47 protein-coding genes (2 of these 47 running past the window's edge) are annotated in these 57,671 nt (G+C 63.9%); 27 read left to right on the top strand and 20 right to left on the bottom strand.

Annotated elements, in window-relative coordinates; genetic code table 11:
- The 4 genes in view from LVJ94_41655 to LVJ94_41640 are tightly spaced (at most 33 nt apart) and all read right to left on the bottom strand, a layout consistent with a single transcriptional unit that may run on beyond the window.
- A protein-coding gene (locus tag LVJ94_41655) for a matrixin family metalloprotease (GenBank protein ID WXB03399.1) crosses the window boundary here: on the bottom strand, nt 1-688 show its 5' portion. Its footprint begins 152 nt before the window's first position; 688 of the gene's 840 nt are visible here — the first part of the coding sequence; its start codon is at nt 686-688; the stop codon falls past the left edge of the window.
- A 33-nt stretch (nt 689-721) separates the two neighbouring features.
- The gene (locus LVJ94_41650) at nt 722-2,116 is read right to left on the bottom strand and encodes a DUF1501 domain-containing protein (GenBank protein ID WXB03398.1); all 1,395 of its coding nucleotides are present in this window, start codon (nt 2,114-2,116) and stop codon (nt 722-724) included.
- Between the two features lie 17 nt (nt 2,117-2,133).
- On the bottom strand, nt 2,134-2,820 hold the full coding sequence (locus LVJ94_41645; GenBank protein WXB03397.1) for a hypothetical protein: 687 nt from the start codon (nt 2,818-2,820) through the stop codon (nt 2,134-2,136).
- On the bottom strand, nt 2,817-4,688 hold the full coding sequence (locus LVJ94_41640) for a DUF1588 domain-containing protein (protein WXB03396.1): 1,872 nt from the start codon (nt 4,686-4,688) through the stop codon (nt 2,817-2,819). Before LVJ94_41640 ends, LVJ94_41645 begins: the two co-directional genes overlap by 4 nt.
- Before the next feature lie 153 nt (nt 4,689-4,841).
- Between LVJ94_41640 and LVJ94_41635 the strand changes: the two genes are divergently transcribed.
- Nucleotides 4,842-5,714 (top strand): LysR family transcriptional regulator, encoded by an 873-nt coding sequence (locus LVJ94_41635; protein ID WXB03395.1) that lies wholly within the window; start codon nt 4,842-4,844, stop codon nt 5,712-5,714.
- Here the strand turns inward: LVJ94_41635 and LVJ94_41630 are convergent.
- The 5 genes from LVJ94_41630 to LVJ94_41610 form a co-directional block, all read right to left on the bottom strand.
- Entirely contained in the window at nt 5,711-6,811 is a 1,101-nt protein-coding gene (locus tag LVJ94_41630; protein ID WXB03394.1) for an aromatic ring-hydroxylating dioxygenase subunit alpha, read from the bottom strand. The two genes, LVJ94_41635 and LVJ94_41630, sit on opposite strands and share 4 nt — an antisense overlap.
- Nucleotides 6,812-6,814: 3 nt before the next feature.
- The gene (locus tag LVJ94_41625; GenBank protein WXB03393.1) at nt 6,815-8,125 is read right to left on the bottom strand and encodes an APC family permease; all 1,311 of its coding nucleotides are present in this window, start codon (nt 8,123-8,125) and stop codon (nt 6,815-6,817) included.
- Nucleotides 8,122-9,648, bottom strand: a complete 1,527-nt coding sequence (locus LVJ94_41620) for an FAD-dependent oxidoreductase (GenBank protein WXB03392.1) — start codon at nt 9,646-9,648, stop codon at nt 8,122-8,124. Before LVJ94_41620 ends, LVJ94_41625 begins: the two co-directional genes overlap by 4 nt.
- 17 nt (nt 9,649-9,665) lie before the next feature.
- Nucleotides 9,666-10,505, bottom strand: coding sequence for a MetQ/NlpA family ABC transporter substrate-binding protein (locus LVJ94_41615; protein ID WXB03391.1), 840 nt, complete (start codon nt 10,503-10,505; stop codon nt 9,666-9,668).
- Nucleotides 10,506-10,960: 455 nt separating this feature from the next.
- Nucleotides 10,961-11,194 carry a hypothetical protein gene (locus tag LVJ94_41610; protein ID WXB03390.1) on the bottom strand — a complete coding sequence of 78 codons (234 nt, stop codon included), beginning with the start codon at nt 11,192-11,194 and terminating at the stop codon, nt 10,961-10,963.
- Nucleotides 11,195-11,457: 263 nt separating this feature from the next.
- Here LVJ94_41610 and LVJ94_41605 point away from each other — a divergent pair, with 263 nt between their 5' ends.
- The 9 genes from LVJ94_41605 to LVJ94_41565 are packed head-to-tail and all read left to right on the top strand — an operon-like array spanning nt 11,458 to nt 24,974.
- Nucleotides 11,458-13,785: a hypothetical protein gene (locus LVJ94_41605; GenBank protein ID WXB03389.1), complete on the top strand. Its 2,328-nt coding sequence runs from the start codon at nt 11,458-11,460 to the stop codon at nt 13,783-13,785.
- On the top strand, nt 13,782-14,477 hold the full coding sequence (locus tag LVJ94_41600; GenBank protein WXB03388.1) for a hypothetical protein: 696 nt from the start codon (nt 13,782-13,784) through the stop codon (nt 14,475-14,477). The genes LVJ94_41605 and LVJ94_41600 overlap by 4 nt, the downstream gene beginning before the upstream one ends.
- Nucleotides 14,478-14,534: 57 nt before the next feature.
- Complete coding sequence (locus LVJ94_41595; protein WXB03387.1) at nt 14,535-15,860, top strand: alanine racemase; 1,326 nt, start codon at nt 14,535-14,537, stop codon at nt 15,858-15,860.
- A 13-nt stretch (nt 15,861-15,873) separates the two neighbouring features.
- On the top strand, nt 15,874-17,466 hold the full coding sequence (locus tag LVJ94_41590) for a D-aminoacylase (protein ID WXB03386.1): 1,593 nt from the start codon (nt 15,874-15,876) through the stop codon (nt 17,464-17,466).
- Nucleotides 17,467-17,481: 15 nt separating this feature from the next.
- Nucleotides 17,482-18,876: a GntP family permease gene (locus LVJ94_41585; GenBank protein ID WXB03385.1), complete on the top strand. Its 1,395-nt coding sequence runs from the start codon at nt 17,482-17,484 to the stop codon at nt 18,874-18,876.
- Between the two features lie 50 nt (nt 18,877-18,926).
- The gene (locus LVJ94_41580) at nt 18,927-19,958 is read left to right on the top strand and encodes an acetylserotonin O-methyltransferase (GenBank protein WXB03384.1); all 1,032 of its coding nucleotides are present in this window, start codon (nt 18,927-18,929) and stop codon (nt 19,956-19,958) included.
- A 13-nt stretch (nt 19,959-19,971) separates the two neighbouring features.
- The gene (locus LVJ94_41575) at nt 19,972-20,661 is read left to right on the top strand and encodes a sigma-70 family RNA polymerase sigma factor (protein ID WXB03383.1); all 690 of its coding nucleotides are present in this window, start codon (nt 19,972-19,974) and stop codon (nt 20,659-20,661) included.
- Between the two features lie 2 nt (nt 20,662-20,663).
- Complete coding sequence (locus LVJ94_41570; GenBank protein ID WXB03382.1) at nt 20,664-23,342, top strand: protein kinase; 2,679 nt, start codon at nt 20,664-20,666, stop codon at nt 23,340-23,342.
- Nucleotides 23,343-23,357: 15 nt separating this feature from the next.
- Nucleotides 23,358-24,974: an FMN-binding glutamate synthase family protein gene (locus LVJ94_41565; GenBank protein ID WXB03381.1), complete on the top strand. Its 1,617-nt coding sequence runs from the start codon at nt 23,358-23,360 to the stop codon at nt 24,972-24,974.
- A gap of 10 nt (nt 24,975-24,984) precedes the next feature.
- Here LVJ94_41565 and LVJ94_41560 read toward each other — a convergent pair whose 3' ends face one another.
- Complete coding sequence (locus LVJ94_41560) at nt 24,985-26,445, bottom strand: beta-1,3-glucanase family protein (GenBank protein WXB03380.1); 1,461 nt, start codon at nt 26,443-26,445, stop codon at nt 24,985-24,987.
- Between the two features lie 150 nt (nt 26,446-26,595).
- Nucleotides 26,596-27,105, bottom strand: coding sequence for a hypothetical protein (locus LVJ94_41555; protein WXB03379.1), 510 nt, complete (start codon nt 27,103-27,105; stop codon nt 26,596-26,598).
- Nucleotides 27,106-27,196: 91 nt separating this feature from the next.
- Here LVJ94_41555 and LVJ94_41550 point away from each other — a divergent pair, with 91 nt between their 5' ends.
- From LVJ94_41550 to LVJ94_41535, 4 genes are all read left to right on the top strand, one after another.
- Nucleotides 27,197-27,673: a hypothetical protein gene (locus LVJ94_41550; protein ID WXB03378.1), complete on the top strand. Its 477-nt coding sequence runs from the start codon at nt 27,197-27,199 to the stop codon at nt 27,671-27,673.
- Nucleotides 27,674-27,701: 28 nt separating this feature from the next.
- On the top strand, nt 27,702-28,646 hold the full coding sequence (locus tag LVJ94_41545) for an ADP-ribosylglycohydrolase family protein (GenBank protein WXB03377.1): 945 nt from the start codon (nt 27,702-27,704) through the stop codon (nt 28,644-28,646).
- 7 nt (nt 28,647-28,653) lie between these two features.
- Complete coding sequence (locus LVJ94_41540) at nt 28,654-29,163, top strand: endonuclease V (protein ID WXB03376.1); 510 nt, start codon at nt 28,654-28,656, stop codon at nt 29,161-29,163.
- Nucleotides 29,164-29,807: 644 nt separating this feature from the next.
- Nucleotides 29,808-30,770: a matrixin family metalloprotease gene (locus LVJ94_41535; protein ID WXB03375.1), complete on the top strand. Its 963-nt coding sequence runs from the start codon at nt 29,808-29,810 to the stop codon at nt 30,768-30,770.
- 2 nt (nt 30,771-30,772) lie between these two features.
- Here the strand turns inward: LVJ94_41535 and LVJ94_41530 are convergent, their stop codons facing one another.
- The gene (locus LVJ94_41530; GenBank protein ID WXB03374.1) at nt 30,773-32,332 is read right to left on the bottom strand and encodes a DUF2029 domain-containing protein; all 1,560 of its coding nucleotides are present in this window, start codon (nt 32,330-32,332) and stop codon (nt 30,773-30,775) included.
- A 277-nt stretch (nt 32,333-32,609) separates the two neighbouring features.
- Here LVJ94_41530 and LVJ94_41525 point away from each other — a divergent pair, with 277 nt between their 5' ends.
- The gene (locus LVJ94_41525) at nt 32,610-34,115 is read left to right on the top strand and encodes a hypothetical protein (protein ID WXB03373.1); all 1,506 of its coding nucleotides are present in this window, start codon (nt 32,610-32,612) and stop codon (nt 34,113-34,115) included.
- Between the two features lie 263 nt (nt 34,116-34,378).
- Nucleotides 34,379-34,801 carry a GFA family protein gene (locus LVJ94_41520; GenBank protein ID WXB03372.1) on the top strand — a complete coding sequence of 141 codons (423 nt, stop codon included), beginning with the start codon at nt 34,379-34,381 and terminating at the stop codon, nt 34,799-34,801.
- A gap of 4 nt (nt 34,802-34,805) precedes the next feature.
- Here the strand turns inward: LVJ94_41520 and LVJ94_41515 are convergent, their stop codons facing one another.
- Nucleotides 34,806-36,287 (bottom strand): hypothetical protein, encoded by a 1,482-nt coding sequence (locus LVJ94_41515; protein WXB03371.1) that lies wholly within the window; start codon nt 36,285-36,287, stop codon nt 34,806-34,808.
- Nucleotides 36,288-36,293: 6 nt separating this feature from the next.
- The gene (locus LVJ94_41510) at nt 36,294-37,535 is read right to left on the bottom strand and encodes a protein kinase (GenBank protein WXB03370.1); all 1,242 of its coding nucleotides are present in this window, start codon (nt 37,533-37,535) and stop codon (nt 36,294-36,296) included.
- Nucleotides 37,536-37,768: 233 nt separating this feature from the next.
- Here LVJ94_41510 and LVJ94_41505 point away from each other — a divergent pair, with 233 nt between their 5' ends.
- The 5 genes from LVJ94_41505 (at nt 37,769) to LVJ94_41485 (ending at nt 43,385) form a co-directional block, all read left to right on the top strand.
- Nucleotides 37,769-38,341 carry a hypothetical protein gene (locus tag LVJ94_41505; GenBank protein ID WXB03369.1) on the top strand — a complete coding sequence of 191 codons (573 nt, stop codon included), beginning with the start codon at nt 37,769-37,771 and terminating at the stop codon, nt 38,339-38,341.
- A gap of 47 nt (nt 38,342-38,388) precedes the next feature.
- The gene (locus LVJ94_41500) at nt 38,389-40,191 is read left to right on the top strand and encodes an MFS transporter (GenBank protein WXB03368.1); all 1,803 of its coding nucleotides are present in this window, start codon (nt 38,389-38,391) and stop codon (nt 40,189-40,191) included.
- On the top strand, nt 40,188-41,726 hold the full coding sequence (locus LVJ94_41495) for a serine/threonine protein kinase (protein ID WXB03367.1): 1,539 nt from the start codon (nt 40,188-40,190) through the stop codon (nt 41,724-41,726). The genes LVJ94_41500 and LVJ94_41495 overlap by 4 nt, the downstream gene beginning before the upstream one ends.
- Nucleotides 41,727-41,765: 39 nt before the next feature.
- Nucleotides 41,766-42,728, top strand: coding sequence for a quinone oxidoreductase (locus tag LVJ94_41490; GenBank protein ID WXB03366.1), 963 nt, complete (start codon nt 41,766-41,768; stop codon nt 42,726-42,728).
- Nucleotides 42,729-42,830: 102 nt separating this feature from the next.
- Complete coding sequence (locus LVJ94_41485) at nt 42,831-43,385, top strand: hypothetical protein (protein WXB03365.1); 555 nt, start codon at nt 42,831-42,833, stop codon at nt 43,383-43,385.
- Here LVJ94_41485 and LVJ94_41480 read toward each other — a convergent pair.
- Nucleotides 43,363-44,022 (bottom strand): DUF6151 family protein, encoded by a 660-nt coding sequence (locus LVJ94_41480; protein ID WXB03364.1) that lies wholly within the window; start codon nt 44,020-44,022, stop codon nt 43,363-43,365. The genes LVJ94_41485 and LVJ94_41480 overlap by 23 nt on opposite strands.
- A 62-nt stretch (nt 44,023-44,084) precedes the next feature.
- Between LVJ94_41480 and LVJ94_41475 the strand changes: the two genes are divergently transcribed.
- Complete coding sequence (locus LVJ94_41475; GenBank protein ID WXB03363.1) at nt 44,085-44,804, top strand: SDR family oxidoreductase; 720 nt, start codon at nt 44,085-44,087, stop codon at nt 44,802-44,804.
- A gap of 3 nt (nt 44,805-44,807) precedes the next feature.
- Here LVJ94_41475 and LVJ94_41470 read toward each other — a convergent pair whose 3' ends face one another.
- Nucleotides 44,808-45,977 (bottom strand): MFS transporter, encoded by a 1,170-nt coding sequence (locus LVJ94_41470; protein WXB03362.1) that lies wholly within the window; start codon nt 45,975-45,977, stop codon nt 44,808-44,810.
- Nucleotides 45,978-46,105: 128 nt separating this feature from the next.
- On the opposite strand from LVJ94_41470, the gene LVJ94_41465 reads away from it, so the two are divergent.
- The 5 genes from LVJ94_41465 (at nt 46,106) to LVJ94_41445 (ending at nt 53,832) form a co-directional block, all read left to right on the top strand.
- Nucleotides 46,106-47,005 (top strand): DMT family transporter, encoded by a 900-nt coding sequence (locus LVJ94_41465; protein WXB03361.1) that lies wholly within the window; start codon nt 46,106-46,108, stop codon nt 47,003-47,005.
- Between the two features lie 6 nt (nt 47,006-47,011).
- Nucleotides 47,012-48,379, top strand: coding sequence for a protein kinase (locus LVJ94_41460; GenBank protein WXB03360.1), 1,368 nt, complete (start codon nt 47,012-47,014; stop codon nt 48,377-48,379).
- A gap of 581 nt (nt 48,380-48,960) precedes the next feature.
- Entirely contained in the window at nt 48,961-51,768 is a 2,808-nt protein-coding gene (locus LVJ94_41455; protein WXB03359.1) for a protein kinase, read from the top strand.
- A 101-nt stretch (nt 51,769-51,869) separates the two neighbouring features.
- Entirely contained in the window at nt 51,870-53,285 is a 1,416-nt protein-coding gene (locus LVJ94_41450; GenBank protein WXB03358.1) for a cupin domain-containing protein, read from the top strand.
- Nucleotide 53,286: 1 nt separating this feature from the next.
- Nucleotides 53,287-53,832: a sigma-70 family RNA polymerase sigma factor gene (locus LVJ94_41445; protein WXB03357.1), complete on the top strand. Its 546-nt coding sequence runs from the start codon at nt 53,287-53,289 to the stop codon at nt 53,830-53,832.
- A 338-nt stretch (nt 53,833-54,170) separates the two neighbouring features.
- On the opposite strand, the gene LVJ94_41440 is transcribed toward LVJ94_41445, so the two are convergent.
- The 4 genes from LVJ94_41440 to LVJ94_41425 form a co-directional block, all read right to left on the bottom strand.
- Entirely contained in the window at nt 54,171-54,548 is a 378-nt protein-coding gene (locus tag LVJ94_41440; protein ID WXB03356.1) for a hypothetical protein, read from the bottom strand.
- Between the two features lie 325 nt (nt 54,549-54,873).
- Nucleotides 54,874-55,845 (bottom strand): cupin domain-containing protein, encoded by a 972-nt coding sequence (locus tag LVJ94_41435; GenBank protein ID WXB03355.1) that lies wholly within the window; start codon nt 55,843-55,845, stop codon nt 54,874-54,876.
- Nucleotides 55,846-56,063: 218 nt separating this feature from the next.
- Nucleotides 56,064-56,348, bottom strand: a complete 285-nt coding sequence (locus tag LVJ94_41430; protein WXB03354.1) for a hypothetical protein — start codon at nt 56,346-56,348, stop codon at nt 56,064-56,066.
- Nucleotides 56,349-57,069: 721 nt separating this feature from the next.
- Nucleotides 57,070-57,671 carry the end of a hypothetical protein gene (locus tag LVJ94_41425; protein WXB03353.1) on the bottom strand. Its footprint extends 979 nt past the window's final position, so the window shows 602 of its 1,581 coding nt (coding positions 980-1,581); its start codon lies off the right edge, out of view — the gene reads right to left on this strand; the stop codon is at nt 57,070-57,072.

The raw sequence follows: 57,671 nt of genomic DNA, 5'->3' as shown, positions 1-57,671 counted from the left end.
AGCAATCCGCCGCATTCGCTTCCGGTCGCGTCTGTTCGTGGCGGAAGCCCAACGCATGACCCAGCTCGTGCCGCAGAAGGCCCCGCAGGGTGTACGGCCCCAAGGGGCTCGAGCCGCCCGCGGCCGCCGTGGGGCCGATGAGCAGCTCCCGTTCGCTGCGCACATTGAAGGGGAAAAAGGCGCGACCCGAAAAATCGCTGCCGCCGATGCGGGCATTGAAAACGACACGCTCGTTCTGCACCGTGCAATCGCCATCTTGCTCACGCACGTGGATGAAACGGATATCCGCGACCTCCGCCCAGTCACGGGTGGCCTGGGCTATCGCTCGGACGACGCGGTCGTAATCCGGACCGAAGGACGCTTTGCTCACGCAGTACGTGATACGCCGTTTCTGACGCTCACCCCATTTCGAGTCGATGCCGTTTTCGTTCGACACGAGGAGTGCGCCTTGCTGCACGTACTTCTCGAAAAAGGCCAGCAGCTTTTCCTCGCTATGGATGGGAATGTCGCCGTCGACGATCCAAACGCCGTCCGGGTCCCGCTGGACCGTCTTTTTCCATTCTTCGAAGGTCTTCCCCGTGCTGGCCGTGACCTCGCCCCCATCGTCGGAAGTGGTCTCGGATGCACAGTTGTTCGAAAGAAACGCAACGATTCCCACCGCGATGGCGAGGGACGACTTGGTTGGCATGTAACCTCTTTATGATGAGGGTGAAAAATGATCTTATCTCTTTAGGAGCGCCGGGAACACGGGCGCAGGCTGGTCGCGCGCAGCTTCCCAAAAATATTGGCGGTCGACGCCAAATAGGGAATAGACCGTGTTGATGACCGAGGCGAGTCCCAAGTATGCGCCCGGTGTGTATTGGGCGGGTTTGGCCTCGGTGGAACGACCGGTGGCCAAGTCGATGGGCAGCCCCATGCGCTTGATGCGCGCAGGGTCCAGTGACAGGTGGGCGCCCGACAGTTCTTCGGCCGGCGTTCGAAAGTCCGAGCCGCCGAGCACCATGCCTGGCGCGATGCCCTTTCCTGCGAGGAGAACCGTGCTTGCCAACGTATTGTGGTCGGTGCCCGTATCGTCCACCGGAGACCCGGTTCGGCGCATCGTGCGGCTGAACTCGGACGCAAACATGACGGTGGTCACGTCGAACAATGTTCGGCGCTCGTCGAAGGCGGTCTTCTTCAAATAAGCGAGAATCTGGGCGAGGCTCTTGGTGATCGCCTCGTACATGGGAAGCTGTTTCTTCGTTTCGGACGGCGAATGGGTGTCGAGGTCCATGTCGCCCGTCACGTCGAGCATGCACGAGTTGGTGATGCCGCGCCGAAAGAATTCGCCGATCATGACCAGGTTTCGTTCGAGTTTCACCTCGTCGGTGGGCGCGTCTGACGTGGCGAGTGCCGGCAGCTGGAGCGCGCGAATGCGTTCCGCGAGGGACGTGCTCTGGGCCGCCGCACCCCCGAGGATCCTGGCTCCGTTGGAAAAGCGACTCACGCCTGATGCCGACGCTTGCGAACAACGCGTTTGGAGAAACGCATCGAAATCGGGCGTGTCCGTTCCGGCGGACGACAACGAGGCTTGGAGCCCCGCCGCGGTTGCGGCATCCAATGGGACGAAACGAGCATCTCGAACTTCCGCGTCGAACGTGCCCACCTTGACGTAGTCGATGGGCGCTTCGCGGTTCAATCGCGTCATGGCGGGCACGCCGCCGAATGGATTCCCGGTCACGAGCAAATTGCGATTCTGGTCGTGGCCGTCGAAACCAAGGCTGGTCATGACACCGTTGACGATGGTGAGATCCTGCTGGAACGGCCGAAGCACCTGCGTCGGCGACGCGGCCAAGGTTCGCGTGCCGTCGCGCCCTTCCCATGCGGTGGGCTCCACGCCCATGTAATTCCGCTGCAATCCGGCGGCGGTCATGGCGAGCGGCAGGCCGTCGAACAAGTAGGACGCGTCCAATCCGCCGTAGACGACCACCTGCAGGAAGAAATGGGGCTCGCCGGGTGCGGCGGCATCGCCGCGAGCGCGGCGCGGAAGCAGGAGTGCGCCGAGCGTGCTCGCGACGCCGCCGAGGAGCGCACGGCGGCCGAGTCGGAGAGAGTGTCGGTCGATAGGGTGATTCATCGTGTCATCTCGTAGGATCAAGGCTGGAGCAGCACGTAGGGATTGAGCATGGCGGCCGTCACCATGAACGGGATGACCGTTTCGCCGGTGGCCGTGGCATAGGTCGGGCCCAAGAAGTGGTCTCGCCAGGCCTCGTACTCGGATTGCGGAGCATCGAAGGCCGTGAGCCCGTTCCAGAAGGCGTGCAGCACCGCCTCGTCCCGCGCGCTGGCCACGGGCCAAGCGCAGATCGATTGCACCACGGCGGCGAGGTCCGCTCGAATCTCGAGGTTGGCGACGGTGCGCGGTGCCGAGCTGCCCGGACAGAGGGCGGCAACGTCTTTCCCGAATCCCAAAAACGCAACTCGCCATATCAAGAAGCTCATGGCATTCGGGGTGCCGTTCTGAAACGAGTTGAGCGTGCCTTTACCGCTCCATGCCCCCACCAACTGCGCGAGGTTCGCCCCGACGCCCGAGCCCGCGTCGGCGCCCGGCGCGTCGAGGTACGAGGACAATGCAAAGGAGGCGGGCTTGGCCACCAATCGCGAACGGAGGATCTCGTTCATAGCCTCGTAGCCGCGATACTGCGCGCTTCGGGGATCCGGGCCGGCGTCACGCGCAGGCTGCGCCGTCGGTGCGGGCGGGGGGGCGTCGTTGGGGGCGGAATTGGTCGAGCATGCAAGGAGCAGCAGAAGGCTCGGCACGAGGAGACCACGGTTTTTCACGGTGCACCTCCACCAAGCCGCTCGGTGAGCCAGAGATAAAGGTCTTCACGCTCTTTTGGCGGCATGGATCGACCGGCAGGCATTTGACGAGCAGGGTCCGAACTCCGAATGCGATCCAGCATGCGGGTGAACGTCTCGCGGGCGGGCCACGAGGCTCCGCCGGGACCGCGGTGAGGAAACGTCTGTTCGTCGGCGCGCCACGCGGTCAGATCGAGCCCTGCTTGCGCGCCCGCACCGGAATGGCACGTTGCACAGTTCTTTTGGAGGATGAAGGCCACCGAGCACGGTGGACGGGACGTTGCGTCCACGCCATCCGGCACGTCGTAACATTCGTCCGAACGGGGATGCGACGTGCGGAACGTGCGGCTGGTGAGGACGCGGCGGACCAAATTGCGAAATGCGGTGGAAGAATTCGCTTTTGCCTCTTCGATGAACGAATTCGTCAGCCCCGCGAGGTAACCCGGGTCGACGATTTGTTCGTCGCCATTGAAGTATTCGAACGTGCGGCGCGTCAGACACGCTTTGACCTCGGGCGCTCCCTCGATGATGCGGAACAGGTCCTCCAGGCTCTCTCCATAGCTATTGAGCGACGGATCGGTGGTCGAGCGGACGTAGCCGATGTCCCACGAACGCCCGCTCGTACCTTTCCATTGCGACTGGTACGCCTCTTGGTTCATGACGGCTCCGTCGTCGAAGATCATATTCGGCTGACCCGCGAGGCTGGTACCGATGCGTCCGTATTCTTTGAAGAAGCCGGCCATCGGGTCGAGCTTGTAGTGGCACGACTTGCAAGCCGGATCCGATGCGTGGCGGTCGCTGGCGTGGGCCGCGGGCAGGGCGGCGTCGATGGGTTTCAGGTCGTCGCAGAAGAAGCGATCGAGCACGTAGGCGGCGCGGCGCCGATTTTGATTGGTCGAGGAGTTGTCCAGCGACTCCCAAAATCCTCGAAAGTCGAGATTCTTGGCCAGACGCTCCGCATGAAGGCGCTGGAGATTCACCTCCGTGAGATCGTGCAGGCGTCCCGTCTGCTCCGGTTTCGTCAAGAGCTCTTGGGCATAGTCGTGAAGCTCGATGGCGTATTGACGAAGCTTGCGCACTTCCACAGCCGCATCGACCGAATAGCTACCGGGCCACTCGCAGGCGAAGAACAAGGGCATGACATGGCCCAACTCCGTGGCGATGGGGAAATCGTCGTAGCTGCTGGAGAACAGGATGTAACTGAAAGACCAGAGCTCGGTTATATAGAGCTTCGTGTTGCAGAATGCTCCCCAGTCCATACCCGCTTGGATCGACGCGAGAAGGTCGTCCGCCTCCTTGAGCGCCACGTCCAAGTGGTGTCGAAGAAGCTCGGCATCGGACATCGCGGGCGCACCCTCCTCGAGCGCCTCGGGCGTTGGCCGAAACGCATATTGCGGCTGCTCGAAAGCGAGCAGGCTGAGGTAATTTCCGCCTTTCTCGAATTCGAAGGCCGCATGAAGCGCACGGCGCGAAATCACGGCGTCGCCGTTCCAACTGCCATTGGGCCGTCTGAGATTGCTTTGCTTCCATCCGAGAAAGTACTGATTGAAGTCGAATACCGTATCGACGAAGCGCGGATCTTTCATGAAATGATCCACGATTTCATCCGGTGTGAGACGGGCCAGTGCCTCCACGTCTTCGTCCGCCGAAAGGCCCGCCCCTTGCCGAACGGCTCGGGCCACCTTGTCGACGTAGAGGCGTCGATCCCATTCGAAGGGCGCATCGGCCCCTGCGTCCGTGTCCGCCGGGCGAGCGCTTGGCTCGGACGAACTGGAGTCGCATGCCGAGAGGCATGAGGCACTGGCCCCAAGCGCCAATGCGAGAGCGAGCCATGTATTTCGCGACAACATTCACGGAACATGGCATGCGCTGATCGGTTTGAGTATGTGACGGTTTAGCTCGACTCTGTTTCCGATTTCCATGGTGCACCGTCGATCCGGGAGGGAAGTGATGGTGCCCAGGACGTCAAAAGGTGCTCGCTATTCATGGATGTTTTACGCGGTATGCGGATCTTTCGAAGCATCGTGAGCACGGGGAGTTTTGCGGGGGCGGCACGTGTTGCGCGGACCACTCCGACGTGGGTGAGCAAGCAGCTTGCACAACTGGAAGACCACTTGGGGACGCAGTTGCTTCATCGCAATACGCGCGGTCTTTCGCTGAGTGAGGCTGGCCGGCTTTACCTCGAACGCTGCGAGCGCATTCTCGAAGAGGTCGACGGCGCCGAGCACCTTCTGAACAGCTGGCGCACGGTGCCACGCGGTCCCGTGCGGATCAGTGCGCCCATGGCGTTCGGTCTCGTCCGCCTTTCGCCGCTTTTTGCCCCATTCGCCGTGAAATACCCCGAGGTCGAATTGGACGTTGTCCTCAATGACCGCGTGGTCGATCTCGTGGAGGAAGGGTTCGACTTGGGCATTCGCGTCTTTCGGCGGCCTCTCGACGACAGCACGCTGACCGTGCGGCGCATTGGTGGCGGACGGCGCGTGGTGTGCGCGGCACCATCGTACCTTGCGGTCCACGGGCGACCGACGCACCCGCGGGATCTCGAAGATCACGTGTGCCTGCGTTACGGCAAGCAGATGCCCGGGTATTGGGAGTTCGACGGCCCCGACGGCCGGGTCGGTGTCAAAGTGGGGGGCCCGCTGATCGTCAACAACAGCCTTGCGATTCGCCATGCAGTGACATCGGGGCTGGGCATCGCCCTGGTCAAAGACTTCATCGTGGCGAAGGAGCTGGCCGAGCACGCCTTGGAGGTCCTCCTGGAGGACTACCCGCCGAATGGATACAGCATCTTCGTGGTATCGCCGCCATCGCGGTACGAGACTCCACGGGTCCGCGCCGTGACGGACTTCCTCGTCGAAGCGTTGGGCGCGGGCTAACGCCGCAGATCGCTGGCGAGCAGCCGATGAAAGAGATGCTCACCCGCCTCGCGGCGCACGGAGAGGCGGCCGGCGTGGTACGCACGGGACGACAGGCCGCGCTGGACCGATTCGCAGATGGCGTGGTCTTCGTCCTGGATGCGCACGCTGACGTCGATGCTGCGGCGATTGCGCTCTTGGGAGGACTCGCGTACGTCATCGAAGTAAAAATCGAAGATGACCTGCGTCTTGTCGATGCCGAGGGGGATGACCAGGTTCGTATCCAGGTATCCCTCGTACCAATTGAGCATCAAGTTGGGATACAGCCAGAAATAGTGCGCTTGGCCCTGGCGCACCGAGGCGGTCATTTCTTCGCCGGCACTTGCATCCACCGGGGACGATTGCACGCAGTAGCGCTCGCCGTTTTCGATGGTGTAGTCGTTGTGCTTGAGGATGCTGCTCAAACCCTTGTGCAGGTGCGGAACGTGGTAGCCGCCGTCCAGGTAATTGTCGATGAAGACTTTCCAGTTGCAGCCCAAAGTGAAGACGCGGCGTTCGGCGAAGTGCAAGGCTCCCAGGTGGAGCGGCGTGACGCGCTCGCGAAGGCTGGCCAGCCACACGCCGAGTGGCGGCGTGTCTGCGTCCAGTGCAACCATGACGAATTTCTCCCATACCGCCACGTGCGGCACGGGAACCAAGCCGTTCTTCGTCCGGTCGAAGTGGCAGACGCCCGCAAACTCCGTCACGCCTTTGAGCGCTCCGTCGAGCGTGTACGTCCACCCATGGTAAGGACAGCGCAGATGCGGCGCGCGGCCTTCCGGCAGGGTCATCACCGCGGCGGCGTGGTGGCGGCATACATTGTAGAACGCACGCAATGCGCCGTCGTCCCCACGGACCACGACGATGGGCTCGCCCGCAATGGTCGTGGTGACGTATTGACCGGGCAGGGCCACTTGATCGACCCGCGCGGCGAGCTGCCAGGTGCGGCTCCACACGGTGCGCCGTTCCAAGTCGGCCACGCGCGGATCGGTGTACCAGGGGCCCGGGATCGTCGAGGCTTCCGCCAGCGGTGCCCCCTCGTCGTAGTCGCCGATGATTTGCTCGAGCGTAGGTTCCATGTGTCACCCAAAGCGTCGGACCAAACGATACACGGGATAGCTTGCGGCCAGTACCAGCAAGGACGATACGCTATTTCTCGGGTCGCCCAGCACGGCCGCTATCAAGAATGCAACCGAGACGAGAAGCGCCAAGCCGGTGGTGTACGGATATCCCCAGGCGCGATACGGCCGCGGTAATCGTGGCTCCCGGCGGCGCAGCACGAACACGGCCAAGAAAGCCATGACGTAGTTGGCCACGAAGAAAAAGGCCATGACGGCGGCGATTTGTTGGAAGGAGCCCGTCAAAATGAAGAGAGCGGCCGCGCCCGCGCTGCAGAGCAATCCGAGCGCAGGCGTGCCGCCTTCGTTGACGCGCGTGAACGCTTCGGGGAGGAGCCGATCGCGGCCCATGGCCAAGGGGGTGCGGCTGCCCATCAATTGGTAGGCGTTGATGGCGCTGATCATGCTGACGATGGCCACCACGCGAAGGATCACCGCACCGCGCTCGCCAAAGACGCGGTGGGTGGCCGTGCCCATCGCCAACGTCTGCCCCGCTAGACCTTCGACGGGAACCACCCGCACCAGCGCCGCGTTCACCAGGAGGTACAGCGCCATGATCGATAGAACGCCGCCGATCATGGACCGTGGCACGTCGCGCGCGGGAGCGCGCACCTCCTCACCGAAATAGATGACACCGTACCAGCCGTCGTAGGTGTAAATGACGGCCTGCAGTGCGATGAGCATCGCCACCGCGAGTGGCATGGGCTCCGAAGGCAGCGCGAGCGGCACCGTGGGGTCGGTCCTGGGCGGTGCCCATGCGAAGAATGCGAGCAGGAGAAGCGCGAACACCAGCGCCTTGGCCGCACTGGATGCATTCTGCACGAAAGAGCCCCAGCGGATCCCGCGCGCTTGCAAAAGGGACACGATGGCAACGGTTGCCAAGGCAACATGTGTGTGGCGCCCGCCAAGCGCGGGAGCGAGATCGCACACGTACTCGCCGACGACGATGGCCGTTGCCGCCAGCGAGCCGCACTGGGCGAGCCAATCGGTCCATCCTACGACGAAGCCCGCGAAGTCACCGAAGGCGCGGTGGGCAAAGACGTAGTACCCGCCGGAGCGCGGAATGGCCGCCCCCAGCTCGGAAAGGGAGACGGCGCCGAGCAGCGCGTAGATACCGCCGATGACCCACACCGCGAGGAAGAGCGCGGTGTGGGGAAGTTGCGCGGCCACCTCTCCCGGCGTGCGCAGGATGCCGGCGCCGACGGTGTTGCCGATGGTGACGGCCAAGCCGAAGCCGACACCCAGCACGCGTAGGAGCGTGCCGCGCGAGGTCATGTCCGATGGATGCTTTGCGGGAAATCGAAGAACTTGTCCGCGTCGTACACTTTGGCCACTTGCTGCAGGCGGGCCAGGTTCGCCCCGTAATAGGCTTGCCCCCAATCGGCCATGCGCGGGTCGATGTAATTGACGTAGGCGCCAAAGCCCACCGCGTCCACCAGCGCCGATTGCACGTGGGCCACGGCTTGCTCGGACTCCGCGCGGTTCTCGGCGGTCGCTCCCCGATAGACCTGCACCGTGGCCAATGCTTGGCGATGTGGGAACGCCGTGGCGTGCGGTGCGAGGTTCTGAACGGCGCCGCCAAGGCCGTCGATGAGCAAGTTGAGCGTGACTTGATCCCGCATCACGTCGGCTACCTTCTGCGAATCCGCCCATTGCGCGATCACGCGCGACGAGCCTACGAAGGTGGCGCGGTCCAATTGCCCTCCGCCGGCGTCGGATTCTCCCCGCAGGTGGCATTGTTCGACGGTGAGCGTCGGGCAGCCAGCGAAGTACATCATGGTATCCATGTAGCCTTTCTCCGTGGCGGAGCGGCTCGACGGCTGCACACCTGCGCGTTGAATCAAGTTGTCGATGTGCGGGGCCAGATCGGAGGCGCTGCCCACGAAGCACCCTCCGACGTAGATGCCCGCGGGGTTGCCTGCACCGCCGGAGACGATGCAATTGGACCAAAGTTCCTTGGGGACGGCCGCGTACCAGAATTGCCAGGCGCCGAGCACGTCGACCGCGGATCCTCGGGGGAACGAGACTCCGAAAACGGTGAGCACCGGAGGCGCCGGTTGCGTGCGGAACGTGAACGAGGTGACGATTCCAAAGTTGCCGCCGCCGCCGCCGCGCAGGGCCCAATACAGATCTTCGTCGGCGCGCGGGCTCACCGTGCGGCGCGAGCCGTCGGCCAGGACGATGTCCGCGGAGAGCAGCGCATCGCAGGTGAGCCCGTATTTGCGTGTGAGCGCGCCGAGGCCGCCGCCGAGCGTGATGCCCGAGATGCCCACCGTGGCGCACGAGCCCGAAGGCAAACAGCGCCCCGCCTCCGCAAGCTTGGCGTACACGTCAATCAACTGCGCGCCGGCGGCCACGATGACCGTGTCCGGTGAGTCGATGACCACGTTGGAGAGTCGATGGAGGTCGACCACCAGGCTGCCCGGCGCCGTGGAATACCCACCAAAGCTATGGCCGCCACTTCGGGCCGCCACGCGCACCTCGTTGCGGCGTGCGGCCTCGATGCACGCCTGCACGTCGGAGGGCGCTACGCACTCGGCCACCGCCGCCGGAAGTTGCGTATCGAATAGCGTATTGTGCGCCCGCCGCACGGTATCGTACCGCGCGTCACCTGGTAGCACGAGGTCACCTCGCAGCTTCCGGCGGAGCTCGTCCCAGGTCGAGGGGCTGGCGTCGAGCACCTCCCCAATTTTCGTGGGGTTGTCGTCATCGTCGTGGCACGCACCAAACGCCGCCGCGGCGGCGCCAAAGCCTGCAACCTTAAGGAGGGCACGCCGGCCCAAAGTAGAAGTTTTCACGCCCCCGAGTCTAAGCCTTAAAGCTCCCAGCCTGGTTGATAAAGATGGCCGTGGGCTTCGTCGAGCGCTTTGCGTACGGCGGGGGAGTGTTGGTAGATGTCCACGAATTGATGCAGGCGAGGGTCGTCGTGGCTTTCCGGGCGGATGACGAACTGAATGACGTATTCCTTGTGATCCAGGCCATCGAACAGCAGCGCTGACTGCGGCTCGAAGGTCTTGGCCAGCCGAATGTAGGCCGGATAACCTTGAACGAGGTCGGCATCGTCGTAGGCGCGCACGAGCTGTACGGCTTCCACCTCGACGATTCTCAGGTGCTTCGGGTTGGTGACCACGTCGTCCCGTGTCGCTTTGTAGCCAACACCCGGCTTCAAGGTGATGAGCCCCGCCTTGGCCAAGAGTTGCAGACCGCGTCCGCTGTTGACCGGATCGTTCGCGATAGCGGCCTGCGCACCCTCGGGCAGCTCGGCAAAGCTCTTATACTTCTTCGAATAGAGCCCCACGTTGTTCAAAATACCCGACGCGTAGGGCACCAGGTCGAAGTGGCCCTGCTTTTTTGCATTCTCCAAAAACGGGACGTGCTGGAAATAATTCACGTCGATATCGCCATTGGCCAAGCTCGTGTTCGGCGTGACCCAGTCACTGAACTCCACCAGCTTCACCTCGAGCCCCTGCTTCTTGGCCTCGGCCACCGCAGCCTCCAACGGCGGAACGAACGCCCCAGTGGTGCCCAGCCGCAACGGTGCGGCATTGGGCTGGGTGACGGCACGGGATGCGCGATGGACGCCGAAGGCGAGGGTAAGCGTGATGGCAATGGCCGCAATGGCACCCGGCCACGACGGAGAAAATATGCGATTCATCGTGGTGCTCCTGTTTCGAAGAAGAATGGGGATTGAACAGGAAGACGGGAAGACGGGAAGGTTTATGAGGGTTTTTGTCTGCATTCTGCGCAATAAAAAAAACTTCCCGTCTTCCCGTCTTCCTGTGAACCTCTCAAAGCGCCCGAAAGCCGGCCCCGACGTGCTGTGCGGGCAATGTGTCACCGGCTCCGAAGAGCTTTTGTCGGAAGGTTCCTGGTGTGTATTCCGTTTTGTACGAGCTGCGGTTCTGCAATTCGCGAATCACGAGGTCGATGAAGTCCTCGTAGCTCTCAGTACGCGAGGGACGTGTATTCCGTGGAGCGGTCGCGTGGGTGCGTCCAAAGGCGGTGGTTGATGTGGCCTACGCAATTCATGTTGAAAGGCATTGAGCAAGATTCGTTTCTTCGGCATCGAACGGCCTCAAAGGGTGCCGCGGCGGGGCGGCAGTTCGTCGTTCAAATAGTAATTGCCTGCGGCGTGGTATTCGGCGAGCACCGCGAAGGAAGCCCCGGGCCGCCGTAGTCTTTGGGAATGGTGATGCTCCCCAGGTCGCTGGCGCTGAATCTCTCCAACTCGTCCACGGGGAAGATTCGCTCGCGGTCGCGCCGGGATGCATCGCGTCCGGCCAGCGTGGCGAGTTCATGCGCGGCGTGGATCGCCTCCGCCTCGCTCTCGAGAATGTGTGCCATGGGAAAAGACCTCGCTTCGTGGAGCAGGCGTCGCCGTTGGCGGGGCCTCACGAAGGAGGCGCCGACCTCGGCGAGCCTAACGACAGCGAAGCGGTTCCATGGATGCGGACACCGTTACCGCAATCCGCGGCAAAGTCAACGCCGGGTCGCGCACTTGGAGTCAGGCCTCGGGCTTTGTCACGAAAACCGCAAAATGACGAGCACGTACGATTGCATGACAAAACGGTGTCTATGAATCCATGTTGCCTTGTGAGGAGGGCATCATGCGACAGACCTTCGCGGGCCTGCTGCTGCTTAGTCTCGTCTACGGGACGGCGGGCGGCTGTCTAACGCGCCCCGTTGTCCACATCGATCCGACGGACAATGCAACGTTCATCAAGACCATAGGCTCCAGCGCCGTCGACAAGATCGACCTGCTGTTCATGATCGACAATTCGGCCTCGATGGGAGACAAACAGGAGTACCTGCGTGCGGCCATTCCCGATCTGCTGCAGAGTCTCGTCGCGCCGATGTGCATCGACGAGAATGACCCGAAGAAGGTCGTCGGGCGCTCGCAGAACGATGGGCAGTGTCCCGCCGGCTCGAGGGTGGAATTCCCTCCCGTACGCGACATGCACATTGGCGTGGTGACGTCGTCGCTGGGGCCGCGCCTGGGCGCCGATTGCGATCCCTCGGCCACGAGCGATGGTCTTTCTCTTCACAAGGACGATGCGGGACATCTCGTCAATCGGGCTGGGGCATCCCAGGTTCCCATCGAGAGCATGAAGCCGTCGAACTTTCTCGCGTGGTTTCCCAAGGTGGAGCAAAACAAGGACAAATCACCGGGGCCCGGTGCATCGCCCGTGGAGAATGCCGAGGCTCTGCAAAAGCAGTTTCAAGACGAGGTGGAGGGCATCGGCCAGCTGGGTTGCGGCATCGAGTCGCAGCTCGAGAGTTGGTACCGCTTCCTGGTGCAGCCGGATCCGTACGAAAGCCTCGCCCGGGATGCGGAGGGGAGGGCCACGTGGGTGGGCGTGGACAAGACGATCCTCAAGCAGCGTCACGACTTTTTGAGGCCCGATTCGCTGGTGGCGGTGATTGCCCTCAGCGACGAGAACGACTCGGAGATCGATGTGCGGTCGGTCAACGGAACGGCTTACCATTTCCTGGAATCGGGGTTTCCGCCACCACGGGGGACCGCGCCCTGTGCGACGAATCCAGCCGACCCCAATTGCAAATCGTGCGCGCTGGTGGATCCGGCGACGCGGGACGCCGATCCGAGCTGCAAAAAAGGCAACTACGGCGAGGTGCGGGATTGGGGGAATTACACCGGGCTTCGACATGTCCATATGAAGGAAAAATATGGCATCGACCCGCAGTTTCCCATATCCCGCTACGTGACCGGGCTGCGCTCGCCGCGCGTTCCAGATCGAACGGGGGAGTATCCGAAGCAGGGGTATTACGTGGGCGACACGAATTGCCAGAATCCGCTGTTCGCGGCCGCGTTGCCCGACGGGTCGGATACGAGCCCCGCGACCCTTTGCAATCTGCCGCCGGGCACCCGCACCAAGGAACTGATTTTCTATGCGCACATCGGCGGGGTGCCGGCCAATCTTCTGCATTACGATCCGAGCGACCTGCAGAAGAGCCGGCTTTCGGAAGCCGACTGGACGAAAATTTTGGGGCGCGATCCCGAGCATTTCGACTATTCGGGTATCGACCCGCACATGATCGAGTCGTTCGCGCCGCGCCCCGCGGTGGGGCATCCGGAGACGGAGGCCGGAAACGGATCGGATCTCGTGCACGGGCGTGAGTGGGTGACCAACGTGGGAGGGGCGCGTCCAGTCGATATCCAATTTGCGTGCACCTTCGACCGGGTCGACGTGGACACCGGTGCACCGCGCGAGCTCGATTGCACCAACAGCGTGGACAAGCAAATCTGCGATTGCCCGGAGCGTTCCGATGTGCCGTCCGGCCAGGTGCCGCCGGTCTGCAAACCCGGCGACGTGACGAAGCAGATCAAGGCGAAAGCCTACCCGACGGTTCGCGAATTGCTGCTGGCGCGCTTGATGGAGGGGCAGGGAGTCGTCTCGTCGATCTGCCCCATCCACGTGCGCAAGACGACGCCAGACGATCCATTGTTTGGATATCGGCCCGCCGTCGCGACCATCGTCGATCGACTGAAGGACGCGCTGGCCAACCAGTGTGTTCCGCGCAAGCTGCGAATCGATGAGGGCCGGGTGGCGTGCCTGGTTCTCGAGATGTTGCCCGATCCCGGCGATCCGAGCCAATGCGACAATCCGTCCAAAGGATTGAAACGCCCGGAGCCTGATGCGGTTAAGCCGTTCTTGGAGCAGGAACTGAGCCTCTGGAAGACCGCCGGTGGCGAGCGCTCGGGCCGTCCCGATCCGCGTACGAGGCCGATCTGCGAGGTCATACAGCTTCCAGCCAATTCGGATTGCAGCAAGGGTGAGGCGGATGCCGGCTGGTGCTACGTCGAAGGCGGGCGCTGCCCGCAGGCGATTCTCTTTTCGAAAGAGGGAAATCCGCCATCGGGCGCGCTGACGCGGCTGCAATGCATCGACGTGCGCACCGATGGGGGCGCACCATGAAGTGGGTTGCACTTTTCTCGATGGCTTCGCTGGCGGCCCTGGCCGGCTGCCATGGTCCGCGCGCGGTGGGGACGTCGGAAACGGGGAGCGTCGAGGGCACCATCTTCGTCTGGGACGACGAAGCGCACACCTCGAAGCACCCGCTCGACGACGCCGTCGTGGCGCTTACCCAATATGCCGGCAGGGTGGCCGAGCCTTCGCCCGCAAAGCGCATCGTCTTTACGAACGACGGGTTTCCCTCCCGGACGGTCACCATGACGTACGGTCAGCGGCTCGACATCGTGAACGCGTCCGACCGCGTTCTCGGCCCCAGCTTCGATCAAGCTCCGATGCCCGCGCTGATGGTTGCGCCTCCAGGTGGTCCGAACACGCAAGCAGATCCCATTTCACTGCATCCGCCGCACGCCGGGTATTTCACCCTGCGCGATCGCATGGGAAACGATGGCGTGCGCCTCGATGTCTACGTCTTGCTCCATCCGCTTCACACGGTGAGCACGGCGGGGGGGCGTTACCGCATCGACGGCGTTCCCTCGGGAACGATGACCGTGAATGCACGCGTGGCGAGCGTCGGTGAAGCGTTCGCGACCGTTCAGGTCGCAGCCGGCACCGTGGCCATCACGCACGCCGATCTCCATCTGGAGTACCGACCGAAGATCACGCGCGCTCCGGCATCCGCGCGGATCATCCCTTGAGCCACCTTCGTCGCGTTAATGCTTGCGGAACCTGACCAGCGTTGTAGGCATTAGCGCGTGAAAAATATCGAGCCGGCGAGCTTGGATCGAGATGCGGTGATGGCTCTTCGCGACGAGCGGATCGACTGGCGCTTCAAAGGCATGCCGGCGAAGCTGTTCGGTACGCGCGTCGTCGACGCCGTGAATGCCGGGCTCGATCTGTTCAACGACGATTTCGTCGGGCCCCTGGTCGTCCTCGACGAGCCTGCGCTGGAGCACAATCTGCGAACCATGGCGACGTGGTGCAAACGTCACGGCCTCGCCCTTGCGCCGCACGGTAAGACGACGATGTCACCGCAACTGTTCGCGCGGCAGCTCGATCACGGCGCGTGGGCCATCACCGCGGCCAATATCAGCCAACTTCGCGTCTACCGCGCATTCGGGGTCAGCCGTGTTCTGATGGCGAATCAATTGGTCGACCCGGCCGCGATTCGCTGGCTCACCGGCGAGTTGGACCGCGATCCTGGGTTCTCCTTTTCCTGCTTCGTCGATTCGGTCGCGGGCGTTGGCCGCATGACCGACGTTCTGGCGTCGCATCCCTCCGTTCGAGGCCGCCCCATCGACGTCATGGTGGAACTCGGCGGCGCGGGCGGTCGCACCGGCGCGCGCGGTCTTGCGGCGGCGGTCGAAGTGGCCGAGGCCGTAATGGCCAGCCCGGCGCTGCGCCTCGTGGGCGTGGCCGGGTACGAAACCGCGCTCGTGCGTGGTGCGAGCCCCGAAGATCTCGCCAAGGTGGATGCGTATCTATCGGACATCCGCGAGCTCGTGCTGCGCCTTGCGGAGGGCGGCCACTTCGTCGACTTGGGCACGGAGCCCATTCGCGTGACCGCCGGCGGCAGCGCATACTTCGATCAAGTGGCTGCGGCGTTCACCCAGACGTGGCCCGCGGGCCTGCACGTGCTCGGCATTCTGCGGAGCGGTTGCTATTTGACCCACGACGATGGTCTGTACCGCCGCCTCTCGCCCTTCGGTCGCGAGCACCGCATGGAGGGCGGCACACCGTTCCGTCCCGCGATCCATGCTTGGGCCCAAATCAGCTCGCACCCCGAGCCAGCTCTTGCGCTCCTCACGATGGGTCGGCGGGACGTCCCGTTCGATCAAGATTTGCCCGAGCCGCAGTTTCGGCGCCGCAATGGCGGGGTGACCGTGCCGCTCATTCAGTCGCGGGTCACGGCATTGAACGATCAGCACGCGTTTCTCGCGGTGGGCGAAGAAGATCGTGTCGAGGTGGGAGAATGGGTGCGCTTTGGGTTGTCGCACCCCTGTACGACCTTCGACAAGTGGCCGCTCATTCCCGTGGTGAATGGAACGCGCGTCGTCGATCTGGTGCGCACCTTCTTCTGATAGTGAGTCTCCCATGGATATCGTCTTCCGTGGGGTGCGGGTGGCCGACGGTAGCGGGGCACCTTCTTTTCGCGCCGACGTAGGCCTTTCCAAAGGTCGCATCGAGGCCATCGCGCGCGAGGGTGCTCGCCCGCTCGGGGGCCACCGCATCATCGATGCCTCGGATTTGGTGCTGGCGCCCGGCTTCATCGACATGCACTCGCATTCGGATCTGCAGGTGCTCGCCAAGCCGGATCACCTCGCGAAGATCTCCCAGGGTGTCACGTGCGAGGTCATCGGCCAGGACGGCCTGTCCTATGCGCCGGTCAACGATGCGGTGCTCGAGACTTTGCGCGCGCAGCTCGCGGGGTGGAACGACGATCCGCCGGGGTTTTCCTGGGACTGGCGCAGCGTGGGCGAATATTTGGATCGCCTCGACCGCGGCATCGCGGTGAATGCCGTGTACCTGGTGCCGCAAGGTACCGTGCGCATGCTCTGCCTCGGTTGGGAAGACCGCCCGGCCACGGCCTCCGAGCTCGATGCGATGCGCACCATGATCGACGAGGGCATGGCCCAGGGGGCGGCCGGCCTCTCGTCCGGATTGACGTACACGCCCGGCATGTACGCGGGCACCGACGAACTGGTCGCCTTGTGCGAGGTCGTTGCGCGCCGCCGGGGCTTCTACAGTCCGCACCACCGCAGCTACGGCAAGGGCGCCGTCGAGGCGTATGCCGAAATGGTCGATGTGTCACGCCGCTCCGGCTGTGCGCTGCACCTCGCGCACGCGACCATGAATTTTCCGGTGAACGCGGGCCGAGCGGAGGAGCTTTTGCACCTCGTCGATCGCGCGATGGCCGGCGGCGTGGACATCACCTTGGATACGTACCCGTACCTCGCCGGGGCCACGTACCTTTCCGCGCTGCTTCCCAGTTGGGTCACCGAGGGGGGGCTCGATGCCGCGCTGGCGCGCCTGTCGGATGCCGACACCCGCGAAAAAATCCGGCGCGAGCTCGAAGAAACGGGCTCCGACGGCTGCCACGGTGTTCCGGTGGACTGGCGGTCCATCGAAATCAACGGCGTGCGCCACGCCCACAATGCGCACCTGGTTGGCCATAGCGTCGCGGAGTCCGCATCGCGCACGCGAAAGGCGTCTGCAGAATTGTACTTCGATGTTCTGCGCGACGAGCGCCTGGGCACCTCCTGTTTGATGCACGTGGGCCACGAGGACAACGTGCGGGCCATCATGCGCCACCCGGCGCACACGGGCGGCAGCGACGGCCTCTTGGTCGGCAATCGTCCGCACCCGCGCGCCTGGGGCACATTTCCGCGCTACCTCGGGCACTACGTCCGCGAACTCGGCGTGCTCGGATTGGAAGAGTGCATCGCGCACCTCACCGGCCGCGCGGCCCGTCGATTGGGGTTCACGGATCGCGGCTTCGTTCGCGAAGGCTACGCGGCCGATCTCGTCTTGTTCCACCCGGACCAGGTGGCCGACACATCGACCTACGACGATCCGCGCCGGCGCGCGGCGGGCATTCCCTATGTCTTCGTCAATGGCGTGGCCGTGATCGACGACGGACGTCCTACCGGCGCCTTGCCGGGCCATTCCCTTCGCCATATGTCGTAAAGTCCAGGAAAGAACATGGATCGATTGCACTGGCTGCAACACGAGACCGGTGGCCTGCTCACGCTGTCCGCCGTAGGCATTGCCGTTTTGCTCCTGTTGATCATTCGATTCAAGATCGAGCCCTTCATCGCGCTCCTCATTGCAGGGCTCTTGGTCGCACTCGGTGCGGGGCTCTCGGTCGAGCAAATCGTCGGCTCTGCGCAAAAGAGCTCGGGCTCGCTCATCGAGGCGGGATTTGGCAACATTCTCGGTCACGTGGCCTTGATCATCGGCCTCGGCACCCTGCTGGGAGGCATTTTGGAGGCCTCGGGCGGTGCGGAGGTGCTCACCGCCAAGTTGCTGCGAATCTTCGGCGAAGAGCGCGCGCCGCTCGCCATGGGGTTGTCCGGTTTGATCTTCGGTATTCCCGTATTCTTCGACATTGGCATCTTCGTGCTCGCGCCGCTCGTGTACGTGGCGGCGCACCGTGGCGGTCGGTCCATCGTGCTCTATTCGATGCCCTTGCTCGCGGGGCTCTCCATCACGCACGCGTTTCTTCCGCCGCATCCGGGGCCCGTGGCGCTGGCTGGCCTTCTGCACGTGGAGCTGGGATGGCTCATCGTCATGGGGCTTCTCTGCGGGCTTCCCGCGTGGCTCGTGGCGGGGGTCTTCTACTCCTCGTGGATCGGTAAGCGCATCAACCTGCCCGTGCCCGAGGACATGCTCGCGGCCGCGCAAAAAGCGGAAAGCAAGACGCGCAAGCCGCCGTCGCTCGGTCTGGTGGCGGCCATCGTGGCCATTCCGCTGACCCTCATTCTCTGCGGCACCTTCGGCAGCATCCTCTTGACGGGCACCTTGCGCAGCGTGGTCGTCTTCCTGGGAACACCTGCGGTGGCGCTGACCATTGCCATCTTGACCGCCTTTTGGCTCCTCGGTTCCCGTCGTGGCATGAGCAAGGAAGAGTTGGCGCAACTCGCCAGCACGTCCCTGAAGCCAGTGGGCATGATCATCCTCGTCGTCGGAGGCGGCGGCTTTTTCGGCGCGGTTCTGTCGGCCACCGGTGTGGGCAAGGCGCTGGCCACCACACTCGCTTCGGCTGGCCTTCCCATCATCGCGTTGGTCTACGTGATCAGCTGCGGTCTGCGCGTCGCCCAAGGCTCCGCCACGGTGGCCATCGTGACAACGGGTGGCATCATCGCGCCGCTTCTGCCGGATCTTCACTACTCGCAGCCGCGCCTCGCATTGATTGCGATGGCCATCGCCTCGGGATCCATCATCGCCTCCCACGTGAACGACGGCGGGTTCTGGATCATCTCGCGCTATTTCGGAATCCCGGTCAAAGAGACATTGGCCACCTGGACCGTGCTGGAGACGATCCTCTCCGTTGTCGGATTCACCATGGCTGCGCTGCTGAGTCTCGTCATTCCATGAGGGGCAACATTCAACTTCATCGGCGGTGGGCGGTAACGTAACCTTGGTAGATGCAAGAACACGCTCGCCGTGATGGGCTCGCGCCCGCCGTGGTCCTCATGCAGTTGATCACCGGGAAGTGGGTCAGCCAAGCCATATCCGTCGCCGCCGAACTCGGGGTTGCCGATCAGTTGAAGGATGGAGCTCGCTCCAGTGACGAATTGGCGGCTGCCGTCGGCGCGAACGAAGATGCGTTGTATCGGTTGCTTCGCGCACTCACCAACGTCGGCCTCTTTCAAGAAGATGCGGCGCGCAGGTTCCAGCTCACGGAGCTCGGCCAGTATTTACGACGCGACGTTCACGGCAATTTGAATGGTTATGCGCGGTTCCTCGGAGAAGAGCACATGTGGAACGCCTGGGGCCAATTGCGCCATAGCGTTCGCACCGGCGAGCCCGCATTCGATCATGTCTATGGCGAGCCCATATTCGATTACGTGGCCAAGGCGCCCGACGTTGCGGCGGTGTTCCAGGATGCCATGACGTCCATCAGCGGGGCCGCTGGGCGCGCGATCGCCGCGGCGTACGACTTCGGCAGCGTGCGAAAGCTGGTCGACGTGGGCGGCGGTCATGGGTTCTTGCTCGCCACGATTCTCGCGGCGAATCCGCGATTGAAGGGCGTGGTGTTCGACGTGCCGCACGTGGTCGAGGGCGCGCGGCAGCTTTTGCGCGCCGAGAACCTCGGGGATCGCATCGAGGTGGTGAGCGGAGACTTTTTCGACGCGGTTCCCCAGGGAGGGGACGCGTACATCATGAAGCACATCATTCACGATTGGGACGATGCGCGATCCATCGCGATTCTGCGCAACTGCCATCGCGCCATGGTGCCGGGCGGCAAGCTGCTCGTGGTCGATCAGGTGGTTCCTGCGCCCAACGAAGTGGACTTCGCCAAGCTGATGGACCTGGAAATGCTCGCCCTGACCCCCGGCGGTCGTGAGCGAACGGCCGACGAGTTCCGCAAGATCTTTGCCGCGGCAGGTTTCACGCTGACGCGAATCGTTCCCACGGAAGCGTACCTCTCCGTGGTCGAGGGCCAGGCAGTGTAAGATTCGCCCTACCATGGGCAGTCTCGAGGACGATCTCCAGTTGGCATCCGCGTGCCTCGGTGGAGATCGTTCTGCGCTGGCGACGTTCGAGCGCGCCCACCTGCGTGAGATTGGCGCCTTCGTGGCGCACATCGATCGCGCGCCGGCGTTTGCCGACGAGGTTCGGCAGGTGTTGCGCGCGTCGCTTCTCGTGGCGGGCCAAGACGGTCACGAGCCGGGGCTTGCCGGGTACCGTGGCCGGGGTTCGCTTGGTGGCTTCGTTCGCGTGGCCGCGGTGCGCACGGCGCTGAATTTGAAACGGCAGGCACGGCGTGCATCCGCCCGCGAGGAGGCGGCGGGGACGGAGGGATTGGCGGCTGCAAGCGTGAGTCCCGAGCTCGCATACGCGCGCGAGCAATACCGCGAGGCCTTCGGCGAGGCCTTGCGTGCGACCATTGCCGAGTTGTCCGCGCGGGATCGCACGCTGCTCCGGCTGTACCATGCCGAGGGGGTTGCCCTGGAAGCGTTGGCCGCGCTCTATCGTGTGCACCTTTCGACGGTGTCGCGCTGGCTGACTTGCGCGCGCGAGCAGTTGTCCGAGGCCACCTTGCGCCGCCTGCGCGAGCGTCTGCGCGTGGGGCCGAGCGACGCCGAGAGCATCGCCGCGCTGCTCATGAGCCAACTCGATGTCAGTCTGGTGCGTCTTTTTCGCGAGGCCGGGTAGCCATGCACGCGTGCCTGTCCGACGAACTCGTGTTGGCCTTCGTCGAGGATCGGCTGCGTGCTCCCGAGCGCGCGGATCTCGAGGCGCATTTGAGTGGCTGCGATGAGTGTTGCGCGCTCGTCGCAAGCCTGGCCAAGACGTGGTTCGTGGAGAAAGAGCCATCGCGTTACGCCGCCGGCCAGCGCGTGGGGCCGTACACCATCGTGGCCTTCGCCGGCCGCGGCGGCATGGGCGAGGTGTACCGCGCGCGCGATCCGCGATTGGGGCGCGATGTGGCCATCAAAGTGCTGCCCGCGCGCTTCGCCGACGACGAAGAACGGCTCGCCCGCGCCCACGTCGAGGCGCGCGCCACGGGAAAAATTGCGCACCCGCATGCGGTGACGGTGTTCGACGTGGGGATGCACGACGGCGTTCCCTATCTGGTCACCGAATGGCTCTCGGGGATGACCTTGGGCGAGCGGCTGACCCGAGGAAAACTCGCCCCCTCCGAGGTGTGCCGCCTGGGGGCGCAACTCGCGCGCGCCCTCGGGGCGGCGCACGACAATGGGGTCATCCATCGCGATCTCAAACCGGACAACGTGTTTCTCTGCGACGGTGGAGGCTGCAAGGTCCTCGACTTCGGGGTGGCGCGGCTGGTGGCCTCGTTCGAAGAGTTTCTGCCCGGCCTCGCCACGGAGCCGGGGATGCTCGTGGGAACGGTGGGCTACATGTCGCCGGAGCAAATTCGCGGCGAGGAGGTCGACGCGCGTACGGATCTTTTCGCCCTGGGCGCGGTGCTCTACGAGATGGCCACTGGCCAAAAGCCCTTTGGAAACGGTACCGCGGTGGAGCGCATGACCGCGACCCTGCGGGACGATCCGCCGCCCTGTGAAGGCGACCTGGGGCCGATCGTGGCGCGCTGTCTGGCCAAGTCGCCGGCGGCACGTTATCAATCCGCACACGATCTCGCCTTTCAATTGGAGGCGCTCGCGAAGGCACCCGCGGCGGCGCGTCCGCCAGCACCGCGATCGCGCCGCGCCATGGTGGTCCTGGGGGCCGCGTCCCTGGTCGCCGCGCTCCTGGCATTTTCCATGGGCCGGCGCGCGGTCACCCACGAACCGACGGCCCGGCCCACGTACCGTCCGCTCACGTTCGGGCGCGGGCAGGTCCTTTCGGCGCGCTACTCGGCCGATGGGCATACCATCGTGTACAGTGCTTCGTGGGATGGGGGCCCCGCGCAGCTTTACACCACGCGCACGGAGCTACCCGGCTCGAAGCCGCTCGGCATGAACGCCGACGTGCGCGGTATTTCGGCGCAAGGCGAGCTTGCCCTGCTGCTCGACCCGCAGTTCTACGAGATGGGGACGCCGAGCGGCACCCTGGCGCGGATGCGGCTCGGGGGCGGCGCACCGCGGGAGGTCCTGGAGCACGCTTTCGAGGCCGATTGGCACCCGAATGGCGGTGAGCTCGCGGCGGTGAGCAAGACGGAAACTCGGTATCGGATCGAATACCCCCTTGGGACCGTCCGCTACGAGGGAGAGTCCTGGCCGAGTCATTTGCGCGTGTCGCCGCGTGGCGACAAGTTGGCATTCCTCTTTCATCGCGACCCAAAGGACGACATGGGCGCGGTGGCCATTTTGGAGGGGAATGGGCCGATTCGTGAGCTTTCGGGAGGCTGGGGCAGCATCCGCGGCCTGGCGTGGGCGCCCGGTGGAAACGAAATATGGTTCAGCGCCGCGCGCACCGGAGGCGACTATGGGCTTTATGCCATTGGCGAAGGGGGAGGGGAGCCTCGTCTGGTCGATCGCGTGGCGGGGAGCATTCTTTTGCACGACATTTCGGCCGACGGAAAAGTGCTCGTCGACCATCGCGAGTACCGCACCGCGCTCTACGTGGGCAATGGCCAAGGTGAACGCGATTTCACGTCGTCAGCCGGCGCATACCTGACGGGGTTCTCCGCCGATGGTCGCACCGTGGTTTACGCCGACGAAGATGCCAGCGAAGGCCCCGACTACGGGGCCTACCTGCGAACGACCGATGGCGCGCCGCCGATCCGACTCGGAAACGGGTCGCCGTTCGCGCTTTCGCCGGATGGCCGCTGGGTGATCCTCCGCCTTCAGGGCCCGCCCGTCACGCTGTCGCTCGTTCCCACGGGACCCGGCGGGCCGCGCAAGCTTTCACTCGGCCCGGTCACGACGGTGTTCGAGGTGCGCTTTTTCCCCGATGGCCGGCGCATTCTCTTTCGCGGCATCGAGGGGACGGGGCACCTTCCCCGGGTGTGGATCCACGACCTCGACGAGGCCGGTCCGCGGCCGCTCACCCCCGAGGGAGTGGCCCCGCTCCCGACGATTTCGCCGAAGGGCGATCGCTTCGCGGGGCTCGGCCCCGACGGGGTGCTCCGCCTCTATGGCTTGCAGGGCGAGAGCCTCGGCGAGGTGCCGGGCCACTTTGCCGATCACCTCGCTGTGGGATTTAGCGAAAATGGGGAGGGGATCTACCTGCGAACGCGTTCCCTTCCCGTCCGGATTCGCCACGTGGCGCTCCCGTCCGGGACGGTGACGGAGCACATGACACTTCCGCTCGGTGGTCTTCGGCCGGGATTGGCGTCGATCATGACCCTCTATCTCAGCGCCGACGGCCGGTCGTACGCCTATTGCACCAGCGAGACGCTTTCGCGGCTCTACATCGTCGAGGGACTGTGAGCTATCTTCGTCGGGGTGAAGGTATCGAAGGTATCCCCGCGTAACCTGTTCTTTCTCGTATCGTCGTGGGCATTCGCACTGACATTGGCGCTCTCGTGGTACGTCCAATGGTTCATCGTGATGCTCGTCCCCGTGGGTGCCGCTTTTCTGTTGGGCATCTACGACTTGCTGCAGAGCAAGCACTCCATCCGGCGTAACTTCCCGGTGATCGGGCACTTTCGCTATTTGTTCGAGTCGATTCGGCCGGAGCTCCAGCAGTATTTCGTGGAGTCCAACTCCTCGGGGCGCCCGTTCAGCCGGGATTTGCGGTCGCTCGTGTACCAGCGCGCGAAGAACGTGACCGACACCGTGCCGTTCGGAACGGAGAAGGACGTCTATTCGATGGGCTACGAATGGATCAACCATTCGCTCCTGGCCAAGCACCCCGCGGAGGAGCCGCCGCGGGTTCGCGTGGGCGGGCCGGATTGCACGCAGCCGTACGAGGCCGCCGTGCTCAATGTATCGGCCATGAGCTATGGCTCGCTGAGCGGCAACGCCATCCGCGCCTTGAATCGCGGGGCCAAGGCCGGTGGATTCGCGCACAACACCGGCGAGGGCGGCCTCACGCCGCACCACCTGGCCGAGGGGGCCGACATCATTTGGCAAATTGGCACGGGCTATTTCGGCTGCCGCGATGCCCACGGCAACTTCGAGGCGACCCTCTTCGAGGAAAAGGCCTCCATCGACGCCGTGAAGATGATTGAAATCAAGTTGAGCCAAGGCGCCAAGCCCGGACACGGAGGCATTCTCCCCGCGGCCAAGCTCACCCGCGAAATCGCCGCGATTCGCGGGTTGCCCATGGGCAAGGACGTGATTTCGCCGCCCACCCATTCGAGCTTTGGGACGCCGCTCGAGATGTGCGAGTTCATCGCCAAACTGCGCACGCTGGCCAAGGGCAAGCCCATTGGTTTCAAGCTGTGCGTGGGCAAGCGGCGCGAGTTTTTGGCCATTTGCAAGGCGATGCTGGAGACGGGCATCACGCCCGATTTCATCACCGTGGACGGCGGCGAGGGTGGCACCGGCGCGGCGCCGCTCGAGTTTTCCAATGTGGTGGGCACGCCGTTGGTTGAGGGCCTGGTGTTCGTGCACAATGCGCTGAACGGTGTGGGGCTGCGCGACCGCATCCGCATCATCGCCAGCGGCCGCATCGTGACGGGGTTCGATATCGCGCACAAGATCGCCATCGGCGCGGATTTGTGCAATTCGGCGCGCGCGATGATGTTCGCCCTCGGCTGCATTCAGGCGCAACAATGCAACGCGAACACGTGCCCCGCCGGCGTGGCGACCCAAGATCCGGATCTGGTGCGCGGCCTGGTCGTGGGCGACAAGGCCGTTCGCGTGACGAATTTCCAGCGCAACACGGTGCGCGCCTTCACCGAGATCCTCGGCGCCGCCGGTCTCTCGCATCCTTCGGAGTTGCGCCCCTGGCACGTCCTTCGACGCATTAGCCCGACCGAATCGAAGCACTACGGCGAAATGTACGAATACCTCGCCCCACAGGCGCTCCTCGCCACGGACTTGCCCAAGTCCTACGCCCGCCCGTGGCGCGCCGCCCAAGCCTCGAGCTTCGAATCCGCGGTGCGGGACGCGTAGGTGTTGGCCTTTACCAGCCGACGGCGACCAGGAGGTATTGCGGGTTGTCGTGTGAGATGAAGGTCGAATAGCCGCCCACGTCGTCGTAGGGGAAGCCATAGGCTTTCGCGCCGAGGGCGTGGTCGTGCCAAAACTTGGCGTAGTAATTCGCGGGGGCGGCCGTGTAGAACGTCGAGGCGTTCGCCCAGAGTTGCTGATTGCTCAGGTGGCCTGCGGAGTCGAAGCTTCCGGGGGCCGCGCCGACGTGGCGATAAATGGCCGCGGAGAGATCGGGATATGCACCGAGGCCGTCGCCGTTGGGGCCGGGCTTGGGGATGGTGATGCCGTTCGCCGACCAGATCTGGTTCACATAGCTGTCATAATAATGCTGATACGCGCCGCCGGCGTTGAAGCCGCCCGCGCCCGGTTCCACGATGCGATAAGGCGCGTTCGGCGCTTGGGCGAGTCCTTTGAACTCGGACGGCACGGAGTCCACGAATTTCTGGAAGGTGACCGCGCGGTCCTCCGCAAAGGTCGCATAATCCTCACCGACGGCGAGTTCCGATCCGTCGTGCGAGCGCAGCAACATCGCGATCTTCAGGCCGAATGCGTCCACCCGCGTGGTGTTGCCATTGTATTGATGCGCCCCGATGGTATGTTCGATGAAATCGAAATACCGGCTCTTCGTCGGATCCGACGCGCAGGTGGTGTCGCCCGTCAAGCAGACGTAGAAATACAGGCGGCCGGCGGAGTTGGCCGGCATGTCGTACAAAGGTCGTTCCGCGAAGGAGTGCGTCTCGGAGATCGAGCCCGATTTGAAGCTCCAAAAGAGCTCGGTGTCTTTGCGGACGCCGTTGGTGCGGTTGAGGAACTTGAACACGAGGACGTTCTGCGCCGGCGGAATGCCGCTCGAGTCCCAGAACCCGGCGGGCGGGTTCGTGCCGCTGTCGCCTGCGCCCCCGTCGCTCGGGCCACCGGTGGTGAAGACTTGCAGCTCCCAAAGTGAATATCCCCATTGGGTGGCGCGCTGGGTTCCAAGCACGCGCAGGTAACGGCCACTTCCGCTGACCGTGAGATTCTCCGTGCCGCCTGGGCTATTCGTGGTGCTGTAAATGTTCGACCACGTGTTGGCATCGTTGGATATTTGGATTTGATACGCCTTGCCGTACGCCGCTTCCCATTGGAGTCGAACGCCGCAAATCGCTTGAACTGACCCCAAATCGACTTGTATCCATTGGGGATCGCCAAATGCGCTCGACCAGCGCGTGCCGGTATTTCCGTCCGTTGCGGCGTTCGCCGGAAAGGCGCCGCTTTCCACGGACGAGGCGGTGGTGGTGCGGTTCAATGCCGCATTGACCGTGCCACACGCCGCGGCCAAAGGCTGCTCGACGGGAGCTTTGGATAAGGCAGCGGAAGGTTCATCCGCCGAACATTGGAACATGGACGCGGCGACAAGGACGGTTGCGCCGTGGACCAGGGATCGCTTGGGCATGCGACGGCTCCTTGAGCTTCGAGTGGGGACTCCGCGAGACCTTCGGCAATCCGGCGAGCGCACGCCCCCCCGATTGCGGAGGCATAAATGATGGTCGTCATCAATTCTGTCAAACGGAAACTTCGTGCCGCGCCGTGTTAGCGCAAAGGCCTATGCGAAGTTCCAGGTGCGAGGGAGTGCGGTATCGCAGATGTCGCAGACGAAGACGTCGTCCTTGATGAGATTTCGCTCGAAGCAATTCGGGCATCGGCGGAAGATGAACGCGCTGCTGAATTCACGTGGGTGGGGAATGCCGGCGCCTTCGAGGGCGTCGCGGATGGCAGGCCAACATTCGGGCTCCGGGCAGTAGCCGGTGGAGAGATTCGACACTGCGACGACCCGGGGTGTGTCGTCGGAAGAGAAGAAGATTTCACCTGCGCCGAGGACCGCGTCGCCGGAGGCACAGGCGACATGTTCGGAGCGGCGGCTGGCCAGGTAGAGATAGCCGTCTCTTCGAACGACGAAGGTCGCCGGGAGCAGATCGTTTTCGCGTTCCGCGCGGTGGGCTTGGCACCAATGCACGAGGTCCTCGGGCGAACGAATCACCGTACCCGGTGCAGATCCGCGGGCGCTCGTTCGGACGTGTTCGGGGCCGACGTAGTCGTAAATGCGCGTAGCCATGGATCCATTTGGGGACGTACCACGGTTGTCGCTACGTAGCGACTGTGGGCGGCGTGGACGCGGCGGGCGAGCTCGCATATAGGACGCGACCATGGGAACCAAGGCGATGTGGGGACGGATGGCCGGTGTTTCGATGGCGTTCGTCGTTTTTCTGGGGGCGTGCGGGGTTCGCGTGGACTATCTGCCGTTGAACAGTCCACCGCGCGAGATGCACGCGCGACTTCCGGCCGAGGTGGAGTTCTTCGAGGGGGTGGAGCCGAGCCAGCCCTACGTGGAAGTGGCGACCATCGATGGGAAGCGGCGGAGCAGCCACATCACGAAAGAGGAAATCTTCGCGCAGATTCGTGTGGTGGCCGCGGGCCATGGATGCGACGGCGTGAAGGTCATCGGTCGCATGACCGTCGACGATCACCTCGCATATCGAGCCGCATGCATCGTCTATCGTCCGAGCGCGGTGGCGTCGGAGTCCGAGCTAGCCACCTCGGTGCCCGCCCACCCGGCGAACGCGGACGAGGCCAAAGCAGCTGCTCCCGGGACCACGAAGACAACGACACCGAAATCGGAATAGCGCGCGCCTCCCCGCGGTTCGTCACCGCGTGGAGAACCATGCCCAACGGCACACGCGATTCCGCGGGGCCTTTCTCGGTTGCTTGCTGGGGGACGCGCTCGGCCGTCCCTTCGAGATGATGGCCGGCAACGACACACGCCTCGCGCCCGCCTTGGAGGCGATGCTCGCTGGCAAGGGCCGATGGCGTTACTCGGACGACACCCAAATGATGATGGCCGTGGCCGAGTCACTGGTGCGGTGCGGACGTGTCTCGGGGGCCGACATTCTCGCGGCGCTGGCTGCGAATTATGACCCGGCGCGGGGATACGGGAGCGGGATGCGGCGTGCGTTGGAGGCATTCCGAAGCGGGCGCGGAACGGCCTTCTCGTCGTGGGCGGAAGGCTCGAAAGGAAACTGTGCGGCCGTGCGGGGCGTGGCCATTGCGTGTGCATACCACGAGGACATGGAGACCCTGGCTGCCTTTGCCGAAGAAGCCGCAGGCGTCACGCATGGGCATCCCCTCGGGCGCGCCGGCGCCGTGGCCACGGCCGTTGGACTCGGGGCGGTGCTCGCGCGCGCGCCGAATCTCCTCGAGCTGATCGCGCAAGCTCCGACCGTCGTGGAAACGATCCTCGCTTCGAAAATCGAGAAGGCCTGGTACCTTGCACGTGAACACGCGGACGTGCAAAGCGCGGCCTCCGTTCTCGGGAACGGTATCGTGGCGGAGGATTCGGTTCCACTCGCCTTATTTTGCTTTCTGCGATGGGCGCCCGACTTCGTCGATGTGGTGCGAAATGCCATTCTGGCGGGCGGTGACACGGATACCATCGCCGCCATGGCGGGTGCGCTCTGTGGTGCGCAGATCGGTGAAGAGCATCTTCCCCCGGCTTGGCTCGACCGAGTCGAAACGGGGCCGAAGGGAATCGATGGCGTGCGAAATCTCGCCGACGGTGTCTTCGAGCTATGGAAGAAAGTCGCGGAGCATGTGGAATAATCGGCTCATGTTCTGCGCGGTAGATGTTCACTACGAGACCGAAAAGGGAATTGCGCGCGCGGCGTGCGTGCAATTTCAGGAATGGACGAGCGAAAAAGCCGTCGCCGAACATGTCGTCGAGGTGGCGGAGGTCGCCCCGTACGTGCCGGGCGAGTTTTTCAAACGAGAGCTGCCGCCGCTTCTGCGCGTGCTCGAGGCCTTGGGCGCGCTTCCGACGCTCGTGATCGTCGATGGCTACGTGTGGCTCGATACGGCGGGGCGGCCTGGTCTAGGGGCACATCTGCACGAGGCGTTGGGGGGCCGTGTGGCGGTGGTGGGGGCGGCCAAGACGGCTTTTCGCGGTGAGACGGGCGCGGTCCTGGTGCTGCGCGGCGAAAGTGCGAAGCCCTTGCTGGTGAGCGCCGCCGGCATCCCGCTCGACGAAGCCGCCGACGGCGTTCGACGTATGGCGGGCGAGCACCGCATCCCGACGCTTCTCAAGCGCGTCGACCACCTCGCGCGGGGCTTGTCGGGCTAGTTCGCTGATCTCGTGGAGGAGACCGAACTGGAGCTCGATGCCACGGTGCACGCCGTCCCCGGCGGACGGGGCACAAACGGGTGCGTGATCACGCGCTCCGCGCAATCTCAGACGGTCTTCTTCTGGCCTTCTCTTTGCCAGATAAAAATGAGGGGTAAGAAGTTCCGGTAGATGCGAGCAGATTTTGCGCTGCTTCCCCAACGTGGATGTCGGCTACCGGTCCGCGCCCGCAGCGCCTCCCATCACCGCTCTACGTGTTGTTCCCGCTGGCTGGACCCCCGTAGGGGTGGCTCCGCGCGTCAACGGGCACGTGGAGGGCTGTTGCCTCCCACTCGAACCTTGTGGCAACCCATCATTCAAATCCGCGACCTTGCGGGCGCGGGGTCCGGAGCCCCGCGCACGAAAGATCTGCCCCGACGCATTGCCAACAGGGTGCCAACCCAATCGCACGGAAAAATGTGTCCCTCCGGCGTACTGCTCCCTGTCCGGGACAAGACGGGCCCTGTCCCGGGACAGCCTCCGTCGACAATGCGGCGAGCGCAGCAGCGTTTCGGCCATCGACCCACCGGGCGAAAAGTTGCCCGCCCTCACAAAAGCGGCGTGCGCCGGCCACTCCATGTCACGACGGCGGTGCCGTCGCCTTCATGGAACTTAGGAATACGCTTTTTGCCTTGGCGCTGGCAGGTGCCACGTTGGGGCCCATTTCGAACGCGCACGGCTTTTGTCGGACGATGACGGGGCGTGAGGCCAACGATCCGCCCGGTACGAATCGGTGTGCCGGTTGGAATGAACGGGAGCAGCGTGCGTGTTGCCCGTATGGCAAGCCGCTCTATTGGAAGAATGCCTGCATCGGCTATAGCCTCCAAAAGGACGCGAGCCGCCAAGTTTCCTTGGCCGACGCGGAACGCGTGTTCACTCGCGCCTTCGAGACGTGGACGAAAACCACCTGCTCGAGCGATGCCGCATCGCGCGTGAGCATCCAGGTCAGTTACCTGGGACCCGTCGCGTGCGGGACCGTCGGATACGACACCGATGGGCCCAATCAGAACGTCATCGTTTTTCGCGACAGTTCTTGGGACCATATGGATGCGTCGAACACCCTCGGCCTCACCACCGTGCGTTACGACCCCACCACCGGCGAGATGTTCGACGCCGACATGGAGATCAACGCCTACCAGCGCCGCCCGCTCTCGATCGCCGACTCCCTGCCGTCGGGTGCGGTGGACCTGCCGAGCATTGCCACGCACGAAGCCGGGCACGTCCTCGGATTTGCACATTCCTCCGCGGAGGATGCCACCATGTTTGCTTCATATCGGGCCATGACCATGCGCGATCTGTCGCCGGACGACACCTCGGGCATCTGCGGCGTGTACAAATCCGACCAAACCCGAGTGACCGCAGCTGGCCCGCTACCAGCCGACTCGTGCGATCCGACACCGCGACACGGCTACACGGGCGCATGCGTATCCGAATCGTCCTCCGGAGGAGGCGGATGCTCCGTCCCGGGCGATGATTCCCCCCGCTCGCCATCGCCGATTGCCGTGGGACTCTCCGCCTTGGGCCTCGTGCTCTTGCGTCGCATGCGCGCGACGACGTCCGCCGACTGACCTCAGGGCACGTCGCGGGTGTTGGCGTCAGCCCATCGGGCGCCGTCCTCGATGTCCCAGCCATCGCCTTGCACCCGGGTCGGCGCGGCCTGCATGCGCTCTTCCGCGGTGGTCGACTCGATGCGGGCGCGGCGCTCGAGGGCCTCGTCGGAGAGTCCTGCGAGCGGCGTCTTTCGCGGCAAAAAGACCCATGTGGGCTGTGAGCCAAAGCCGATGAGGGGATACGAGACGTCGGGCAGGCGCTCGGAAACGAAGTAATTGCGCAGGAGGTTGGGCAGCAAGTCGTGCACGTTGGCTTGCTTGGGGGAGCGCATCTTCAAGGCGTCGATCTTGTCGAGAACGATGGCCGCGTAAGCCCGCTGCTCGATGTTGCTCACCAGACTCGCCGGCGCATCGAAACCGCCCACCGTCAGATCGACGATGGCGGCCGTGTGTAGGTGCCGCTTGGCCGAGACGTGCCCGCGTCCCTCCACGAACACCTCACCGCGCCGTTCGAGCTCCTGGATCCGGCCGGCGATGAGCGCCGCGCCGTCGACGTGCTCCTGAGTAGGGGAGACTGCCGCCGGTGAATACACGAACCGCGCGAGCTGGTAGAAGACGAGGAGCAGGATCGCGGCCGAAGTTCCCGCGCCCGCAGGCATGGATCGCGTGGACGCATTGGCCTCCAAGCGCGTCGCCACCACCGCCGTCGCTGCGCACGCCGAGGTCGACCAGAACATGAGCACGTTGTGAGCCCCACCAGGGTGGAGCAGGCCGGTGACCGACGAGACGAAGCCTGCGAGCAGCCAAGCGCCGAAGACGAGTGTTCGGCGGTCTTCCTCGTCGGCCTTTCTCGTCACGCGGCGTAGGAGTGCGCGGGCCATCGCGCCGAAGGTCGCCAAGGTCACCAGCTCGAACAGCAGGCACTTCAGGAGCGGCGGAAGGAGCGTCACTTTCCAATCTTCGAGCGCCATACCGTGCGCCGCCGGTATGTCGAAGCAATAGAACCAAAACCACCCGCCGCTCGCGTGGTTCAGTGCTGCCGCACCGACCGCCATGATGATCGCGCAGGGCACGCCAAAGGCAAAGGCGCGCTTTACCGACGCCCCGCACACGAGAAGCGCGCCGGTGACGCATACCACGAAGAGCAAAGCGGGCTGTTTGACGAAGAACGACAGCCCCAAAAGCGCGCCGGCAAAGACCGTCGAAGCGACGCTCTCGTACGACAGCAGCAGGGCCGAGGTGCTGAGCATCGCGACGAAGAGAGCGTCGCATCGTTCGATATCGTACCAATATCCCGTAAATGAATACGCGGCGAAGAACAGCCCCACGCCGAGCGCCGCCCAAAAATGCGACGCGCCGAGGCGCCGCGCGAGAATCCCCACATTGGTGGCGCTGACGAGGGTGCTTACCAGCGAAACTCCTTTGCACGCATAGACCAGTGGCGCGAATTGCGCGATAAACGCGCTCACCCAGTAATAGCCCGGCGGATACAGATACGGCACCCAATCCGCCGACGGCGGTACATACAAAGGAACGTTCCTTTGCACGCGCTCGACGTGGTCGAGGATGCCGCCAATCATGAATTCGACTTGGACTGGAAATCGTACGCGCGACCACGCAACGCGCGCGAAGCAAACGACGAATGCCATACCCGCCAAAAGCGCCAAAACGCGAAGAACGAATACCGCCTGCGGGGAACGCCGAATGTACCAACGACCACTCTTGAACATGATAATGCGAAGTTCGATGCGCGCGCACATTAGCACGATTGACGAGGGACTTCGCCATACGTCGGTTCCACGAGGCGACAGTGGGATCGATTGCGCCATTAGTTTCGCAATATGCGCGGCCGTAACCATGTTGGCCGTGGGGAGGCTCTATCTGTCCTCGCGCGTGTCGGGCGGGACGTCGGCCTTCGATGGCGTGCCCGTGGACGATACGTGGATTCATCTGGTGTACGCGCGATCCCTCGCCGAGCACGGGCGCTTCTTTTACAATGAGGGGGTCCAAGAGAGCGGAATGTCCAGCCCGTTTTGGGTGGTGCTGTTGGCCGTGGCGTACAAGCTGGGTTCGGCAGTCGGACTTTCGGCGCCATGGTGCGCCAAAGCGACCAGCGCCCTTTGTGCGTTCGGTGGGGCCCTGGCCATGCAACGGCTGGCGTGGACGGCGAGCGGGTCGCGGATTGTCTCCTTTTGTGCGGGGCTGTTCGTGGTGCTCGAACCCAACTTGGCGTACAGCCATTGGAGCGGAATGGAGGTGGCGCTCGCGTCGTTGTTCCTCGTGCTCGCCGTGCACGCGGCCTGGCGGGAGCACTACGGAGTGTGTGGCGTCGTTCTGGGATTGCTCGTCGTCACGCGCGGCGAAGGTGTTCCCATTGCCGTCTTCATCACGGCGGTGGTGCTCGTGCATCGCCTCTTGGTTCGAGGGATGCGTCCGCGTCTCGCGCGCGCCGACATGGTCATCGCCTTCCAGTTGCTCGCGCCGGCCTTCGTGCTCGGAGGGTTGTGGGCCCTCTACAATCTGCATGTCGCTGGCCGGCCGCTTCCGAATACGTATTACGCCAAGCACGACGACACCCTTGGTCTTTTGCCATTGGTGAATTGGCGTGCCATCCTCACCGGCTATTTCGCGCGCGTCTCCTTTCTGCGCGGCCCCGCGACGTGGCTCGCGGCGGGCTTCGTCGCGGCCGCCCTCTTTCATTTTCGTTCGCGCCGGCGCTGGCGCGAGTTCGCCTTGGTCGTCGGCGTGCCGCTCCTGTACGTGTATTTGAACGTGATCACCATTGCGTATTACCGCATCGATCAGGACAAAGAATGGACGTATTACTGGCGGCGCTATCTGGATGTCGCGCTGCCCTTCGGCGGGTTGTGGATGGCCATCGGCGCGTGGCATGCGTGGGAGCTCTTACCCGAGCGAAGAAAGCGCGCGGGGCGGGCTTGCGTGCTCGCGGCGGGGCCAGCGCTCATCGTGGCGATGCTCGAGCTGCATGGTGCGCGCATCGCGGAATACAGCTGGGATACGGAGAACATCGAGAACGTCGATGTGGCGATGGGAACATGGCTCGGTGCCTCCCTGCCGGAGGATGCGGTCATCGCGGTGACCGACGCGGGCGCGATGCGCTTTTTGACCAAGCCCACCCAGCGCATCGTGGATCTCCTCGCCCTGAACTGCGCGCCCTGCGCCCAAATGAACATGGAGGAGAGATTCCGAACCTACGCGGCGGGCTACGCCGTGCTCTTCGTCGAGGGCTTGCCCATGCTCGACTCCTTCACCGAGCTGAAGACATTCAAACCGGGCAAGCTGACCATGCTCGGGGGCGCGGAGCTTCACGCCGTGCAGATCACACAATCCTCCGCGCCGTGACGCTCGGCGGTGTCCGGGCGCGAGGGCAACTCGATGGAGCGTCGGGGTGGCGCGGTCCATCCTTTCTTCGTCGATCATGCACGGAAGAACTTCGCCCAGATTCGAGCGCGCGCATCGACGCGGTTGCATGGGCCACGCGCTGACGGTACTCGTTTGGATGTGGAACGAACGGGTGGTCCCGTCAAAACTGACACAAGGCTGACAGTGCCGGCGGCTACCTTCTTCTCGTCCACCACTTACGGATCACGAGAAAGGAAGCCATCATGAGCCAAGCGCAGAGCCAACCCACCAGGTACGCCGGCGGCTGTCATTGCGGAGCCGTTCGCTTCGAAGCCGACATCGATTTGGAGCAGGGCGTGAGCCGCTGCAATTGCAGCTGGTGCACCAAGCGAAGCGGGACGACGACCATCGTGAAGCCCAATGCGTTTCGCCTCGTCTCGGGTGAGGATAGCTTGGGCGATTATGCCTGGGGCGGGAAAACGGGGAATTTCCGCTTCTGCAAGCATTGTGGCGTCCACGCATTCGGAACCGGAAACCTCGAAGTGTTGGGCGGCGCGTACGTGGGCGTCAACGTCAATTGCCTCGACGGCATCGATCCCAACGCATTGAAAGTCGTTTACTTCGACGGTCGCCACGACAATTGGATGGCCGGCCCGCGCGACACGCCCTGGCCGGTCAACCCCTGACGCATCATTCGATGCCCACGACGGGTCGCGGCGTCGGCGAGCATGGCTTGCTGTCGAAGCATTCGTGGGGATCGACGGTGGGATCGTCCGGCCGGGCCAATTTGTCCGCCCGGTTGCTGCCCCACGTCCATACGGTGCCGTCGGCACGCAAGGCCACGGTGAACTCGAGGCCCGTGCTGATGTCGACGGCATCGAAGTTGGCGATGGCCTTTGGCGAGAGCTCGCAGCGTTGCGGGCTACAGGCCTTGTCGCCGTTGGCGTGGCCTCGACCGAGCTGGCCGGCGCCGTTCAGGCCCCAGCACCAGACCTTGCCGTCCATGTCGATGGCGCAAACGTGCCCGTCGGAGGCCGAGACCTTGGCGATGGGCGGCAGGTTTTTCGGGCCGGGGGTGGCGAAAACGTATTTGTCTCCGGCGTCGGCTCCGAAGAGTCCCGTGTCGGGGAGACCCCAGCAAAAGAGGCCGTCGCGGGCCAAGGCGCAACTCGAATGGCGAAGGGTGACCAATTCGCGAATCCCTGCGAGCGCGGTCGAAGGATCCGTGCGCACCGTGACGGGGGTCGAGACGCGCATGTCTTGCATCGCATGGCCATCGCCGAGCGGGCCCCGCGGGCTTCCCCAGCATTGCGCGAGACCGCCATCCGCATCGCGGGCGCAAACGCGCGCTTCGGAGCCGAGCGAGAACGCCAGCGCATCGTAGGTGCCTTTGCCAGACACGCGATTGGCGAGGGCTCCTGCGTCTTCCTCCGGGATGCCGCGCTGGCCGTAAATGTTGCTTCCCCAGCAAAACGTGCCGCCGTCGCCGACAGCACACGCGGCATCGTAGCCCGTGGCGACGGCGTGCGCGAAGACCCGTTCGGGAACTTGGATTTCCGTCGGTACCCAATTGCAGGCGACGAACCGACCCCGCTCTGGCGGTGTGCAGCGTTGGTCGACCTCGGGGATGTCACCCTCCGTGCCGCGTGGGTGCCCGAGTTGCTGGCTCGCATTGGAGCCCCAGCAGACGACATTGCTCGGATGGATGGCCTTGTCGTGCCAGTCGACGGTGCCGCACGCGAAATCGATCCCCGTGGCGATACTTTTGAATGAGTTCACCCCGATGTCGACCGTCCTGGGCTTCGCGCGGTGGTTTCCGGGTTCTTCCGCGAGTTGCCCGGCCAGGTTGTCACCCCAGCACTGCACCCGGCCATCGTCGCGGAGAACGCATGCAAAATCGCCGCCGGCGGACACCCGGACAATGGTTCCGCAACGGCCATCGTTGCAGCCCAAGTTGGGGGCGCACACGTTTCCGCAGCGGCCGCAGTTGGCCTCGTCGTTGCGCGTGTCGGCCGTGCACGGTGCGCCGGCATCGACCTGTGGCGCTGCGCGGGTATCGGTGCCTGCGTCCGTCGCGGGGTAAAGTCCGTATTCGTCCTCGAAGCCAAGGAGCCAGTTGCATCCGGCAAGTGCCCCGAGGGTCGCGACGAAGAGGAAGTCCGGGCGTTTCACGTCGACTCAGTGTCGGTCATCGAAAATGGTTCCAAGGGAGACCCCCGCGTCGACGTCCTCGACGGGCGCAGCCGATGCTGCCGGCACGGTTGCCTTGCGCACCTTCGCGGAGGGGGCTCGAGACGGTGTTCGCTTGGGCGGAGCCTCCGTCGCCGAACGTGCCGGTGGCGGCGCTGCGCTCTCTGCGCTCTCGATGGGCGCAGGCGTTGCCACGGGGGGCGCGACGGCGTTCATCGCTTCCCGCGGCTTCATGCGCGCGGTGCCCGATGCGCCGAGCAAGAGAAGCGACCCCAGTGCGACCGCGATGCCCAACACCATCGGCCAGTGCGCTGGCTTCGGGCGCGGGTCACCCGCCGGGACGCTCATCGGCTCGTCCTCGAGGAGCGTTTGCGCACGCGCGACACATCGCCGCCATTCGCCGCTTCCAAAGGGGGCGAGCGCCCCGGCCAGCGCGGCCACGTTGGGGTAGCGCTGCGCGGGCTCCTTGCTCAGACAGCGCCAGACCACCGCCTCCAGCTCCGGGGGAATCGCACGCAGCGACGCCGGTTCCTCCTGCAGAACGGCCGCGAAGACCTCGCCGATCGATGCGCCGTCGAACGGCGGTGCGCCCCGCAAGAGCGTGTACAAAATCGCCCCCAAGGCCCACACGTCGGTCCGCTCGTCCACCAGCTTCGCCGAGCGGAACTGCTCCGGGGGCATGTACCGCGGAGAGCCCAGAATGGACTCCTCCGTGGTGAGCGACGGATCCCCATCGAGATTTCTCGCCTTGGAGATCCCGAAGTCCAGCACCTTCACGATGGGCGGCGCGCCGGGACGCTTCGCCAGAAAGAGATTCGACGGCTTGAGATCGCGATGGATGACCCCTTGCGTGTGCGCCTCGGCGACGGCGTCGATCGCTTGCAGCACGCAATCGACGGCGGTCATCGGTGGCAGCGGGCCCGCCGATGCGAGATCGCTCCCGTCCAGCAGCTCCATCACCATGAACGGCGTCCCCGTTTCCAAGGTGCCCGCGTCCATGACCCGCACCACGTGGTCGCTCTTCAACTTCACCGCGATGCGGGCTTCGCGCATGAACCGTTCCACCGGCTCGCTCAGCGCATCCTGCATCCCGACGAGCACCTTGATGGCCACGTCGTTGTCGAGTTCCTCGTCGCGAGCGGCCAGCACCACGCCCATGGCCCCTCGGCCAACGACCTTTCGAATCCGGTATCGCCCGAGAAGGATCGCTCCGGGCTCGAGAGACTGCATTCCGACGGCACGTTACCACGATGCGCTCCTGCGGAACGATTGCTTCCGCAACGGAATCGCTACTTTTACCCACGGTGTGCGTTCCACATGCACGCGATCTCGGAGATCGCATCAGTCGATCTGCGGGATCGCATCCTCGAATGGCGACTCCCTCGGGATTCTTGCGGGGGGCGGCCCTGCGCACCTGTGGGAACGGACTCTGCTTAGCACGGCCGTTCGAGGAGGTTTCATTCATGACCCGAGCAACGCTTGCAACTTCATTACTTGGCGCCATTGCGGCAATGGTGACCACCGTATGGGCGAATCCCGCGCACGCGGAAACACGCCATACGGTTACGGCACAAGACGTTTACGTGCGCTCCGCCGCAGGCTCGTACGCCATGGGCCGGCTTTACAACGGGCAGACATTCGACGTGCAATACACGGATAGCAACGGCTGGTCGTACGGATATGCCTATGGCTACGTGAACCGCTGCGTTTGGGTCCAGCGTTCCGCGCTTTCGTCGAGCCAAGGAGACGGCGTGCACAACTGCCGCACGAGCCCGAAGAATCTTTACGATTACGAATTTACCAACGGCGAAATCTGGGGGAGCGCCTCCGATGGAATGGAATACATCCTTCCGCGTGACACGTATATGTGGGACAACTGGTCGTGGGGCAATGCTTGGGGGAATCACAATTACCGCGGTGTCGCCCCCGCGGGATCGTGTTTCAAGATTCGATATACGACGAACGATGGCGGCGGTGTGATGGCGCGGCCCTGCGGCGTCTCCGACTGGTTCTTCATCCAGCGCGGCGCCCTCTGAGGAGCCGCTGGTAGGACCATCTCGCTTCGTGCGAGGATGGCCCGCGCGTGACCGAACGATCGCCGAAGCTCGACATCGCCGTAGCCATCGCCGTCATTGCCCAGCAGGTGGCGGGCAAGGTGGCGCGCGATTCGATGTTCCTCGCGCGATTTCCCGCCACCTCGCTTCCCACGGTGATCGGTGCCTCGGCGGTCCTGTCGCTCGCGGCGGTGTCGATGACGTCGCGTCTCATGGCACGAAAAGGGCCGTCGCGGTTCGTGCCGGCCTTGTTCGCGCTCAATGCGCTCGCGTTCGTGCTCGAATGGGTGCTGGCGCCATCGTTTTCGGGCGTGAGCGCGGCTGCCATCTACGTGCACACGTCGGTGGCGGGCGGCCTGATGATCAGCGGCTTTTGGTCGATCGTGAACGAGCGGTTCGACCCGCACGTGGCCCGCCGCAACATCATTCGCATCACGACGGGGGCCACCCTGGGCGGGTTGATCGGTGGCTTCGCCTCGAAACGCATCGCCGAGGTGTTCGAGCCGCGGGCCATCCTGCTGATGCTCGCGGTGGTGAGCGCGCTGTGCGTGTGGGGGGTCGGGGTGTTGGGGCGCTCCCTGCCGCAGCCATCGGAGACGAGTCCGCCCGCCTCCTTTCGTGACGGGCTCAAGCCTCTGGCCGAGCGTCCTTACCTGCGGCGGGTGCTCTCCATGGTGGTCGTCGTGGCGTTGTTCGAGCTGTTCCTCGACTGCGCGCTCAAGACGGCGGCGGAGACCACGTTGCACGAGGCGCGTGCGCTGGTGGCGTTCTTCGCCCTGTTTCACACGGCCGTCGGCGTTCTCACGTTCGTGGTGCAGGTTGCGCTGAGTGGCGTCTTCCTCGAGCGGTTCGGCCTGGGGGCCACGCTGGCGATCCTCCCGGCCAGCGTCGTCGCGGCCTCGTTCGTGGCGGCGGGGTACTCCACGCTCGCGGCCATCGCCGTGGCGGCTGGGCTGGAGACCGCGCTGGCGAGTTCGCTGTTCCGTTCGGCTTACGAGATCCTCTTCACGCCGGTGCCGGCCCACCGCAAGCGCGCCCTCAAGGTCGTCGTCGACGTTGCGGTGCCTCGCCTTGGAACGATGCTCGGCAGCGTGGCGGTGGTTGTCGTCGTCGCGGTAACGGCGCAAATTAGCACGGTGCTCATGCTCGGCGCCTCGGCTCTCGGTGTTCTCGGGGTGACGTATGGCATCAGCCTGCACCGCATGTACGTCGCGGAGCTGGCCACCAGCCTGCAGCTCGGCATCGTCAAAATGACGGAGAAGGACGCGCGCGATGCCACCACCCGTCACACCATCATGTCCACGATGGCGCTGGACCGGGCGCGGTTGCTCGCGCAGATCGAGGTCTTGCGGCGCGCGGACGAAGAGCCTGCGCCGCGCACCGAAGGCGAACGTGACAAGAGCGACGCAGACCTGTTCGACGTGCTCCTTCGCGGGCTCGAGGGCGACGACTTCGACGTCTGTTATGCCAATGCCCGCGCGCTTGCGGCCATTTGCGCGGAGAACCCGGCGCTGGCCCCGCACCGGGACCGCGTGCTCGAGCTCGCGCGCGGGGCGTTGTCGATCGACGACCCGACGTGGAGCGCTCGCCGGCATCTGCGTTCGGACGCGCGCCTTCGCGAGGGGATGCACCGAGGACTCGAGCACGTGTTCACCTTGCTCGGTCTCGCGCTCGACCGCGAAATCATCAAAGGTTGCCTCGTGGCCTTCAACGGTCCCGATCGACGGCTGCGCGGAACGGCGCTGGAATACCTGGAAAATGCGCTACCGAACGACGTCGCGTCCCTCTTGCGTGAGCGCATCCAGCGGATGCACGAAGAGGAAGGGCCATGAACGACTCGCTGCTCGGGCAATCGCTCTCGGCGCGGGTGGCCTTGTTCGGCGCGGCGTGGGCAGGTTTGTCCGTGTTCGGGGTGTTCGTGCACTTGATGACGACCCTGCTCCTCGGCTCGCCGAGCGAGTTGGTGCAGCCGTCGTTTGCGACCCAGTTGGTGGTCTGCGCCATCCCGTTCATCATGTGGCTGCTATGCCGTTCTCCGCGGGATGCCGCGTTCGCACGCGCCGTGGAGGTCGTGGGGCTCACGCTCGGCGCCGCGACCATCGCGTTCATGTGCCGATTGCTCGCGGTCGAAACCGCGCCGGCCACCGAGGGCGTGGGGGCTCGGTTCGCGGCCTTGCTGACCGACGCCTCCTACGAGCGCTTCGTGACCATTGGCGTCTATGCGTCGGGCATCATGTTCACCTTGCGCTCGGCGTTGGTGCCGAGCCGCACGCGCTACACCCTCCTTCTCGGCCTGGCGATGGGTGCAAGCATCGTGCTCGTGCTCGCGTCCGCCGTGCCGCCCGGACCCGACGGGCCGCGACGGGCGAAGGAGGCCGTCTCGACGACGTCCTTGTGGCTGCTCGTGCTGTCCGTGTGCGCGGTGCTCTCGGCCACCATTTACGGCCTTCACCAGGAGATCCGCGAGGCGCGGCAGCTCGGGCAGTACACGCTCGACGAGAAGATCGGCGAGGGCGGCATGGGCATCGTTTACCGCGCACACCACGCGATGCTGCGCCGCCCTACGGCCATCAAGCTTTTGCCGCACGATCGCGTGGGCGACGAAGCCATTCAGCGCTTCCAGCGTGAAGTGCAATTGACGGCGGAGTTGACCCATCCCAATACGATTACCGTTTACGATTACGGCCGTACGCCGGACGGCGTCTTCTATTACGCGATGGAGCTGCTCGACGGCGCGACGGTGCAAGCGCTGGTCGACACCACCGGCGCGCAGCCGCCCGCGCGCGTGGTCCATGTGTTGCGCATGGTGGCCGGCGCGCTGGCCGAGGCGCACGGGAGAGGGCTCATTCACCGCGACATCAAGCCGGCCAACGTCATTCTGAGCGAGCGCGGTGGCGCGCGCGACGTGGCCACGGTGCTCGACTTCGGCCTGGCGCGGGATCTCGCGAACGGTGAGGATCACGGGCTCACCTTCGACGGAAAAATCATGGGCACGCCGATGTACCTTGCGCCCGAGGTCATCAAAAAGGCCAACGCCGCGGATGCGCGCTCGGACATTTATGCGCTCGGCGCCGTCGCGTATTTCATGCTCACCGGCCAGACGGTCTTCGAGGCGAGCACCATCGTGGAGGTGTGTAGCCACCACCTCCACAGCCCCGTGGCGCCGCCTTCGCAACGCCTCGGTGCATCCATTCCCGCGGCGCTGGATGCGCTGGTGGTGCAATGTTTGGCCAAGGATCCCGAGAGCCGTCCGCAGAGTGCGCACGCACTGGCGGAGGCCCTGGCCGCCATCGATCTTCCGGCATGGACGGAGATCGACGCGCGCGCCTGGTGGGAAGCCCATGGCGCTCGCGTGAAGGCGCGCTGAGGGCTTGCCACGGCGCGGGGGCGGGCGCATCGTGCAAGCATGAAGGCGCTCTGCTTCGATCGATTTGGCGGTCCCGAGGTCTTGCAACTGCGCGAGGTGGAGGCGCCCGTGGCCAAGGCCGGGCACGCCGTCGTGCGGCTCGCCGCCATCGGCCTCAACTTTGCCGACGTGTATCGGCGCAAAGGCAATTATCACCTCACGGGGACGCCGCCGTACATCAATGGCTACGAAGGTGCGGGCGTCATCGAATCGTTGGGCGATGCCACTTCGGTCTTCGAGGTCGGCGACGCCGTCGGATTCGCGGATAGTCCTTACGCCAACGCGGAACGCGTGTTGGTGCCGTTCGAAAAGCTGATTCCGCTGCCGCCCTTCATCGATGCCGAAACGGCCGCCGCTCTGTTGCTTCAGGGGCTCTCGGCGCAATACTTGGCGGCGGACAGCCATCGCATTCTCGCCGGCGAAACCGTGGCCGTGCATGCCGCCGCCGGCGGGGTGGGCCTGTTGCTGGTCCAGATTGCCAAGTTGCAGGGGGCACGCGTCCTCGGGCTGACGTCGTCCGAAGCCAAGCGCGCCGCCGCACTCGAGGCAGGGGCGGACAAAGTCGTCCTTTACAGTGAGGATTGGCCGGCAGCCGCAAAACGCTTTTCCGGCGAGGGCGTCGACGTGATTTACGACTCCGTGGGGTCGACCTTGCTTTCGAGCTTCGAGGCCGTGCGCACCGGAGGTCACGTCGTCTTCTTCGGGATGGCGGGCGGCGATCCGCCGGCCATCGATCCGCGCATGCTGATGGATACCTCGAAGACCCTCACCGGCGGGGATTTGTGGAATGTGCTCCGCTCGCACGACGAGAGGGTACGCCGGGCGAACGAACTATTCAGGTGGGTGCGCGAGGGCCGCCTTCGCGTGCGCATCGCAGGGCGTTATCCCCTCGCCAAGGGGGCAGACGCACACGCTTTTCTCGAGAGCCGCGGGAGTATTGGCAAAGTTCTCCTTATTCCCTGAAACGATTCGTGTCGCCGGCGTGCGATGGCGACATCATTGGTAGGATCATTGGATCCGGATATCGGGTTGCCGACCCGTGTCGAATTCGCTAGTCCGTATCCAATGACGGTCGTAAAGCGGGTATGGCGTCCCGTGTCGGTTTTGGCGGTGGCGTGCGTTGCGGTCTTGGCGACGGCGGCGTCCTCCGCGCAAAGCGCCTCGGACCCCTTTGGCGATCCCACGCCCTGCAACTGGCGCGGTGACTTTGCCTCGGAATCGGCCTGCCAAACGAAGGGCCGCGCCCTCTCGGCGGCGGATTACATCTGCATTCCCGTGTCCGGTACGTCGTATTACGCGCTCGGGGTAAGCTCCGCGGCCCACGGATGCCACGATGTGCAAGGGCCGGCCTTTGCCTTGGCGTGGGAGCTGAATGGCAGTTGCGAAGCGGGGGCGCCGTTCCCCTGTTACTCCGTCGACGGTCCCCGCCGCTGGGTCACCTTCGTGAATCCGCGAAAGATCCCCATCAAAGTGCGCAGCATGGCCCGCAGCCACGGTCACGACGTGGAGGGACACGCCGGCGACGCGACGGTCGTGACCTTGCGTGCCGGCGAGAAGGTGCGCTGGTCCTTCGAACACTGGGACGACGCTGCGACGGTTACGATCCGCGAAGTTCCGTGACCGTCGTCGGATTCGGGCCGCAATAGGGGCGCAGCGCCTCGCGTTCGGTTTGCGCGAGCGTCGTCAGCGGCCACTTCGGCTCACCGGTGGCACGATCGAAGAATGGATTCGGCCACGCCTTCCCGCGCAAGCGCCAACCCGCGATGGCTCCGACCGCGCGCAGGAGAAGGCGCAGATTCAACTTGGTGGACCCTTCGGGCGCCGTGCCGACGGCGTATTTCCCGAGAATGGCGCCAATCGGTTTGCCCACCACGTCGTCGAGCTTGCGCGGGCCGCCCTCGAAGGCTTGCGCGACGATCCCGATGAAGGGGACCGACGGGGTCATGGTGTTTCCGACCGGCGTCTTGCAGCAGGTCGCATACCAGCGATGGAGCCCCTTTGCCGTGAGGCGCACGCCGGCGATGCGCTCCGCGCCCCGTTCGAACGTGACGGATGCGGGAGCGACCTGCACGATGTCGGTGCCGCCATGGGCATCGAGGAGATCGCTGCGACCGAGGTGGTGAAGGTAGGCTTGGCAGTCGTCGCAGTAACAGACGATGCGGGTCACCATTCGTGGGAAGGCGTTGGTGAGGCGCCCCTGAATCTCTCCGCAACGACAGCGTAAGATGGCCTCTTGGCCCGTGATCATCCCATTCATGGGATGCAGCATACCAACAATCGCCGTGGTGCTTCGAGGGGGACGGGATTACCGATCTCGCCATGGATCTATCGAATCGCACCGTCATCGTCGTGGGCGGAGGCTCCGGCATTGGGCTCGGCATCGCTCGCGCTGCACTGGCCCGCGGGGCCCGCATCGTTCTCGGCGGCCGCTCCCGCGAGAAACTCGACCGCGCGCTGGAGGCGCTCGAGGCCGGGGAACGCGGCCGCTCCGTGGCCGTGGACATCACCCAGGAGGCCGATGTCGTTCGCCTCTTCGAATCCGTGCCCGAGGTCGACCACATCGCCGTGACCGCCGCGACGCTCGCGTATCAACCCATCCGCGAATTCGATTTGGAGGCCGCCCGTCGGGCCGTCCGTTCCAAACTTCTCGGTGCGCTGCTCATCGCCAAACACGGCGGCGCACGCCTGCGGCCCGGTGGGTCCATCACCTTCACCACGGGGGTCGCCACCGATCGACCGTTGCCCCGCGGATCCATGGTGGGCGCGGTGAACGGCGCCATCGACTGCTTCATCCGCGGTGCGGCCATCGAGCTTGCGCCCATTCGCGTGAACGCACTGTCGCCCGGCTGGGTCGACACGGAACTATGGGACGTCATCGGTGCCGACAAAGCCTCGCGATTCTCGGGGATGGCGCAGCGGCTTCCCGTCGGCCGCATCGGCACGCCCGACGACCTCGGCCACGCGGCCATCTTCCTCATGACGAACGGCTTCACCACCGGCACCGTGCTTCACGTCGACGGTGGCCACCGGTTCGTTTAGCCGTCAGCCAACGGTGGCTTTTCGGCCGGCGTGCCACGCGCCCCAGGCCATGGGTACGACCACGCTGAGCAAGGCCACGAGGGACACCGACCAACTCGGGCTCGCATCGCGGAGGGCGCCGAGCACGAAAGGTCCCGTCGCGCCAATGAGGTAGCCAATCGATTGCACGGTCCCGGACAATCCGCGTGCGACCTCCGGCGTGCGCGACCTCAGCACGATCAGCGCGAAGGCGAGGCTGATCGAGGCGCCCTGGGCCAAGCCCAGGACGATGGCCCAGAGGACATACGCGCCGGGCGCGAGCAGCAGCCCCGAAATGCCCACGGCCCATCCCGCGGCAATGGTGAGGGCCAGCCCGCGTTGTTCGGAAAAGCGCCCGGCCAGCGACGGCATGATCAGCGCCGTGACGATGCCCATCACATTGAAGATGGCCAATGCGCCCCCGGCGCGGGCCGCCGACACGCCTTGGTCCTGCAGCAAGGCCGGAAACCACGTGAGGATCGCGAAATACCCGAGCGATTGCGAGCCCATGAAGACCGACAGACCCCACGTGATCTTGCTGCGCAGCACGGACACGGAGCCGGGGGTTACGGGCGGAGGTCGATGCGGAACGCGCAACGACGGTATCCATACGAGAAGCGCGAGGACCTCGGGCACGGTCCACGCGGCAAGGGAGCCGCGCCAGCCGACGCTGTCGACGTGGGCCAGCGGTGCGCTGATGGCCGAGGCCAACGACGCGCCGCCGATGAGCGCACCCGTGTAGATGCCGGTGACCAGGCCCTGCTTCGTGTCGAAGTGCTGCTTGATCACGCTGGGAACGAGCACGTTGCCCACGGTGATGGCGGCGCCGATGACGATGCTGCCGGCAAAGAGCAACGGCGCGCTCCAGATCCGTGCGGCGCTGCCCACGGCCATGGCCAGCATCGCGAACACCAGCGCGCGTTCGCTGCCGATGCGACGTCCCAACGTTGCGGCCACCGTCGACAGACCTCCGAAGCAAAGCAACGGCAGCGAGGTCAGCAACCCGCCCGCACTGCGCGATAGCCCGAGATCGGTACGCATCTGCGGCAGCAAGGGCGCCACGGCCGCAATGGGGGCGCGCAAGTTTACCGCGACGAGCACGACCCCGAGCAACGTGAGCGCGATTCTCGAGCGGGGCCGCATCGCCGTGGGCATTCTGCCCTTCATAGGGCCCAGGGCCGCGCGCAGCCAGCATTCACGGATGGTGCAGCAGGCGCTGAACGGAGAAAGCGTTCATGGCGTACCCATGTTACCCTCGGTGGGCTTCGAAACGATGACGGACGATGAGTGAGAGTGTCGCGGTAAAGTTGGTCCCATGGCGCATCAACCCTTGGGAGATGGCGCTGATCTGTGTGACGGCGGTTTGGGGATGGACCTTCGTCACCGTTCATGACGCGATCGCGGTCTTTCCCGTCTCCACGTTCCTTTCGTATCGCTTCACCATGGCGGCCCTCCTCATGGGCGCAGCACTTCTGCCCACGTTGCGCCGGCTCACGCGCCAGGAGCTTCTTGGCGGCATCGGTGCAGGGACGGCATTGTTTGCAGGGTATGCCCTTCAGACGGCGGGCCTTGGCTCGACCACGCCGTCCAATGCATCTTTCATTACGGGGTTGGCGGTGGTGTTCACCCCGCTGTTGGCCTTTTTGCTATTTCGATTTCGGCCGCATCGAAAACAGATTTGGGGAGCATGCCTCGCGGCGGTCGGTCTGGGATTGCTGACGATGCAAGGTCTGGCGGTGCATCGCGGCGATGCTCTGGTGCTTGGATGCGCCATCGCGTTTGCACTGCACATCCTCGTCTTGAGTCGGGTGAGTCCGGGGGCGCATCCCGGGAGGCTGACCTTCGTTCAGCTCGCGACCGTGGGACTCCTGGGAACCATTTGGGCCGTGGGGGCGGACGAGGTGGTGCGTCCGCAGGGCACGCAAGTGTGGCTTGCCCTTCTCGTGACGGCGGTCGTGGCTTCGTCGCTGGCGTATTTCGTACAGACGAAGGCGCAGGCGACGACGCCGCCAAATCGGGTGGCGTTGATTCTGACCTTGGAACCGGTCTTCGGCGGCGTGTTTGGCTATTGGCTTGCCGGCGATCGGTTGACGCGTACGAATCTCGTGGGGGCGGTCCTCATTCTCGCCGCCATCGTCGTGACCGAGATGCGCTCCTCGGGTGAAGTCGGTAATGTAGGATAGAAGCACGTGAAGGATGTTCCGGGAATCGGCGATGTGCTCGCGTCGAAGTACCGCGTGGAGCGGGTGCTCGGCGCAGGGGCGATGGGGGTGGTGGTGGCTGCGCGGCACGAGCAGCTCGGATCGCGGGTGGCGCTCAAGTTCATGCACGGCGATGCCTTCAGGGTCAAAGGTGCCGTGGCGCGTTTCGTACGGGAAGCCCGAGCAGCCGCGCGATTGCGCAGCGAGCATGTGGCACGCGTGGGCGATTTCGGCACGCTCGAATCGGGCGCGCCGTACATCGTGATGGAGTTCCTCGAGGGGGCCGATCTGGATGCGGTGCTCAAGCAGCGCGGGCCGCTCCCCATCGGCGAGGTGGTCGCGTACATGTTCGACGCGTGCAAGGCGATCGACGAAGCACACGCGGCCAACATCGTGCACCGCGACATCAAGCCGAAGAACCTGTTTTTGACGTATCGGCACGATGGGAGCCCGCTCATCAAGGTGCTCGACTTCGGGATTTCCAAGTTGATGGATCCCAGTGGTGACGAGACCAGTGTGACGGCCACCGACACGGGGTCGATTCTCGGTTCGCCCGCGTTCATGTCGCCCGAGCAGATTCGTAGCTCGAAGCATGTCGACGCGCGCTCGGACATCTATGCGCTCGGCGCGACGATATTTCAACTTACGACCAACGCATACCCTTACGAATCGACCTCGGTCGGTGAGTTGTTCGCGGCGGTGCTTTACCAGCCGCATCGCTCGCTGCGGGAGCTTCGTCCGGATGCGCCCGAGGCGCTCGAGGCACTGGTGGCGCGGTGTTTGAAAAAGGAGCCCGCGGAGCGCTTTGCGACGGTGCGCGAGTTGATGGCCGCACTCGCGCCGCTCGGGGAAGGGGCGGTGCCTGCTCGCTGGGGGCCGCCGGCCGTGCAGCTTTCGGATAGCCGTGACGAGCACCGAGGGCATGGCACGCTCGGCGACAGCGATGCGGGGATGGAGAGCACGTTGCTCGTCACGCAAGCGACGACCACGGGAGGGCGGCGCGATTCCCGGGAGCGCCGTCTCTCGTCGACGGCGACCATCGCGGGGTGCCTCGCGTTGATCGCGGCCGTGGCGCTCGGGGCGGGCCTTCTTCTGCGAAAGCCGCGCCACGTGTCCACGCCGCCACCGCCGGACGTGGCCACGGCCGACGCCGATCCCCCCGAGGCGGCGAGTCCGTCCGCGAGCGTTGCGCCCTCGGTGACCACTGCCGAGTCGGCGGCGCCGCCAAAGGCGGCTTCGAAGCCGTCGGCGCCGGCGCCCGCGAAAACTCCTCGCCCCAAGCCTGCGAAGGGCGCGGCAGCGGGCGTATCCAGCGCGCCCTCGGCAACACCCGACGTGTTCGGCACACCGGAATGACGGACGAGTGCTCTACGAGGGAGTGCGGTATTCCCGTTCAGTGATCCCGTGAAGGACTATCTCTGCCACGGTGAGTCGCGAATCGTGCTGACATCGTTGCCATCGCTGAATACGACCTTCACGTTCGGCAGGGGGCGAAAAGCGGAATCCCGCATTCGCGTTGCATCGTGCAACACGTTGCATTGAAGCGGTAATTGCTTGTCTCGCCCACGGCGAAAAAGCCCTTGCCGCAGATCACGAAGCTCTGCATAGTGCCGCAGTTCTCCTGTTTTTGGGCTGCAGGATGGAAGGGGGGCACACGTCGTTGCTCAGCGTGATTTCGGAGCCGAGGGACGTGGCTGTCCGAACGGCGGCGACATTGCCTCATCTGGTCCGCCGCGTCGTGAACGCGGGGCGGCCGCACGCCCGCAAGCCGGTCCTATCCGGTGTTTGCAAGGTGTCTCAGGTATTTTTGATCCACTTGGCCCTTTTCCCCCTTTCCATGAATGGGAAGGCGGAGCATGCAGGCCGAACCGGACATTCAACCGTACCAGCCGGATGCGCCGAGCGTTCGAGCTCGGTTTTCGCAGGATGAGGCGCCAATGAGCAGTGCGAAGGTGGCGATCCTGCCGGCAGATGCGTTGAAGGTAGGTGTGCGCATTCTGGACCACCTGCATCTGGAAGAGCTGCTCGACGAACGTGAAGGGTGGCATCTCTTTCTCGCCGACAATCAAGCGCTCTCCGAGTTCGTATTGTTGGCTATCGCGGAGTCAACGGACGCCCTTGCGGCTTGCTTGGCAGGTCCGGGGCAAGGCCGCGTCGCCCGCGAAACGACGTTTGGCTCTTGGCATATTGCCGAAGTGGAGCTCGATGAAGCGCACTTGTGGCTCTTTCGCGACAAGTTGCTCCGGACGCCACGAGGCTCGATGAGGGGCACTCTTCCATCGACTTCGGGCCTCGTCGAGCGGCAGTTGGAGGAAGGTTCCGTCTTCAATGGGCGGTACCACATCGAGCGGTGGCTCGGCCAGGGCGGGATGGGGGAGGTTTATCGCGCGGCGGATGGGACCTTTCAGCGGCCCGTGGCCATCAAGGTCGTCCGGGTGGATGCATCCGCCGAAGGGGGAGATCACGAGCAGGCCAAACGGCGCCTCTTGAACGAGTCGCGTATGGTGGCCACGCTCAAACACCCGAACATCGTCGAAATCTACGATGCGGGGGAATGCGACGGCCTTCCTTATTTGGCGCTCGAGCTCTGTGGCGACGGCGGCAATCTTCGAAGTGCCATGAAGACGGAGGCGAGCCAAGAAGAGCGGTTGCAATGGCTCTCGCAAATCGCCGAGGCCCTCGCCTACGCCCACGAGCACGGGATCGTGCATCGGGACGTGAAGCCCGAGAATGTCCTTCTCACCGACGACAAGCGGGTAAAAGTCGCCGACTTTGGCATTGCCAAGGCCTTGCGAACCGAGCGCCTGCAAGACGATACGACGTTCGGCATCGTGGGCACACCGCGCTACATGGCCCCCGAGCAGCTCCTCGGGCATCGGCTGGACGCGCGCGCGGATCAATACGCGTGGGGCGTGATGGCCTACGAGGTCCTCACCGGGGTCCATCCGAGGATGCGCGACCTCGCAAGCTTCCAAAAAGGCGATTCCGTGGTCACCGGGGCCAGCCTGCCTCCGTACCTCCGTCGCGTGCTGCAGAGAGCCACCGCGAACGACCCGTGCGCACGGTATCCCAACTTTCGCAAATTGCTCGCCGAGCTGCATCGCCCCCCGTGCATCGTCGCTCGCCGATGGCTTGCGGCGGGGGTTGCCGTGCTCGCCGCCGCCGGCGCCCTGTGCTCTATGGGCGCCAGGATGAAGGGGGGCGGGCCGACATCGACACAGCCGCCGATCGCAAGCGCCGTCGCCCAGGTCGCCGCGGCCGCGCCGAAGTCCGAGGCGGAGGGGCTCCTCGAGCAAGGGATTCAGTTCTGGGCGGATGGTTCCAGTATGCGAGCCCGAGCACTCTTTACACGAGCCGCGCAGCTCGAACCAAACAATGGGCGTGCGCATCTGCTTTCATTGGCGGTCTCCGCAAGTATCAATCCCGGTCTCCAAGATGACGCATCCGTCGCGTTCGCGCTTCGCGGCCAGTTCGCGCCATCGGAGGCCACGTTGCTCCAAGCGTTGAATCCCCTCGTCGAACACCCGCCGGACGTGGCTACCAGCACACAGCGTATCGAGGAGCTCGCATCGACGTATCCCGACGATCCCGTCGTTCGGCTCGCGCGTGCGCAACATTATGTTCGATCCCGAGAGACACATCGCGCACTCAACTTTGCGGCAAGCCTTGGGAATAACTCGACCGCATTCTGGCTAGGTGCTCGGGCACAGCTCCAGCTGGGCGACGTCGCGGAGGCGCGAAGTCTGCTCGAGCAGTGCATTGCATCTTCTCCAAGCGCGATGGATTGCCTGACGTGGCTTACCTTTCTCGAGGCCGCCGATGGCCGATGCGAGCGGTCAGAGGAGACGGCGCGCAAACTGATCGCGAAGGATTCGAGCAACCCCTTTCCGTACTACTCGCTCGCAAATGCGGTATTCGGTCGGACGAAGTCTACCGAAGCGGCCCGAGGTATCCTGCAAGCTCGACTCGAGCATACTTCGCCGTCCAAGCGGCCGGCGCTGCAGGCAACACTCGAGTTCGACCTGCATGTATACGACGGCGATTTCACTGGCGCCGACCGCGAGCTCGGCGTGCGGCAATCCTCCACCACGTCGTCCGATGCGAATTTTCGTGGGATGCCGTTGATTTATCGTGTGGAGATGGAGCTCGAGTTGGGACGCCTCCAGGAGGCCCGGCGCGCAGCTCGAGAATTCGTATATCGAAGCGAAGCATGGATCCCGAATGCATTCATGGATACGAATATCGACGGGGCCCGACTCCTCTATTTGACATCCCAGGTCTCTCGAGCTGAATTCCGACTTGTACGCGAGAAATTTATCGCAAAGCAAGATGAGCGCGGGCCTCATTTTTCTTCTCCTGCGAACCGATGGTTCGATGATTACGTCGAAGCCGTACTCGATGCGACGGATGCAAAGGAGGCCATCGCGGCAATGCCCGCCGACCATGTCATGGACATTCTCGATCGCGACGCCTATGCGGACGCTCGATTGGGACACGTTTACCTTCTCGCCGGGCGTTTGGGTGAAGCCATCCCGCTTCTCAATCGCGCCGTATCGTCGTGCACGATACTCATGAAGCCATTGACCCACGTGCAAGCGCTTCTCTGGCTCGGCGAAGCGCTGGACCAAACGGGAGACCACGGCGGTGCTTGCAAAATGTACACGAAGGTCGTCGAACGATGGGGCCGTGAACCTCGCAGCGTGACGGCTCGACGTGCTCGGGCAAAGCTCTCGTCTTGCCGGTAATTCGTCCAGTGTTCGGTCCATCATCATCGATGGCCGTTTCTAGTTAGGAAGATCCCCGATGAACCATATCAGCCTGCACGGCGAGGAGCATTTTTGCAGCCATGAATGTACGTAAATCAAGCATTCCCGCCCGGAATTTTAAGTTGAGCCACGAGAGCCCCCCCAAACCACGGGGGCCCTCTGGCGAGCAAAAGAGACTCGTTCGTGGCTCGACCGTCGTCGCAAGTTCACGCGAACGGGACCTGGGGGTGCGCGATTGTGACAAGTGCCCAGATTGCATTGAGCCAGAGTCCGAACATGAGCAACCCCGATATCCGGAGCAACCAACGGAACCTGACGCGGACAAGCTAGAAACGGAAAAATGGCTCGCTCCATTTTTGGAACGAGCTAGCGATATTCTCGAGCACCGTGCTCAGGCATTTCCCGCGACCAATGAACGTGCCGCACTCGTTCGAAAGCTCCTTCCTTCTTGGAATATCGACGATATTCTTGGATTTGCTCGCGACGAGATCATTGCGTGGTTTCAGTCTCTGGAGCAAGGCCACCGGACCGCCCGAGTGTCGCCCCAGGCGGCCCGAAGGTTCTATTCGGCGGGGATCGCGCTGCTCGTCCAAAAGATACCGCAGCTCGAGCTCCTTGCGGCGGACGTTGCTCGAGTGCTGGGCTTTCCGGCGACCAGCGTCCGATGCAGCCTATTCTGCAATCGCCGGGCGGCCAGGACGTTGGCCCACTTCGACTCCGCTGACACGCTGACCGTCCAAATTACTGGATCCAAGACCTGGCGTATCGCTCCCAATGAACACGTACGGCTGCCCATGGATACATGGGGGCATCCGGATGTTCCGGGACACGAATTGCGGCTTTACATGCATGAGCAATTTCCGCCGACGATGCCCGATGAGAACGTGGAAAGCCACCGACTCGAGCCGGGCGCGATGCTCTACGTCCCGCGCGGACATTGGCATGAGACCGAGTCCTCGGAAGAATCGGTGTCGCTTCACATTCAAATACTTCCAAGGACGTGGGCCGACGTCGTGTTGAAGACACTGCACTCTCGACTTCTCCGCGACGAGTCGTGGCGCGCGACGGCCTATCGGCTGTGGGGCCTGGAGCGCGAGGGGGATTGGGATGCGGCGAAGGCGCTCGAAGCTCTGCGCGAGGTCGTCGGGACGCTAACCCCGGAGGACGTGCATCGTCCGGCACCATGGACTCCGACGCCGGACGATTGCATTGCTCCTCGGGCGCGAGGATCGGTGGGCGTGGTGGCCTCGGCGAAAGACTACAAATCCGTGCGATTGACCTCGGAAGAATTTGCCCTGGAGCATGCGACCACGGTCCAGATGTCGCCGTCGTACCTCCGGGCGACGCTGCTTGTCGCGGATGGGCCAGATCCGCTCTCTGCAAAGGACCTGGCGGCACGCGTGCCAGATCTTTCCGTCGACGAGGCGCTCGAGCTCGTGCGTCTCCTTTGCGATGTAGGCTACGCTCGCAGGGCCTCAGCGTTCGCAGGAGTGTGACATGCCGATTACGGCTCGATCTCGATTTCTCGCGGAGCTCCTTCCATTCGTCCGTGCAGGCGTGCGGCGAGCACGCTTGCAGGCGTGCCATGCGGACGATGCCCTCCAGCAAACCTTGGGCACCTTGGCGCTGCGGGTCGAGGAGCTGATGGAGATGGACGAATCGCGGCGTGCGGGATACGTCTTCCTCGTCGCGCTCCGCAAGGCCATGGCACTGCGAAAAGAGATCGGGCTGGAGTATGCGCGCGCCACCGATGCCGAGGTCGAAGAATGGGACTCCGTGGTTGCACTCCGGGGGCTGACCCCGGAGCAACTCCTCCGCGCGGCGGAAAGTGCAAAGAGGGCGGCGCGCGTCTTCGACACACTGGGCGAGCACGATCGCGATCTGGTCATCGCCGCTGGCGACGACGGCCTCTCCGAGCGGGAATTGGCCCGCAAGCTCGGTGTCTCCCGAGGCAGCGTCGCCTATCGATTGCGTCTCGCCCGCGATGCCCTGGCCCGCGCCTGGCTCGGCACCACCTCGTGGCGCGGACGCGCCCCACGCTAATGGGGCGCGTTACCGGAGAACACCTGAAAGCTCGTGGCGCCGCTCAGCTTACTGAACCGCTAAATTCCCGCTAACGCCTGGCACATTGGTATGTGCTGCTGTTGCGCCAGTTGCCTTGTCCTGTGCGAGGCGCGGGCAGTAGTGGTACGGGGGCAAGAGCCAAAGCCAATACCTCAAACCTCCCCCTACGCTCCTGAGCGGCTCGACCGTTTCGGCGGGTGACCATTGAAACGATAACGGATCGTGCCTTCGGGCCGTGAATCCCGAAGATTGCCTCGGTCGCAAGCAATCTCCCCCCCCACATTTGCTCGAGAAACGCTCCGCGGCTTGTTCTAAGATCAGTCGAGCGAGTTTTCCGCCTCAAGGTTGTCCGAGTCAGATTCTGTTGCTTGCTCCGGAACTCGAGCTTGTTCGTATTCAAGCTTCCGTTCGGATACCGAAACACACGTCTCACACTCAACGCAATCGCGAACACCGACGGGTTTGGAAATCGTGTGGATTCTATTTTTGCTCGCAAACGTTTCGATGGACTTCAGCATCAGTATTTTTCGTGCGGCTGAGTCTACTTCGTTGCCGGTGGCTGTCGCCTCCTCCTGCGTACGAACGCGCTCGTTTTCGTTGCCGGCGGTTGCCTCGACAGCGCAGCCGGTAGTCACGACGCTTGTGACGATGGCTACCGAGATTGATTTGATCTTCGCATCCGTTTGGTCGCTCATTCCGTCCTCCTAAGAAGTTCTTTCTGATTGAACGGCTACACACAGGTGACAATCATGCTTTGGTTGCATTGATCTCGACGATTGCGCATCTTCTAGCGTTCGAGTTTCCGCGAGCTGGTTTGCCGAGGGAGATAGTTCGCCTCGAGCGGCCGAGGAGACCACGTTTCGAAGATTAACTTCACCGCACCGCCGCACAACGTGATGTGTCAGTGGCCAATGTATTGGTTGAACGCGTGCATGACGCGCTCGCCACGAGAGCATTTCGTCTCCCTCACGCGAATTGTTGAAGCTCACAGATAGGAGCCAAAGGCAACGTCACTGCAAATTACCCTCTTGTGCGCCGCACGAGGCGGGCGTTCTCGAGCATGCTGAGGAGATCCTTCGCATCATCCAGGTTGAGCTTGGGCGCGACTCGAATGAGCTCACTAACGTCGAATGTGCTGCCGGTCATGAGCCCATGAATCCAGCGGCATGCCGGAAGAAACTCGAAACTGACATCGAGATTCGTTACAGTCGTTTCGCGATAGTGATACGCGTGAATTGCAACATGTGCCGTCTCGGTGCGCTGGTCTAGATTCTCGATGCCAAACATTGCCTGACCGCATCGTATGAAGCGCGTACCAGCTTCGATGCGACCATCGCGACCTGACGAACGCACGAGATCCTGGGCATTCACCCGATCCGCACCATCTCGAAGAGCGGCGCACGCGGCGCTCGCTTCCTCGATGGCGCCCGGTTCTTCAGCTGTTAGACCGTAGGCCGGACCTCGCCACCATTCATCACGGGCGAGCTCGTTTCTCAGCGCAACGAGCAAAACATCGAGTCGCGTCAACGACGTCATGTTGATGTGAAACGATAACGCATCCTCCTCGGTGATCGTCTCATGCCAATAGCCACGCGGCACGTACAGCAGGGAGCCTGCCTCTAGGGCGTACGAAGAGGCCCCATCGGGCATGGTGGTCGGAGGAGCATCGCTCGCGTACAGACGGACGTCCGACGTCACGCGATCCAGAAAACCCCAGTTGTCGATGGGCATGGGGGCGAAGGTGTTGGGCGCAATGCGCCATGTCTTGCGGCCGCGAAGCTGGAGCACGATCACTTCGGATCGGTCGAAGTGTCCGAGGGTGACGGAATTTGTAGGATTGCAGAAAAATGAGCACTCTATGGAATTGCTGGGAATGCCCAACGTCCCTGCGAGATCCTGGATATGAGGTGCAAACTCGAGTGAACGCCGTACGTAGAGTGCGGTGCCCGCATCGTAGAGCGGTTTTGCACTGGTCGCCGGAATCGAAGTCATGGCGTGGCGGCCATCACGCCTTTGGAACCACGCGTATACTTCTGTCCCTCGAAGCGCCAACACATCTTCTACTGAGTGGACGTCGAGGGCCTGCTCAATACGGCGGGCGAGAGCCGCTCTCGGCGGAGCGGATAGCGGCTGCCGACCGAGGACATTCCGCCGAAATTCGCGTAGGCCGAGCGGAGCAAACCACTCTTCAAACCCCAACGATCCCCCAGTCACAGGAAATCGTCCTCAAAGTCGTGCTCCTCTAAATCTACCGGCTCTTTGAGCTCCAGCTGACCTACGTCAATGCACGGCGCAATTTCCCTAACAATGACAGCTTCGAAACCTCCAGCTGCTCTATTCGTGCTCGCAAACGTTTCGACGGACCTCTGCGGCCGTATTTTTCGCGCAGCTGAGCCGGCGTTGATTTCGTTGCTGGTGACTGCTGCCTGCACCTGCCCACGATCAGGCTGGTTCTTGTTGCCGGTGTTTGCCTCGACAGCGCAGCCGGTGGTCATGGCGCTTGCACGCTGGCTACCAAGACTGACTTGATCTTCGCATTCGTGCTGTCGCTCATGGCCGCCCTCCTAAAGAAAATCTTCGCCGATTGAAACGGTTACAGATAGGTAACAATGACACACTTTGTTTCCGCCAACTTGAGGGCCGCAGGCCGTCTAGTGGCTCGAGTCCGTGGGGCCCCGTGTGGTGAAGGGGGAGCGCTCGTCTCAAGGTACCCGAGGAGATCTTGTCTCGAACCTCACTTCTCCCTAAGTCCATCTCGCCGCCTACACAGCGCGTCGACGTGTCACTGGGGCCAACGTACCGGTTGAACGCGGGTACTCGTGACGCGGCCATTCCGTATTCCCTAGCGCGGAACGCTCGCATCATGACGTGCATTTCTTTGCCGTCAAGAAGCTAGTTCCGATCGAGATAAAATGAGGGCCGCAGACGAAAGTGCGCAACTAATGCTTGGCTCGGGCCGATTGAGAGCTCGCGTAGGGCGCGCTCACCGTGGAGCGAGTGCACAAGAGGGTATGTGCGAGTACACGGCTATTTTCTGCATCTCGAGAAAGACTTGTCGCATCAGATACAGGATGAAGAAGATGCGAACTGACTATCCGGTGTCTGTGTATTGATCAGTATTTGGCAACCATGCTTGCATGTGGCCCAAAGAACGTGAGGCTTGAATCGCACTTCCCCGCAGGAACAAGTCGTCGAGGCCGAGCGCACCACGCTGAACTACGGCTTGAAGGCGTGGCTGGTGACGACGGCGTAGCCCGTGCGAAGCTTGGCGCGCCATGGCTCTTCTTGCGAATACGCCTCTGCATAGCGCGTTGTGGTCAGAAGAACGTATTCTTTGTCGTTCTCGAGCATGCCGTCGAGCAGTGTGACGGTGGGGGCGGTCGTGATGATTTCGTATCGTCGATTCGCGGTTTCCGAATCGACGATGGTGATGCGATATCCCTTCGGGTCCGAGCAGCTCGAGTTGGTGCTCGGCGCAATGGCGATGGTCGGCGTCCGGGTGGCGCCCGTCACGGGATTGGCCAATACGTCGTTGCCATTGAGGGTGACCTTGGCCGCCGCGGCGGGGGCGAGCCAATTCACGGTATAGGGATTGGTCACGGCCTGGGTCGAGGTGACGCTGTCCTCCCAGGCGCGCGGGGAGTTGCTGCCATCGGTTCGGCGCACGGGATGCGCCACGAAGGTGCGCGCTTCGCCGATGAGTGCCCATTTGGGGGGCGCCGGAACGAGGAACTCGACGTCGTATTCGCTGGTGTTCGGGCGCGTGAGGGGGCCGCGGTAAAGCCGGCTATTTTCGGGGAGCGGCCCATCGCCGCGGC

It is taken from the genome of Sorangiineae bacterium MSr11367, from assembly GCA_037157805.1.
In the GTDB taxonomy this organism is placed as follows: Bacteria; Myxococcota_A; Polyangia; order Polyangiales; family Polyangiaceae; genus Pendulispora; species Pendulispora rubella.
Note: the sequence above shows the minus strand (reverse complement) of the source record. Positions and strands in the feature narration are given on the sequence as shown.

Bases quoted from the DNA above. Each gene is read 5' to 3' on its own strand.
- LVJ94_41650 (WXB03398.1), bottom strand. From the start codon at position 2,116: ATGAATCACCCTATCGACCGACACTCTCTCCGACTCGGCCGCCGTGCG.
- LVJ94_41640 (WXB03396.1), bottom strand. From the start codon at position 4,688: ATGTTGTCGCGAAATACATGGCTCGCTCTCGCATTGGCGCTTGGGGCC.
- LVJ94_41635 (WXB03395.1), top strand. From the start codon at position 4,842: ATGCGGATCTTTCGAAGCATCGTGAGCACGGGGAGTTTTGCGGGGGCG.
- LVJ94_41630 (WXB03394.1), bottom strand. From the start codon at position 6,811: ATGGAACCTACGCTCGAGCAAATCATCGGCGACTACGACGAGGGGGCA.
- LVJ94_41625 (WXB03393.1), bottom strand. From the start codon at position 8,125: ATGACCTCGCGCGGCACGCTCCTACGCGTGCTGGGTGTCGGCTTCGGC.
- LVJ94_41615 (WXB03391.1), bottom strand. From the start codon at position 10,505: ATGAATCGCATATTTTCTCCGTCGTGGCCGGGTGCCATTGCGGCCATT.
- LVJ94_41610 (WXB03390.1), bottom strand. From the start codon at position 11,194: ATGGCACACATTCTCGAGAGCGAGGCGGAGGCGATCCACGCCGCGCAT.
- LVJ94_41605 (WXB03389.1), top strand. From the start codon at position 11,458: ATGCGACAGACCTTCGCGGGCCTGCTGCTGCTTAGTCTCGTCTACGGG.
- LVJ94_41600 (WXB03388.1), top strand. From the start codon at position 13,782: ATGAAGTGGGTTGCACTTTTCTCGATGGCTTCGCTGGCGGCCCTGGCC.
- LVJ94_41590 (WXB03386.1), top strand. From the start codon at position 15,874: ATGGATATCGTCTTCCGTGGGGTGCGGGTGGCCGACGGTAGCGGGGCA.
- LVJ94_41585 (WXB03385.1), top strand. From the start codon at position 17,482: ATGGATCGATTGCACTGGCTGCAACACGAGACCGGTGGCCTGCTCACG.
- LVJ94_41580 (WXB03384.1), top strand. From the start codon at position 18,927: ATGCAAGAACACGCTCGCCGTGATGGGCTCGCGCCCGCCGTGGTCCTC.
- LVJ94_41575 (WXB03383.1), top strand. From the start codon at position 19,972: ATGGGCAGTCTCGAGGACGATCTCCAGTTGGCATCCGCGTGCCTCGGT.
- LVJ94_41570 (WXB03382.1), top strand. From the start codon at position 20,664: ATGCACGCGTGCCTGTCCGACGAACTCGTGTTGGCCTTCGTCGAGGAT.
- LVJ94_41560 (WXB03380.1), bottom strand. From the start codon at position 26,445: ATGCCCAAGCGATCCCTGGTCCACGGCGCAACCGTCCTTGTCGCCGCG.
- LVJ94_41555 (WXB03379.1), bottom strand. From the start codon at position 27,105: ATGGCTACGCGCATTTACGACTACGTCGGCCCCGAACACGTCCGAACG.
- LVJ94_41550 (WXB03378.1), top strand. From the start codon at position 27,197: ATGGGAACCAAGGCGATGTGGGGACGGATGGCCGGTGTTTCGATGGCG.
- LVJ94_41540 (WXB03376.1), top strand. From the start codon at position 28,654: ATGTTCTGCGCGGTAGATGTTCACTACGAGACCGAAAAGGGAATTGCG.
- LVJ94_41535 (WXB03375.1), top strand. From the start codon at position 29,808: ATGGAACTTAGGAATACGCTTTTTGCCTTGGCGCTGGCAGGTGCCACG.
- LVJ94_41530 (WXB03374.1), bottom strand. From the start codon at position 32,332: ATGATTGGCGGCATCCTCGACCACGTCGAGCGCGTGCAAAGGAACGTT.
- LVJ94_41525 (WXB03373.1), top strand. From the start codon at position 32,610: ATGTTGGCCGTGGGGAGGCTCTATCTGTCCTCGCGCGTGTCGGGCGGG.
- LVJ94_41520 (WXB03372.1), top strand. From the start codon at position 34,379: ATGAGCCAAGCGCAGAGCCAACCCACCAGGTACGCCGGCGGCTGTCAT.
- LVJ94_41510 (WXB03370.1), bottom strand. From the start codon at position 37,535: ATGCAGTCTCTCGAGCCCGGAGCGATCCTTCTCGGGCGATACCGGATT.
- LVJ94_41505 (WXB03369.1), top strand. From the start codon at position 37,769: ATGACCCGAGCAACGCTTGCAACTTCATTACTTGGCGCCATTGCGGCA.
- LVJ94_41495 (WXB03367.1), top strand. From the start codon at position 40,188: ATGAACGACTCGCTGCTCGGGCAATCGCTCTCGGCGCGGGTGGCCTTG.
- LVJ94_41490 (WXB03366.1), top strand. From the start codon at position 41,766: ATGAAGGCGCTCTGCTTCGATCGATTTGGCGGTCCCGAGGTCTTGCAA.
- LVJ94_41485 (WXB03365.1), top strand. From the start codon at position 42,831: ATGACGGTCGTAAAGCGGGTATGGCGTCCCGTGTCGGTTTTGGCGGTG.
- LVJ94_41480 (WXB03364.1), bottom strand. From the start codon at position 44,022: ATGAATGGGATGATCACGGGCCAAGAGGCCATCTTACGCTGTCGTTGC.
- LVJ94_41475 (WXB03363.1), top strand. From the start codon at position 44,085: ATGGATCTATCGAATCGCACCGTCATCGTCGTGGGCGGAGGCTCCGGC.
- LVJ94_41470 (WXB03362.1), bottom strand. From the start codon at position 45,977: ATGCCCACGGCGATGCGGCCCCGCTCGAGAATCGCGCTCACGTTGCTC.
- LVJ94_41465 (WXB03361.1), top strand. From the start codon at position 46,106: ATGAGTGAGAGTGTCGCGGTAAAGTTGGTCCCATGGCGCATCAACCCT.
- LVJ94_41455 (WXB03359.1), top strand. From the start codon at position 48,961: ATGAGCAGTGCGAAGGTGGCGATCCTGCCGGCAGATGCGTTGAAGGTA.
- LVJ94_41450 (WXB03358.1), top strand. From the start codon at position 51,870: ATGAATGTACGTAAATCAAGCATTCCCGCCCGGAATTTTAAGTTGAGC.
- LVJ94_41445 (WXB03357.1), top strand. From the start codon at position 53,287: ATGCCGATTACGGCTCGATCTCGATTTCTCGCGGAGCTCCTTCCATTC.
- LVJ94_41440 (WXB03356.1), bottom strand. From the start codon at position 54,548: ATGAGCGACCAAACGGATGCGAAGATCAAATCAATCTCGGTAGCCATC.
- LVJ94_41435 (WXB03355.1), bottom strand. From the start codon at position 55,845: ATGACTTCGATTCCGGCGACCAGTGCAAAACCGCTCTACGATGCGGGC.
- LVJ94_41430 (WXB03354.1), bottom strand. From the start codon at position 56,348: ATGACCACCGGCTGCGCTGTCGAGGCAAACACCGGCAACAAGAACCAG.